Origin of the sequence: Streptomyces sp. NPDC018031 (assembly GCF_044327625.1) — a bacterium.
In the GTDB taxonomy this organism is placed as follows: domain Bacteria; phylum Actinomycetota; class Actinomycetes; order Streptomycetales; family Streptomycetaceae; genus Streptomyces.
Genome location: NZ_JBIRFT010000014.1, coordinates 55193 through 111389 on the forward strand (window position 1 = coordinate 55193; position 56197 = coordinate 111389).

A 56197-nucleotide genomic window follows, 5' to 3' on the forward strand; every position below is an offset into this window, starting at 1 on the left:
CCGGAACTCAACGCCGTACGGGAACGGGTGAACGCGGAGATCCGCCGCGGCGGGGTCTTCGACGCCGTCGCCGACTTCGACCGGGCCCTGCGCGACCCGGCCCGGCCGCTGCGCCTGCTGCCCGCCTACGACTCGGGCGACCACCTGCACCCGAGCGACGAGGGATACCGGGCGATGGCACACGCCCTGGACCCGGACACCCTGCGCGGCCAGGCCGCCGCCGCGCTCTGACCGCCCGGAGCCCTCCGACCGCCCCGAGCCGGCCCACCGGCCGCTCCCGCGTCACCGGCAGTCCCGGCCACGGCGGCGCCGTCCCGGCCCGCCCGGGTCACTCGCCCCGGCCGGCCGCCCCGTCATGGCCGCCCGGCTCGGCCTGGTCCACCGGACCGGCATCCCCGCCGTGCCCCCCGTGCGGACCGTGCCCGCCGGGTGAGCCGTGCCCGCCGTGCGGCCCCTCGGCCCGCTTGCCGGCGCCCCCGCGCCCCTCCGCCCGCCGCTCCTCCTTGCGGCGCGCCTTCAGCTCCCTGCGCTCCGCCTTCAGCCGCTTCAGCTCCGCCCGCGGCAGCTTCCGCTCCACCCCGACCCCGCCCCAGAACGCCAGCCCGGTCACGGTGACCCGCGGCGCGCCCGGCTCCCCCACGCCGGCCGCCCGGTGGTCGAAGCCGCCCATGATGCCGACGCCGGTGACCTGCACCTCGACGTCCGGCCCCACGATCACGTGCACCCCGCCCATGATCGCGAAACAGCGCAGCACCACCTCGCCGTCCTCGAACCGGGCGTCCCGCAGATCGATCTCGCCGCCGCCCCAGAAGGCCAGCGCGGTGAACCGGCGCGGCACCACCCAGCGGCCGGCCCGCTCGAACCCGCCCAGCACCCCGATGCCGAAGCGGGAGGTCGGGGCATGACCGATCCGGGCGGGCCAGCCGGAGCCGGCCGGCACGGCCACCGGTCCGGCGGCCCCGGCCGGCACCGGAAGATCCCGCACCAGCGGCTCCAACTCGCCGTGCGTACGAGCCCGGTACGCGGCGTCCAGCCGCTCCTCGAACTCCTCCATGGTCAGCCGGCCCTCGGCGACGGCGTCCCGCAACGCGTCGGCCACCCGCTCGCGTTCGGCGTCGGAAGCGCGCATCTCGGGGAGATCCTCGGTCATGGCGCACAGCCTAACCACGCTACGGCGCCGCCCCGGAAGGGTCCCGGTCCGGATGGAGCATCCTGGCGATCACATCCTCGATGTCCGGCTCCCGCACCGACAGGTCCACCATCGGGTAGCGGGCGGCGACCGCCGCCACGATCGGCGCCGCGCTGCTGCTCGCCGGGAACGCCAGCCACTGGCGCGGCCCTTCGGTGCGCACCGTGCGCGCCCCCGGCACCGCTATCGGCGGCAGCTCCCGCTCCAGGTCGACCACGAGGGTCCGCTCGCTCTGCCCCACCGCGTGCAGCCCGTCCAGTCCGCCGTCGTACACCAGGCGGCCGTGGTCGATCACCATCACCCGGCGGCACAGCTGCTCGATGTCGGTCAGGTCGTGCGTGGTGAGCAGCACCGTGGTACCCAGCTCGGTGTTGACCTCGCGCAGGAACTCCCGCACCTTCGCCTTGCTCACCACGTCGAGCCCGATGGTCGGCTCGTCCAGGTAGAGCACCTCCGGATCGTGCAGCAGGGCGGCCGCGATGTCACCGCGCATCCGCTGGCCCAGCGACAGCTGCCGCACCGGCACGGGCAGCAGCTCCTGCAGGTCCAGCAGTTCCACGCACCGGTCGAGGTTCTCCCGGAACCGGCGCTCCGGGACCCGGTACATCCGCCGTACCAGCGTGTAGGAGTCCCGCAACGGCAGGTCCCACCACAGCGTGGTGCGCTGTCCGAACACCACCCCGATCCGGCGGGCGAGCCGCTGCCGCTCCCGGGACGGGTCCACTCCGGCCACCCGCAGCCGCCCGCCACTGGGCACCAGGATCCCGGTCAGCATCTTGATGGTGGTGGACTTCCCGGCCCCGTTGGGCCCGATGTACCCCACCATCTCCCCCCGCGGCACCGTGAAGCTGATGCCGTCCACGGCCCGCACCTCGCGCCGCTCCCGCCGCACCAGCCCGGCCCGCCGCCGCACCACGAACACCTTCTCGACCCCGTCGAGCTCGATGAATCCGGCCTCGTCCGCCACCCGTCCCGTCCCCTCTCGCCTGTCGCCCGCTCGCGGTCCCGCCCGCTCGCCGTCCCGCCGCGCCGCCGGAGCCCGGCCCGGCACCGATGCCGCGTCAGCTGCCGGTGCTCCGGTACGCCCGCAGCCCCGCCCGCCACCCCAGCCCCGCCGGCACGCACACCAGGAACGCGACCAGCGGCGAGGCGAAGTCGACCCAGCCCGGCAGCCCCAGCGGGTCGCCGCGGCCCAGGATGTGCAGCGCCGGGAGCCAGTTGACGAAGGCCAGCGGGACGACGAAGGTGACGCCCCGCAGCAGCTCGGTGCCGAACACCGTGGGCGGGTACTGCAGCAGCGTGTTGCCGCCGTAGGTGACGGAGTTCTGCACCTCCGCGGCGTCGTTGGCCCAGAACTGGAACGCCGCCCCGGCCACGAACACCGCCCCGAAGATCGCCGATCCGCTGAGCAGCATCACCGGCAGCAGCAGCAGCCGGTCCCAGGTCCAGTCCACGTCCAGCGCGGTGAGCGACCAGATCAGCACCAGCAGCCCCTGGCTGATCCGGCCCAGCCGGCGCACCGCGAACCGGTCCGCGGCCACCTGGGCCAGGATCGGCGCGGGCCGCACCAGCAGGGTGTCCATCGTGCCGTCGCGCACCCGGCGCCCCACCCGCTCCATCGACCCCAGGACCAGGTCCGCCACCCCGAAGGCGGTACTGGTGGTGCCGTACAGGAAGGCCACCTCCGCCAGGGAGAACCCGCCCAACGTCTCCACGTGCGAGAACATCAGGGAGATCGCCACGAAGTCGAGTACGGTCGCCGCGAAGTTGCCGATCGTCATGATCACGAACGAGGTGCGGTACGCCATCGTCGACCGCACCCACATCGCCACGATCAGGCCGTACGCGCGCAGCCCCTGGTACGCCCAGGAGCCCTCCTCCCGCGGCCGGGACTCAGCCACCGTGCACCACCACCTTCCGGGTGGCCGCCGACTGCAGGGCCCGGCCGGCCGCGAACAGCGCCACCGCCCACGCCACTTGGAAGCCCAGCGCCCGCGCCAGCCCGGCACCGGTGTGCTCCTGGAGGAACACGTCCGCCGGCACCTGGAGCATCGCCGACCAGGGCAGCACCCGGGCGATCTCGCCGAGCAGCCCCGGGAAGACGGTCAGCGGCAGGATCATGCCGGAGAAGAACAGGCACAGCAGCGCGCTCATCATGGTCACCCCGGACCCGTCGAGCAGCCAGAACGCGGTGAGCGCCACCAGATAGCGCACCGCGAAGCCGACCAGCAGCCCGAGCACGACCGAGAGCAGGAAGAACAGCCAGGTCAGCACCGAGGTGGGCAGCGTCAGATCGAAGGCGAGCGCCCCCAGGGCCATCGGCGCGACACCGCGGCCCAGCAGGTGGAAGGCGGCCCGCCCCAGGTCCCCGGCGAGCCACCACAACTGGAGGTCCACCGGGCGGTACAGGTCGACCGCGATGTCGCCGGTCCGGATACGCTCCTGGAGCTCCTCCTGGAAGCTGCCGCCCATCAGCGCGGCGGTAGCCAGCAGGGCCTGTCCGAGCCAGACGAAGGTGAGCGCCTGCGACATGTCGTACCCGCCCAACCGGGGACGCTGGTCCCACAGCGCGGTGTAGGTGTAAGCGACGATGAAACCGAAGACGGCGTTGGTGAACACCCCTGCCGCGGTGGCGACCCGGTAGGTCGCGTAGCGTCTGAAGCTGCTCACCGCGACGGCCGCGTACAGCCGTAACACGGCCCCTCCCCTGAAGATCCGCACCAAAGCTCCCGAGCTTAGTGCGAGGGTCCGAGGGGGTGCCAAGCATTATTCACCGTACGGAGTGACGAAGATCATCCATTCGGCCGGTCACAGACCTGTCACAGGTGCGTGCCAGGCGCTGGGCCCGGGATGGATGATGCGACAGTGTTTTATGGGGCGTACCACGCTATTCGCCCGACACGCCACCATTCCGCCGCCGTGCAACCCTGGACGGCGGCCGAGGAGTCTCAGGAGACATGAGCGACGAGCCCCAGCAGCCCGAACCCCGGCAGCCCGAGGACGCAAGAGACACCACGCCCGGTTCCCCGTCCGGCTCCACCTCCGCTTCCGGCTCCGGTTCCCGCTCCGGTCCCACCTGGGCCCCCCGGAGCACCGGGAGCGGCGGGGACTCCGACGACGGCACGGCCGGCGCGGGGCGGGCACCGGGTGAGGGAACGGGCAAGGGAGCGGGCAGGACGGCGGCCGGGGCCACCGGCGCGGCCGCCCCCGGGGACACCCAGGCCCTCGAAGTGACCGCCGTCACACCGGACTCCGGCGACGACCGCGCCGACCGCGGCGGGAGCACCGGCCGCGACCGCGGGACCGACCCGGGCGCCGACCGCGCCCGCACCCCCGGCGACGGCCCCGGCCGGGTCTCCGCCCGCACCCCCGGCGACGGCGCCCGGAACACCGGCGGCGCACCCGGCGACGGTCTGCGGAACACCGGCGGCGGCCCCGTGGACGGCCTCCGGAACACCAGCGGCGCACCCAGCGGCGCACCCGGCGTTGGTCCGCGGAACACCGGGGGCGGCCCGGGACCGGGAGCCACCGTGTCCGGCAGCGGTACCGGCGCCGGCTTCGGAGCCCTGCACAACGCCGCACCGAACACGGCGAACCCGAGCGAGGGGCTCGACGGTGCCGCCCCCGGCAACAGCGGCGCGAAGCCCAAGAAGAAGGGCAGGAAGCAGCGCCCCAAGCGCACCGGCTGGCGCCGCCTGATCCCCACCTGGCGCATGGTGCTCGGCAGCTTCCTGGTCATCGTGCTGCTCATCGGCGGCGCCCTGGTGGCCGGCTACATGCTGGTCGACATCCCCAAGGCGAACCCCACCGCCATCGCGCAGACCAACGTCTACACCTACTCCGACGGCACCCCGCTGGCCCGCGACGGCGACATCAACCGCGAGAACATCCGGCTCAACCAGGTGCCCAAGACCGCCCAGCACGCGGTGCTCGCGGCCGAGGACCGGGACTTCTACTCCGAGTCCGCGATCAACCCGCTGGCGATGATCCGGGCCGGCTGGAACACCGCGACCGGCAAGGGCAAGCAGTCCGGCTCCACCATCACCCAGCAGTACGTGAAGAACTACTACCTGGACCAGGAACAGACGGTCACCCGCAAGGTCAAGGAGTTCTTCATCGCGATCAAGCTGGACCGCGAGGTGAGCAAGGACGAGATCCTGGAGGGCTACCTCAACACCAGCTACTTCGGACGCAACTCCTACGGCATCCAGGCCGCCGCCCAGGCCTACTACGGCAAGGACGTCGGGAAGATAGACACCGCCGAGGCGGCCTACCTGGCGACCCTCCTCAACGCCCCCAGCGCCTACGACGTGGTGGCCCACCCGGAGAACAAGGCCGCCGCCGTGGCCCGCTGGAACTACGTCCTCGACGGCATGGTCAAGGAGGGCTGGCTGGAGTCCGCCGAGCGGGACGCGATGAAGTTCCCCACCCCCGGCCAGGTCAAGCCGCAGTCGGGCATGTCCGGCCAGCGCGGCTACCTCGTCGAGGCGGTCGAGGACTACCTCACCAGCAACGACATCATCGACGAGCAGACCCTCGCCCGCGGCGGGTACCGCATCACCACCACCATCGACCGCAAGAAGCAGGACGCGTTCGTCAAGGCGGTCGACGACAACCTGCTGAGCAAGCTCTCCAAGGACCGCGAGGTCGACAAGTACGTCCGGGCCGGCGGCGCCTCGGTGGACCCCAAGACCGGCAAGGTGGTCGCCCTCTACGGCGGTGTCGACTACACCAAGCAGTTCGTCAACAACGCCACCCGGCGCGACTACCAGAACGGTTCGACCTTCAAGCCGTTCGTCTTCACCGCCGCCGTGGAGAACGGGGCCGCCACCCAGAGCGGGCAGCCGATCACCCCGAACACCATCTACGACGGCACCAACAAGCGGCCGGTCACCGGCTGGAGCGGCGGCTCCTACGCACCGGAGAACGAGGACCACTACTCCTACGGCCCCATCACCGTCACCGAGGCCACCGACAAGTCGGTCAACTCCGTCTACGCCCAGATGGCCGTGGACGTGGGCCCCGACAAGGTCAAGCAGACCGCGGTGGAACTCGGCCTCCCGGAGAAGACCCCGGACCTCAACCCGTACCCGTCCGTGGCGCTGGGCACCTCCACCGCCAGCGTGCTGGAGATGACCGAGGCGTACGCCACCCTGGCCAACCACGGCCGGCACGGCAACTACACCCTGGTCACCAAGATCACCAAGGATGGCGAGGAGATCGAGCTGCCGGGCCGCGGCGAGGTGAAGCAGGTGGTCTCCCGCACCGCCGCCGACACCACCACCTCGGTGCTGCAGAGCGTCGTCCAGGGCGGGACCGCCACCGCGGCGCAGGCCGCCGGACGCCCGGCGGCCGGCAAGACCGGCACCGCCGAGGAGGACAAGGCCGCCTGGTTCGCCGGTTACACCCCGGACCTGGTGACCGTGGTCGCCGTGATGGGCCAGAACTCCGAGACCGGTGAGCAGAAACCCCTCTACGGAGCCACCGGACTGCCTCGCATCAACGGCGGTGGCGCCCCGGCCGAGATCTGGGCCGCCTACACCAAGGCCGCCCTGGAAGGACAGCCGGTCGCCCAGTTCGACCTGAAGACGGACGGCAGCGTCGGCACCCCGTCGGTACCGCCGGCCGGCTCCCAGCCGCCGGGCGGCACCACCCCGCCGAGTACCGAGGTCCCCCCGACCACCACTCCGCCGACCACCCCGGTGCCGCCGACCGAACCCACCTTCGAGCCGCCCACCGTCCCGCCGACCCAGCCGACCTTCGAACCGCCCACCGTGCCGCCGGACGGCGGAACGACCGGTGACCCCGGCGGCGACCCGGGCGGCACCACCGGCGACCCCGGCGGTGACCCCGGCGGAGCCATCGGCGGCCCCGGTGAACCGCAGGGCGGCACCGACTAGGACTTGTCCGGGCGATCATGTGACTGCTCCGCGCCGAGGTCGTTGATGTGGTCATGGGGCGGGGTGATCTGAGTGATGCCGAGTGGGAACGGCTGCGGCCGTTCCTGCCGGTCAGCAACCGGCGTTGTGGCCGGTGGCGTGATCACCGGCAGGTGATCGACGGGATTCTGCACCGGGTGCGAACCGGAGTTCAGTGGCGTGACCTGCCCGAACGGTTCGGTCCGTGGAAGACCGTCTATGAACGCCACCGGCTCTGGTCCGCCGACGGCACCTGGGAACGACTACTCCAGCAGGTCCAGGCCGCAGCCGACGCCGCAGGCGAGATCGACTGGGACATCTCGGTCGACTCCACCATCGTCCGCGCGCATCAGCATGCGGCCGGCGCCCGCACCGACCCGCCGCTGGCCCCCGCGCCAAAGGGGGCCGAACCGGCAGAACACCAGCACGAAACCCCGTGGCAGAGCCTGGTCGCCCGCCTGGCGGAGGTGGTGCTGGAGGCGAGGGCCTGGGCCGCTCGCGCGGCGGGTTCACCAGCAAGCTCCACCTGAGCGCGGACGGCCGCTGCCGCCCGCTGTCCCTGATCGTCACCGCAGGCCAGCGGGCTGACTGCACCCAGTTCAAGCCCGTCCTGGAGAAGATCCGCGTGCCGCGGCCCAGGCCGGGCAGGCCCCGCAAGAAGCCCGACAGCCTCGCGGCCGACAAGGCATACAGCAACGGGCCGTGCCGCGAGTACCTGCGGCGACGCGGCATCCGGCACACGATCCCGGAGAAGACCGACAGCCAGGCCGCCCGCCTACGCAAAGGCGAACGCGGCGGACGGCCACCCGGCTTCGACGAGGACCGCTACAAGAAACGCAACACCGTCGAACGGGCCATCAACCGGCTGAAACAGTCCCGGGCCGTCGCCACGCGCTACGACAAACGCGGCTACGTCTACCTCGGCACCGCGACAGCGGCAGCCCTCACTATCTGGCTCCGAACATGATCGCCCGGACAAGTCCTAGCCGGGAGCTGTCCGGAGATCATGTGACCGCCTCGCCCGGAGCCGTGGGTTCCGGGCGTGCGGCGGGGTGAGCGCGGCGATCGGGCCGGACGCCGAGGCGCGCGGGCCCGGGACGCGAACGGAGGGCCGGGCGGGGGCGGGCGAGCCCGCCCCCGCCGGCTCACCGGCCGTCGGTCACCACTCGATCGGCTCTATGGAGAGGATCTTCTTCGCGTCGCGGGAGGCGAGCACCGACAGCTTGGTCTTGGTGCCGTCAGCCCAGGTCAGGGTGGTGACGGCGGAGTAGTTGTCGCCGTTTCCGTTGTCGGTGACGGTCCACTTCACCGGCACCTTCTGCGAGCGCAGCACCCCATCGGCGTTGTAACGGCGCTCCCAGTCCATCAGCGTCTCGTCCAGCCCCGAGGACAGGTAGTGCCTGCGGAGCACGGACGACATCGCGGCGCTGCCCTCGACGTTCGGCGCGTCCTTCCGCGCGTCGATGTACGCGCCGAAGAAGTCGCTCACCCGGGTCAGCGGAGAGGACGGGCTGCCGGACACCTCCTGCGGGAACGCCGCCTTGCTCTTGGCGGCCTTCGCGGCCTTGGCCGCCTTCGCCTTGGCCGCCGCGGCCTGCGCCGCCACCGGCTGCCGGTCCGACCCGTCCGCCTCGGACGCGGAACTCGGCATCGCCGCCACGGTCAGCGACAGCAGCCCGGCGGCCACGGCCCCGGCCGTCATCACCTTGACCCGGGTCATCTTCTTGCTCATCCCCATGCCTTCCTCTCCCCGGCTTCCCCGCCCCGCCCGTGCGGTCCCAGGGACCGTCCCCGCCTGACGTGAAGCCCACGACTGCGTGAGGCCGCCGGACCGACGCCGGCAGCACTCGCTCTCAATGGGTTCACGCCCGGCGGCCCCGGAACGTTACCGATCAATTCCCCGGTTCCCGGGAGGGGCTTCCGGCCCGCCCGCAGCGGGGGTGTTCGGCCGGACGGTCCCAGGCCGTGCCGGCCCCGAGTGACCCGCAGTGGTCGCGAGTGACCGCGCCCCGGGGCCGCGGCCGCGGCCCCGGGGCGCGGTCGGTCAGTGGCCGGACGTGGCCTTCAGCCCGACCACCGCGACCAGCAGCAGCACCACGAAGAAGATCCGGGCGGCGGTGGCCGGCTCCCCCAGCACCACCATGCCCAGCACGGCCGCACCCGCGGCCCCGATGCCCACCCAGACCCCGTAGGCCGTACCGATCGGCAGGCTCTTGGCCGCCTGGGCGAGCAGCACCATGCTGGCGACGATCCCGGCGGCGGTTCCCACACTCGGCCACAGCCGGGTGAAACCCTCGGTGTACTTCATCCCAATCGACCAGCCGACCTCGAGCAGACCGGCGACCACGAGCAGAACCCACGCCATGACGGCACCTCCGTGCAGTGCGAATGCGGCAACAGCAGGTGCGTCGTCTTTGCATACCCGGTACGGCGCGTCTCGTCGGGATGTCCCCGACCGTAGCAAACGGCATGAAAAAGGGTGGTGACACAGGTCACCACCCCAACCGTCCACCAGGCGGCCCGCCCGGACCGCCCGCGGCCCGGGGCCGCGGGCCCGGCTCCCGCCCGGCCCGGTCCCGGAAAACCCGGCCCGGTCCGGCCCGGTCCGCGAGGAGAACCGGCCCACCCGAGAACCGGCCCACCCGAGAACCGGCCTACCGGAGAACCGGCCCACCCGAGCACCGGCCTACCCGAGAACCGCCTGCCGGAGGTTCCGGCTCCGCAGTCCGGACCCCAGGGACCCGGCCCCGGAGGGCCAATCTCAGAGATACAGTCCCGTGGAGTCGTCCGAGCCCTCCAGGCGCTCGGCGGCCACCGCGTGCAGATCGCGCTCCCGCATCAGCACGTAGGCGACCCCGCGCACCTCGACCTCGGCCCGGTCCTCCGGGTCGTACAGCACCCGGTCGCCCGGCTCGACGGTCCGCACGCTCTGCCCGACCGCGACCACCTCGGCCCAGGCCAGCCGCTTGCCGACGGCCGCGGTTGCCGGGATCACGATGCCGCCGGTGGAACGGCGCTCCCCCTCGGGGATGTCGGTACGGACCAGCACCCGGTCGTGCAGCATCCGGATGGGCAGCTTGTCATGGGACGTGTTCGTACTCACGCCACGACGGTACCTGGCCACCCGGCACACCGGCGCCACCGGGCCGCCGCGGGCCGCGCGCCCCGGCCATGGACCGCTGACCCGCCCACCACGTGCGGCGCCGGGCGGCCCGCACCGGGTCCGGTACCGCCCCCGGCGGTCGCGGCGACCCCGGCAGTCCCGGCGATCCCGGCAGTCGCGGTGGTCCCGGCGGTCGCGGTGGTGCCGGTGGTCCCGGCCGCGGCGTCCGCGGGGTCTCAGCCCTTCTGGCGCCGCGAGGAGACCACGAACAGCCCCACCACACCGACCACCACGAGCGCGACCGGCACGATCCGCTCCATCCGCGGCGAGCCGTCCTCCGCGACCAGCCGGCCGCGGACATCGGTCACCACGCGGTTGGCGGCCACGTAGGCCCGCCCGGCGGTGCGGTCCATGGCCGACGCCGCCTTCGCCTTCGCGTCGCCCACGATCGTCCTGGGGTGGATCCGCACCCCGATCTCGTCGAGCGTCACGGCGAGTTCCTGCCGCCTGCGGACGATGTCCGCCTCGATCTGCGCAGGGGTCCTGGCATCCGACACCGCGCTGCCTCCGTACATGTCCGTCGATCTCGGTCCGTCCGTGGTGGACAGTCTGTCAGCTCCGCCTCTCCGACGCCCCACAGCACCCCCGTTCAGCGACCTGGTTAATGTCGTGCCGTACGCACCGCACCTCACGAGGAGCCACCATGAGCGAGCGACTCCAGCCGGGCGACACCGCCCCGGCCTTCACCCTTCCCGACGCGGACGGCAAGCAGGTCTCGCTCGCCGACCACGCCGGCCGCAAGGTCATCGTCTACTTCTACCCCGCCGCCCTCACCCCGGGCTGCACCAAACAGGCCTGCGACTTCACCGACAACCTGGAGTTCCTCGCCGGCCACGGCTACGACGTCATCGGCATCTCGCCGGACAAGCCGGAGAAGCTGGCGAAGTTCCGCGAGCAGGAGGAGCTCCGGGTCACCCTGCTCGGCGACCCGGAGAAGTCGGTGCTGGAGGCGTACGGGGCGTTCGGCGAGAAGAAGCTGTACGGCAAGACGGTGACCGGCGTCATCCGCTCGACGGTCGTCGTCGACGAGGAAGGGAAGGTCGAGCGCGCGCTGTACAACGTGAAGGCCACCGGCCACGTCGCGAAGATCATCAAGGATCTGGGGCTCTGAGGAAGCCGTGACCCGCTCCGCGCCCGGCGGCTCGCCCGGCCGGGCGCGGACGCGGCCGCGACCCGGCGGGCACGGACCGCGGACCGCCGGCACGGAGGTCTCGAACCAGGGCCTTCGCCGGGCGTGCCGGCCGCCTCTCCGTCCGGGCGCAGCCGTCATTCGCGAGCCAGTAGAGTAAGCGGCGCGCGGGCCCGTACCCCAGCTGGCCGAGAGGGCGCCGGTTTAGGTCCGGTGTGTCGTGGGTTCGAGTCCCACCGGGCCCACGTGACGGACGGCCCTCCCCACCACAGCGCATGGGGAGGGCCGGTCCGAGCGCCGGTCAGCCCAGCAGCTCGCGGACCACCGGCGCCAGCGCACGGAAGGCCTTGCCGCGGTGGCTGATGGCGTTCTTCTCCTCCGGGGTCAGCTCGGCGCAGGTGCGGGTCTCGCCCAGGGGCTGGAGGACCGGGTCGTAGCCGAAGCCGCCGGAGCCGCTCGGCGCGTGCCGCAGGGTGCCTTCGAGCCGGCCTTCGACCACCCGTTCCCGGCCGTCCGGGAGGGCCAGGGCGGCGGCACAGGCGAAGTGGGCGGCGCGCTTGCCGTCGGCGATGTCGGAGAGCTGGGCCAGCAGGAGATCGAGGTTCGCCTTGTCGTCCCCGTGCCGGCCGGCCCAGCGGGCGGAGAAGATGCCGGGGGCGCCGCCGAGCACGTCGACGCAGAGGCCGGAGTCGTCGGCGACCGCGGGCAGGCCGGTGGCCTGGGCCAGCGCGTGCGCCTTGAGCAGGGCGTTCTCGGCGAAGGTGGTGCCGGTCTCCTTGACGTCGGGGATCTCCGGGTAGGCGTCGGCACCGACCAGCTCGACGCCGAGTCCGGCGTCGGTGAGGATCGCGCGCAGTTCGGTGATCTTGCCGGCGTTGCGGGTGGCGAGGACCAGCCGGCGGGGCGTGGTGTCCGCGGCTTCGGACCGGGGCTGTGAATGTGGCTGCATCTGCTTGATTATCCGGGTGAGCAGACGTTGGTCAGTTCGGCCATCGCGTCGGCGACCGGGGTGAGGTCGGGGGTCTCGTCGCCGTTGTCGACGGCGGTCCGCACGTTGTCGACGGCCTGCTGGAGGTCGTCGACGGCCTTGGCGACGTCGGCGTTGTCGGTCCGGTCGTCGATCTCGGCGAGGTTCTCGTCGAGGGTGTCGATGACCTTGTCGGCGTCCTCCGGGTTGACGGCGGCGCCGGTGAGGGCGTCCTGCAGGTCGTTGACGTCGTCGGACACCTCGACGGCGAGCTGGGCGCAGTCGACGGCCCGCTGGACGGCGTCGCAGCCGGTCAGGGCCGGCAGGGCCAGGACCAGCGAGGCGGCGGCGAGGGTGCCGGCGGTGGTGGCGCGGCTGCGGGTGGTGGCGGTGCGGCGGATGGCTGGCATGGGCGGTCCTCCCCGGTGGGTACGGCAGCAGGCGCACGGGTGGTCCGTGCGCCTGCGTCTGCCATCTCTATGAACGCCGGAAGGCGCGCGCCGGGTTGCTCCGCCGGCGGGGTGCTCTACAGGGTTCCGGCCAGGGCTTCCCGCTGGAGTTCGTCGAGCCGGGCGCAGCCGGTGACGGCCAGGTCGAGGAGCCCGTCGAGTTCCTCGCGGGCGAAGGGCGCGCCCTCGGCGGTGCCCTGGACCTCGACGAAGCGGCCGTCGCCGGCGCAGACGACGTTCATGTCGGTCTCGGCGCGGACGTCCTCCTCGTAGCAGAGGTCGAGCAGGGGTACGCCGTCGACGATGCCGACGCTGACGGCGGCGACGGTGCCGGTGAGCGGCTTGCGGCCGGCCTTGATGAGCTTCTTGCCCTGGGCCCAGCCGACCGCGTCGGCGAGTGCGACGTAGGCGCCGGTGATGGCGGCGGTGCGGGTGCCGCCGTCGGCCTGGAGGACGTCGCAGTCCAGGACGACGGTGTTCTCGCCGAGGGCCTTGTAGTCGATGACGGCGCGCAGGGAGCGGCCGATGAGGCGGGAGATCTCGTGGGTGCGGCCGCCGATCTTGCCGCGTACCGACTCGCGGTCGCCTCGGGTGTTGGTGGAGCGGGGCAGCATGGCGTATTCGGCGGTGACCCAGCCTTCGCCACTGCCCTTGCGCCAGCGGGGTACGCCTTCGGTGACGCTGGCGGTGCACAGGACGCGGGTGTCTCCGAAGGAGACGAGGACGGAGCCCTCGGCGTGCTTGCTCCATCCGCGTTCGATGGTCACGGTGCGGAGCTGGTCGGGGGTGCGGCCGTCGATGCGAGACATGGGGATGAGCCTATCGGCTGTGCGGAGGGCCCCGGTCCGGGTGTTTCGCCGGCCGGGGCCCGTCGCGTCAGCCGCTGGTGGAGCGTGCCGCGCGGGTCACATCAGGTCTTCGATCTCGGCGGCGATGGGGTCGGCGTCGGTGCCGATGACGACCTGGATGGCGGTGCCCATCTTCACCACGCCGTGGGCGCCGGCGGCCTTCAGGGCGGCCTCGTTGACGAGCTCGGGGTCGGAGACCTCGGTGCGCAGTCGGGTGATGCACCCTTCGATCTCTTCGATGTTGTCGATACCGCCGAGCCCGGCGACGATCTTTTCAGCCTTGCTGGCCATGGCCTCTCCTGTTGTCTCGGCCCTTCGGCGATACCGACGAGCGGTTTTCATACGTTAACCACGTTCAGCCCAGCTTCGCAGGCATATGTCCGTCACCTGACGAAGGATGACGATCATGCGGTGCCGTACCCGGGGTCGCGGGTGCCGGCGCCATGCCGCTCCGAGAGTGGTCTACACCATTATGCGGTAGCACTCTCGCCAACTGCCGCCGGGAGGGCCTGGATGAGCCGGGAGAGCGCCGCGTCCCCGCCCCGGCCGCCGGGCCGCCTCCGGGCCGCCGCGCTCTTCGGTGGACTGCAGAAGATGGGGCGGAGTCTGCAACTGCCGATCGCGGTGCTGCCCGCCGCCGGGATCCTCAACCGGCTGGGGCAGCCGGACGTGTTCGGTTCCGACGGTCTGGGCTGGAACGACGTGGCCAAGGTCTTCGTCGGCGCGGGGGGTGCGCTGCTGGATCCGGTGCTCGGGCTGCCACTGCTGTTCTGCGTGGGGGTGGCCATCGGGATGGCGAAGAAGGCGGACGGCTCGACGGCGCTGGCGGCGGTGGCGGGTTTCCTCGTCTACCACAACGTGCTGGCGCAGTTCCCGGGCGAGGACCGGGAGCCGCAGAACCCGGGGGTGTTCGGCGGCATCCTGCTGGGCCTGTTCTCGGCCTGGGTGTGGCAGCGGTTCCACCGGACCAGGCTGGTGGACTGGCTGGGCTTCTTCAACGGCCGGCGGCTGGTCCCGATCCTGATGTCGTTCGTCGGGGTGGTTTTCGCGGTGACCTGCCTGGGGGTGTGGCCGCCGGTGGGTGACGCGCTGGAGGATTTCAGCGACTGGCTGACCAGGCTGGGCGCGTGGGGCTCGGGGCTGTTCGGGGTGGCGAACCGGGCGCTGCTGGTGGTGGGGCTGCACCAGTTCCTGAACACCTTCGTCTGGTTCCAGTACGGGAGCTGGACGGCCCCGGACGGCAAGACGTACCAGGGGGACGTCAACCGTTTCCTCAACGGGGACCCGCACGCCGGGATCTTCACCTCGGGGTTCTTCCCGATCATGATGTTCGCGCTGCCCGCCGCCGCGCTGGCCATCGCGCACTGCGCGCGGCCGGAGCGCCGCAAGGAGGTGGGCGGGATGATGCTGTCGGTGGGGCTGACGTCACTGGTGACCGGCATCACCGAGCCGATCGAGTACTCGTTCCTCTTCGTGGCGCCGGCGCTGTACGCGATCCACGCGGTGCTCACCGGCGCCTCGATGGCGGTGACCTGGGCACTGGGGGTGCACGACGGCTTCAGCTTCTCGGCGGGGCTGATCGACTACGTCATCAACTGGGGGCTGGCGACCAAGCCGTGGCTGATCATTCCGATCGGGCTCTGCTTCGCGGGGGTGTACTACGCGGTCTTCCGGTTCGTGATCGTCCGGTTCGATCTGCCGACACCGGGGCGGGAGCCGGATCCGGACCGGCCGGAGGAAGAGGAAGCCCGGCCCTGAGGCGGGTCGCCCGGAGGGCCGCGGCGGGGCCGATAACGATGTGGTTTAGACCATATGAAACCATGGAACTGCGGATTCCTTCCCCTGTCACCCCCGTGTTACAACAGGTCTAAACCACTATGTGGTGTAGACCAGATGCGGGCTGAACCTTCTCCGAGTGCCCGCCTCACCAGGAGGAACCCGATGAGTTCGGCCACCGCCACGGCCGGCCCCGCGAAGAAGTGGGGCGCGTCCGCGATCAAGGGCATGCAGAAGATCGGTCGCAGCCTGCAGCTGCCGGTGGCCGCGCTGCCCGCCGCGGGTCTGCTCAGCCGCCTCGGCCAGGACGACGCCCTCGGCAAGGACGGCCTGGGCTGGAACAAGCTCGCCGAGGTCTGCGCCCACGCCGGTGGCGCGCTCTTCGGCACCAACCTCGCGCTGCTGTTCTGCGTCGGTGTCGCGATCGGCTTCGCCAAGAAGGCCGACGGTTCGACCGCCTTCGCCGCGCTGGTCGGTTTCCTCGTCTACCGCGAGGTGCTGACCGGCTTCGTCAGCGACGTGACCGGCAAGCCGCAGGACCCGGGCGTGCTCGGCGGCATCGTGGTCGGCCTGACCGCCGCCGTGCTGTGGGAGAAGTACCACCGCACCCGGCTGCCCGACTGGCTGGGCTTCTTCAGCGGCCGGCGCTTCATCCCGATCCTGATGTCGTTCGCGGGCCTGGGCTACGGTCTGCTCTTCGGCTACGCCTGGGGCCCGATAGGCGACGGCCTGAACAACTTCTCCGAGTGGCTGTCGGACAACGGCGCGGTGGGCTCCGGCATCTTCGGCGTGGTCAACCGCCTGCTGATCCCGATCGGCATGCACATGCTGCTCAACTCCTTCGCCTGGTTCCAGTTCGGCGAGTTCACCGCCGACGGCGAGACCTTCCGCGGCGACATCGCCCGCTACATGCACGACGACCCGTCGTCCGGGATGTTCATGACCGGGTTCTTCCCGATCATGATGTTCGCGCTGCCCGCCGCCGCGCTGGCCATCGCGCACTGCGCCCGCCCCGAGCGCCGCAAGGCGGTGCTGGGCATGATGGTCTCCATCTCGCTGACCGCGTTCGTCACCGGCGTCACCGAGCCGCTGGAGTTCTCCTTCATGTTCATCGCCCCGGTGCTGTACGGCATCCACGCCGTGCTGACCGGTGTGTCGATGGCGCTGACCTGGGCACTGGGCATCCGCGGCGGGTTCACCTTCTCCGGTGGTCTGATCGACTACCTGCTGGGCTACTCGCACGGTGAGAAGGTCTGGATGCTGATCCCGATCGGCCTGGCGTTCGCCGCCGTCTACTACGTGGTGTTCCGCTTCGCGATCCTCACCTTCAACCTGCCGACGCCGGGCCGGGAGCCGGAGGACTCGCTCGACGACGCCGCGGCCATCGCCGCCGCCGAGGCCGCCGCGGCGGAGAAGAAGGCGTCCCGGAAGGCCGGCCGCGCGGCCCGGGTGCCCGAGCAGGGCACCGACCCGGGTGCCAAGGCCACCGAGGCCGGCCCGACCGGCTGACCGGCGAACGGCGGACATGACACGGCGGGGCCCGGACCGGAAACGGTCCGGGCCCCGCCGCGTGGTGCGTGGATGCGTGGCCGCGGTCACCCGCCGGGCTCGGGGCCGGGCGGCCGCCGCCGCACCGGTGCGGATCGGCGGCGGGCGGGTGGTCCCTCGCTAGATCTCGTAGACCGCGCCGGTCTTGGCCAGCTCGACCGGCCCGTCGAAGACCTCCTGGGCGTCGCGCTGGTTGACCTGCGGATCGGTCCACGGCGGGATGTGCGTGAGGACCAGGCTGCGGACCCCGGCGGCCTGCGCGTGCTCCCCGGCCTGCCGGCCGTTGAGGTGCAGGTTCGGGATGTCCTCCTTGCCGTGGGTGAAGGCCGCCTCGCACAGGAACAGGTCGGCGCCGGCGGCCAGCTCGCGCAGCTCCGCGCAGGGGCCGGTGTCGCCCGAGTACACCAGGGCGCGTCCCTCGTGTTCGATGCGGAACCCGAAGGCCTCCACCGGATGGCAGACCCGGGCGGTGCGCACGGTGAACGGGCCGACGGTGAAGGTGCCGGGGGTGAGGGTGCGGAAGTCGAAGACCTCGCCCATGCAGGTCTCGTCCGGCACGTCGTCGTACGCCCGGACCAGCCGTTGCTCGGTGCCCTCGGGGCCGTGGACCGGGATCGCGTGCGCGCGCCCGCCGTCGAAGCGGTAGTAGCGGGCGACGAAGTAGCCGCACATGTCGATGCAGTGATCGGGATGGAGGTGCGACAGCAGGATGGCGTCGAGGTCGTAGAGACCGATGTGGCGCTGCAACTCGCCGAGGGCGCCGTTGCCCATGTCGAGGAGCAGCCGGAAGCCGTCGGCCTCTACGAGGTAGCTCGAACAGGCCGATTCCGCGGAGGGGAACGACCCGGAGCATCCGACGACGGTGAGCTTCATGAAGCAGGAACCTCCTTGGGGGGTCCCCATGCCGAGGGCCAGGGGCAGGTCCGGGGGGTCATGCGGTGCCCCTGAGCGTAAGGCGGATATGCCCTGGTCGCTCCTGTGTGAGCCTGCGTTGTGGCTGGAATCACCAGGACGGCCGGACCTGCTGCCGGGCCGCCGCCCCGGTGGCGTCCTCCGGGCACCGGTTCCGGCCCGGCGCCGGGCGGTCCGCCCGGGCGCCGGACCCGGGCCGCGGCCGGTGGTCCGGCCGCGTTGCGGCCCGCCCGGTCCGGGCCGCGGCGGCCCGGAGGAGGTCAGGCCCAGAGCTGGCCGTGCAGCGTCTCGATGGCTTCCTCGGTGGTGGCGGCGGTGTAGACGCCGGTGGACAGGTACTTCCAGCCACCGTCGGCGACGACGAAGACGACGTCGGCGCGCTGTCCGGCCTTGACTGCCTTGCGGGCGACGCCGATGGCCGCGTGCAGGGCGGCGCCGGTGGAGACGCCCGCGAAGATGCCCTCCAGCGCGAGGAGTTCCCGGGTGCGGGTGACGGCGTCCTCGGAGCCGACGGAGAAGCGGGTGGTGAGCACCGACTCGTCGTACAGCTCGGGGACGAACCCCTCGTCGAGGTTGCGCAGCCCGTAGACGATGTCGTCGTAGCGGGGTTCGGCCGCCACGATCTGCACGCCGGGGACGTGTTCGCGCAGGTAGCGCCCGACGCCCATGAGGGTGCCGGTGGTGCCCAGGCCCGCCACGAAGTGGGTGACGGAGGGCAGGTCGGCGAGGATCTCGGGGCCGGTGGTGGCGTAGTGGGCGCCCGCGTTGTCCGGGTTTCCGTACTGGTAGAGCATGACCCAGTCCGGGTGTTCGGCGGCCAGCTCCTTGGCGACGCGGACGGCGGTGTTGGAGCCGCCGGCCGCCGGCGAGGAGATGATCTCCGCGCCCCACATGGCGAGCAGCTGGCGGCGCTCCTCGCTGGTGTTCTCCGGCATGACGCACACGATGCGGTAGCCCTTGAGCTTGGCCGCCATGGCGAGCGAGATGCCGGTGTTTCCGCTGGTGGGCTCCAGGATGGTGCAGCCGGGGGTCAACCGGCCGTCCTTCTCGGCCTGTTCGATCATGTGGAGCGCCGGGCGGTCCTTGACCGAGCCGGTGGGGTTCCGGTCCTCCAGCTTCGCCCAGATGCCGACGGAGTCGGAGGGGGAGAGCCGGGGCAGCCGGACGAGGGGGGTGTTGCCGACCGCGGCCAGGGGGCTGTCGTACCGCATCTCAGCGCGCGCCGGTGGAGCCGGTCGCCGCCCCGGAGCCGCCGGCGACGGCCGGGAGGATGGTGACGCTGTCGCCGTCGGAGAGCTTGGTGGCGATGCCGTCGAGGAACCGCACGTCCTCGTCGTTGAGGTAGACGTTCACGAAGCGGCGCAGCTTGCCGTCCTCGACCAGCCGTGCCTCGATGCCGCCGTGGCGGGTCTCCAGGTCGGCGAAGAGCTCGGCGAGCGTCGCGCCCTGGCCCTCCACGGCCTTCTGCCCGTCGGTGTAGGTACGGAGGATGGTCGGGATACGGACCTCGATGGCCATGTGGGGCTCCTGTCGCGGTGGGAGAGTGCGGTCGGCAGGCCCGTCCGGCGGCGGACGGTGCGGCACGGCTGCGGCGCGGAGGTGCGCCGCATGCCTCATGTGTCGCTCACGTCCTGGACAACCATGCGGGCATCGTATCGATTCCCGGACCGGGCCCCGGAAGGGCATACCGCGATGCGGACGTTCGATGTTCGCCTGGCGAGACAGAGCGCGGATTTCAGTACGCCTCGACGATCCGCACCTCTTCCTCGGTCACCTCGCCGTCCACGATCCGGAACGAGCGGAACTGCACCGGGCCCTCGTCGTTGCCGCAGTCGGCGGTGGAGACCAGGACGTAGTGGGCGCCGGGCTCGTTGGCGTAGGAGATGTCGGTGCGCGAGGGGTAGGCCTCGGTGGCGGTGTGGGAGTGGTAGATCACCACCGGCTCCTCGTCCCGGTCGTCCATCTCCCGGTAGAGCTTGAGCAGGTCGGTGGAGTCGAACTCGTAGAAGGTGGGCGACCGGGCCGCGTTGAGCATCGGGATGAACCGCTCGGGCCGGCCGGCACCGGCCGGGCCGGCCACCACGCCGCACGCCTCGTCGGGGTGGTCGGCGCGGGCGTGGGCCACGATCTGGTCGTGGAGGGCCTGGGTGATGGTGAGCATGCCGAAAAGAATACGGGCGGCCGGAGCGGCGAGGACGAGCGCGCAGCGCTCGTGAGACGCGCGAGAAGAACACCCAGGCCGGGACCCCTGAGGGTGGTGGTGGGAGACGGGCCGGAAGAAGGCCGAGCGCGCAGCGCTCTCCCTTGAGGGTGGTGGTGGGAGACGGGCGGGCGGGCTCCGGATCCTGGATCCGGAGCCCGCCCGCTGAGACCGGGTGGGCGTCAGGGACGTCCGGCGGGAGCCGGAGCGCGTCCCCGCAGGCCCGCGGGGCCGGTCAGCCCTTGTCGACGGGGTGCGTCGCGGCGGCCGAGTAGTCCTTGCGCGCGAAGACCTCGGGGTTGCGGGACTTGATCACGAAGTACGAGACCACCATGATCGCCGCCCAGATCGGGGCGCAGTACAGCGAGACGCGGGAGTCCTCGTCGATGCCCATGAGCACGATCACCATGAAGATGAACGCGAGGGCGAAGACGCTGGTCCACGGGTAGCCGGGGGCCTGGAACTCGGAGCGGGGCAGCTCGCCGCGGTTGACCTTGGCCCGGTAGATCAGCTGGGCGCTGAGGATCATGATCCAGGCCCACATACCGGAGATGGTGGCGAAGGAGACGACGTAGTTGAACGCCTCGCCGGGCCACTGGTAGTTGATCCACACGCCGACGAGCATGCAGGCCGCGGAGACGGTGGTGCCGCGCAGCGGCAGGCCGTTCTTCGTCAGCACGGTGAAGAACTTCGGGCCCTGCTTGTTGAGCGCGAGGTCGCGCAGCATGCGGCCGGTGGAGTACATGCCGGAGTTGCAGGAGGACAGCGCGGCGGTGAGCACCACGAAGTTCACGATGCCGGCGCCGGCCGGCAGTCCGATCTTGGCGAAGGCGGCGACGAAGGGGCTGACGCCGGGCTCGAAGACGGTCCAGCTGACCACGGACAGGATGATGATGAGGGCGCCGAGGTAGAAGACGGCGATGCGCCACGGCACGGTGTTGATGGCCTTGGGCAGGGTCTTCTTGGGGTCGGTGGCCTCGCCCGCGGTGACGCCGACGAGTTCGACGGCGAGGAAGGCGAACATCACGATCTGCAGGGTCATCAGCGTGCCGCCGATGCCCTTGGGGAAGAAGCCGCCGTCGGACCACAGGAGGCTGAAGGAGGCGGTGTCACCGGCGTCGGAGAAGCCGAGGGTGATCACGCCGAGGCCGATCAGGATCATGCCGAGGATGGCGGTGACCTTGATCATGGAGAACCAGAACTCCATCTCGCCGAAGAGCTTCACCGAGATGAGGTTGATGCCGAAGAGCATCACCGTGAAGCCGAGGGCGGACACCCATTGCGGGATGGATTCCTCCCAGTACTGCACGTACTCGGCGGCCGCGGTGACTTCGGTGATGCCGGTGACGACCCAGAAGAGCCAGTAGGTCCAGCCGGTCACATAGCCGAAGAACGGGCCGAGGAACTCGCGCGCGTACTCGGAGAAGGAGCCCGAGACCGGGCGGTACATGAGCAGCTCGCCGAGCGCTCGCATGATGAAGAAGATGACCAGGCCGGCGACGGCGTAGGCCAGGATGAGGCTGGGGCCGGCCTTGGAGATGGCCTTGCCCGCGCCGAGGAACAGGCCGGTGCCGATGGCACCGCCGATGGCGATCATCTGGATCTGCCGGTTACCGAGCCCTCGCTGGTAACCCTCTTCAGACGTGTTGCCCGGGGCAGCCGTGCCGCCGTGCTTCTCGTCGACCTGCACCGAGGTCATGCTGTGGACGCCTTTCTCCATTCCGACCCGGCCGCTGCGGCTCGGATCGGGTCCCGATCCCCCCGGATGTGGATGGAGTGCTACCGACGGTCTGCCGGTCGAAGCGCCCCCGTGGACAGGGGTGGCGTCCACGGGTGGTCGTGAAGATTTATCACGGCCGCAACAGTGATCCACATGGGCGAATGTGGGCGGGACCACAGGAAAAAGCGGACAAAAGGGTGATCAGATGGCAAATGCCTCAGAGTCGGTGACGGGATCGTTATCCGGAATTGAGGTCCCTCTGAGCGAACACATGTCGCACATGCACAACATGTCCGCTTTAGGTGGAAAATCCGGAGACGTACTCAGGTCATGAGCGATTCGATGAGTGACTCCTGAAGCTCTCCGAGCCAGAAGTAGGCCACCACCATCGGCTTGCGCGGATCGGTGTCCGGCAGCCGCAGCAGCTCCCCGCCGTCGTCCTCGTCGGTGACCTCCAGCCGGGTGCCGATCGCCAGCCGCAGGTCGTTGAGGGTGCCCAGCCAGCGCCGGCAGCCCTCCGGGTCCAGTTCCAGCACGACGGTGTCCGCCGCGGACTCCGCGGCGCCCGGGGAGACCGAGTCCAGCGAGCGCACCACGGCCAGCGCGTCGTCCCGCTTGCGGGCCCGCAGGTCGTTCTCGGTGTAGCGGCGGAACTCGGCCGAGGCCGCACGCGCCTCGGCGGCCGCGCGCTCCGCCTCCGGGTCACCCTCACCGGCCGGCGGGACCGCCGGGTCGCCGTAGGCGTCGGGGAAGAGCCGGGCCAGCGCCGGGTCCGAGGGCGGCTCGCTGGGTCCCTCGGCGAAGATCGCGTCCAGCGGGTCGGCGGTGTCGCCGTGCGCCCCCTCCGCACCCGGGCCGATCAGCTCCAGCAGCTGGACGGCGAAGCTGCGCAGGATGGAGATCTGGGCGTCGTCGAGGGTGAGGGCCGCACCACCCCCGGGCAGCGGCTCGAAGTGTCCCAGCATCAGCGGTCCTGCTGAAGGGTGGCCCACAGGCCGTAACCATGCATGGCCTGCACGTCGCGCTCCATCTCCTCGCGGCTGCCGCTGGAGACGATCGCGCGGCCCTTGTGGTGAACGTCCAGCATCAGTCGGTGCGCCTTGTCCTTCGGGTAGCCGAAGTAGCTCTGGAAGACATAGGTGACGTAGCTCATGAGGTTCACCGGGTCGTTGTGGACCACCGTCACCCAGGGCACGTCGGGCTCGGGCACCACCGAAGGCGCCTCGCTCGACTCGGTCCGTTCGATCTCCGCCGGTGCGACACTCACGGGTCCCATGCTGCCACCCGGGGGCGACCGCCGCACAAACGGGGCCGGTGAACGCGCCGGGAAAGGCGATCCACCGGGAAGCCGGGGAGAGCGGCCGGTGAACGGCAACCGAAATCGTCACTCTGACGAGAATGGTGTTAGCATCATGTCCATGAACACTGCGGACTTGGGGCTGCCGGTGGCCGTGCCGTCGACAGCGCTGTTCACCGACCGGTACGAACTGACGATGCTGCAGGCCGCGCTGCGGTCCGGCACCGCCGACCGGGCGTGCGTCTTCGAGGTCTTCACCCGCCGCCTGCCGGAGGGCCGCCGCTACGGCGTGGTCGCGGGCACCGGCCGCGTCCTGGACGCGGTGGAGAACTTCCGCTTCGACGGCGGCGTCCTGGACTTCCTCGCCGACCACGGGATCGTGGACGAACCCACCCTGCGGTGGCTGGCCGGCTACCGCTTCCGGGGCGACATCTGGGGCTACCCCGAGGGCGAGGTCTACTTCCCCGGCTCCCCGATCATGCGGGTGGAGGGCACCTTCGCCGAGGCCGTGCTGCTGGAGACGGTGGTCCTGTCGATCCTCAACCACGACTCGGCGGTCGCCGCCGCCGCCTCCCGCATGGCCGTCGCCGCCGGCGACCGGCCGCTGATCGAGATGGGTGCCCGCCGCACCCATGAACTGGCGGCCGTCGCCGCCGCCCGCGCCGCGTACGTCGGCGGCTTCGCCACCACCTCCGACCTGGCGGCCGGCTTCCGCTACAACATCCCCACCGTGGGCACCAGCGCGCACGCCTTCACCCTGCTGCACGACAGCGAGCGCGACGCCTTCACCGCCCAGGTCGAGACCCTGGGCGGCGGCACCACCCTGCTGGTGGACACCTACGACGTCGCCGAGGCGGTGCGCACCGCCGTGGAGGTGGCCGGTACCGGGCTCGGCGCCGTCCGGATCGACTCCGGCGACCTGCTGCTCCTCGCCCACCGGGTGCGGCACCAGCTGGACGAGCTGGGCGCCCGGAACACCAGGATCGTGGTCACCAGCGACCTCGACGAGTACGCCATCGCCTCACTGGCCGCCGCGCCGGTCGACGCCTACGGCGTCGGCACCCAGCTGGTCACCGGCAGCGGCCACCCGACCTGCTCCATGGTCTACAAGCTGGTCGCCCGCGCGGACCGCGCCGCGCCGGACGGCGACGCGCCGCTGCGTCCGGTGGCGAAGAAGTCCATGGGCGGCAAGACCTCGGTCGGCGGCCGCAAGTGGGCCGCCCGCCGGGTCGACGCGGACGGGGTGGCCGAGGCCGAGGTGATCGGCTCCGGCGAGGTCCCGGAGGAGTTGCGGGACCGGCTGCTTCAGGTCCCGCTGGTGCGCGGCGGGGAGATCGTGGGCCGGGAGCCGCTGGACGCCGCCCGGGAGCGGCACCTGACCGCCCGCGCCGGGCTGCCGCTCTCCGCGACCCAGCTCTCCCGCGGCGAGCCGGTCCTGCCCACCGAGTACGTCTGAGCCCGGGGCCGCCCGGCGGCCGGGCGCGCCGGGCGGCCCCGGCCCCCCACACAGCCGGAGGATCCGGGACATACCGCTCTCCCGGGTGACACACCGGCGTCCCGCGGGTACGCGTCCGGAGCGGCCCTGGGGCCTCCGGCGCGGCCCGGTCGGCCGGTGGTCGCGGCGGCCCTCCGCCCACTGTCCTGATCACGCCGGATTCTCTACCCTCGGTCACATCCGCTCCGGGCCGACGCGAACCCGGTCCTCCCCACGGCCCCCACGGAAGGCATGGCCATGCACCGCGCACTGATCGTCGTCGACGTGCAGAACGACTTCTGCGAGGGAGGCAGCCTCGCGGTCGCCGGCGGCGCCGACGTCGCCGCCGCGATCACCGAGCTGATAGGGATGGCGACGGCGGGTTACCGGTACGTCGTCGCCACCCGTGACCACCACGTCGACCCGGGTGACCACTTCTCCGACCGGCCGGACTACGTCGACAGCTGGCCGGCGCACTGCGTGGCCGGCACCGAGGGCAGCGGCTTCCACCCGAACTTCGCCCCCGCGATCGCCTCCGGGGCGATCGACACGGTGTTCGACAAGGGCGCGTACGCGGCCGCGTACAGCGGTTTCGAGGGCGCCGACGAGAACGGCACACCGCTCGCCGACTGGCTGCGCGCCCGCGAGGTGACCGAGGTGGACGTGGTGGGCATCGCCACCGACCACTGCGTACGGGCCACCGCGCTGGACGCCGCCCGCGAGGGCTTCACCACCCGGGTGCTGCTCGACCTGACCGCCGGGGTGTCCGCCGGGACCACCGAGCGGGCCCTGGAGGAGCTGCGGCGGTCCGGGGTGGAGCTGTCCGGCAAACCGGTGGTCTGAGCGGGCCGGCGGCAGGGCCGGCCCGTGGGTGCCCCGCGGGTCAGCGGCCGCCCGGCCCGGCCGGCGCGCCGGGGCCGGTCCGGGCACGGGCCTGGGCCGGCGGGCGGAGCAGGGCCCGGATGGGGTGCCACAGCTCGCCGAGGCATTCGGGGGCGGCCCGCCAGACCAGCCCGTCGGGGTGGTGGAGCACCGCGGTGACCTCGTCCGGAGTCGGCGGCTCGGTGTTCCCCCGCAGGTAGACGGAGCGCAGCCCCAGGTTGCGCAGCCTGGTCAGGGCGCGCTGGCGGTTGGCGGCGTGGACCAGTACCCGGACCCGTGCGCCGGGCAGGCCCCCCGCGCCGTGCGGCCGCGGCAGGGACAGCGCCACGACCACGCTCCCGCCCGGGAGCTTGGTGAATCCTCCGTCTGCCATGCGTTCATCTCCCCCGTGAGATGTCGTGTCAACAAGAACCTCGTAGGAGCATCTATAACGCGATCGGCCGCCGCCCGCTAGGGGGCGACGGCCGATACGGCTCTGACCTGCGATGATGCTGTCTACTTGGTGGAGGGCCCCACCTGGAGGGTCATCGAGGAGCCGTTTCCGGCCTCCTTGACGATCTTGATCCGGGTGTTGGTGTCAGTGATCTCCACACCACCGGTCGGGTTCGTGTCGTACCAGTAGACGCCCTTGCGGTCGTCGAAGACCGGGGTGCCCCGCTTCGCCTTGATCTTGGCCGGCACGCCCTTGCGGTGCACCGTGAAGCCGTCGGTGCGGTAGTGGCTGAAGGTCGAGTCGTAGGCCTGGAGGCGGTTGGCCATCAGGGTGCCGTCGGACCACTTCTCCGGCGTGGCGTGCGCGTCGACCGGCAGGATCAGGCCGCTGCCCGGGTGGACGCCGACGTTGTTGTCCGTCTGCGAGGTGTCCCACTTCCAGATCAGCAGGCCGTTCTGGTACGGGTAGTGCTCGACCCAGTCGGGCCTGGTCTGCGACCAACCGAAGTTGTACGGGCCGGTCTTGAGGGTCTTGTCGTAGCTGACGTACTGCCGGTTCTCGGCGATGTAGTACTGCGGGTAGTCCTTGGTGAAGGAGGCGCCGATGCGCGAGAAGCCCTTCACCGACCAGCCGTTGTCGTCGCCCTCGGCGTTGTCGGAGACCAGTTCCCGGCCGTCGGCGGTCACCGTGATGGTGTCGGCCGCGAAGCCCTTGAGGGAGACGCCGCCGTCGGTCTGGTAGCGGAACCGGACGTCGATCTTCTTGCCGGCGTAGGCGTCCAGCGGGAACGACAGCTTCTTGTAGGTGCCGGAGGCTCCGGTCAGGGCCGGCTTGTCACCGCCGTCGCGCGGGATCGGCTTGCCGTCCGCGGTGCCGTCGATCGGCGTCCAGTTGGCGCCGCCGTCGGTGGACACCTCGGCGTAGGCGTAGTCGTAGTTCTCCTCGATGTCCCACCAGCCCTGGAGGTCCAGCGACGCCTTGCCGGCACCGGTGAGGTCGACCGGGCGGGACAGGGTGTTCTTGAGGTTGTCGCCCTGACCGCTCCACCACTGCTTGCCGCCCTCGGCCGGGGTGACGACCTCGGTGGTGACGGGCTTGTCGGGCAGGTTGACGATGAGCGCCTGCTTGCGCTTGGTGTTGTACTCGGCGACGCCCAGCTCGTGGGTGGACTTCGTCGCGGCCTTGGCGGTGTCGTAGTTGAGCCAGCCCAGCTGGAACTTGTCCCAGGCGTTCATGTCGCCGGGCAGGTCGCCGATGGAGTCCTCGCCCCGGCCGAGCCAGGAGCCGGAGGACATCAGGGACCAGTAGGCCACCGACGACTCGCCCTTGCCGGTGGTGTCGTACTCGTCGGGCAGGCCGAGGTCGTGGCCGTACTCGTGGGCGAAGACGCCGAGTCCGCCGTTCTCCGGCTGCATGGTGTAGTCGCCGACCCAGATGCCGGTGTCGCCGATCTGGGTACCGCCGGCCTTGTTGCCCGCCGGGCCGGTCTGGCCGGCGTCGGAGCCGTAGGCGTACCAGCGGTGGGCCCACAGCGCGGTCTCGCCCTGGGCGCCGCCGCCCGCGGACTCGTCCTCACCGGCGTGCACGATCTGGAAGTGGTCGAGGTAGCCGTCCGGCTCGTTGAAGTTGCCGTCGGCGTCGAAGTCGTAGCGGTCCCACTCGTCGTACCGGGCCAGGTCCGCCTTGATCTGGGCGTCGGTGCGGCCGGCCGCCTTCTGGTCCTTCGCCCACTGGTTGACGCCGTCGCGGATCAGGTCCCAGGCGTTGGCGCAGTTGGTGTCGCCGCAGTAGTTGGAGCCGTAGCGGGCCTCGTTCCAGTCGACCTTGACCCAGTCGGAGACCTCGCCGTCGACCGAGTAGCGGCCCGAGGACTGCTTCTCGTAGTACTTCTTCAGGGATTCCTTGCCCTTCTCCTCGGAGAAGTACAGGTCCTGGAAGTGCTTGCGGTCGTAGTCCGGCTGCCAGGCGGTGCTGTTGTCCTTGCGGCGGTCCGGCTCGGCGATGGTGTTGTGCGCGGGCCCGGGCTCGCCGCCGTACTTCTTCACCGGCTCCTCGGGGCCGTCGGGGCCGTCCGGGTCGAACATCGTGGTGTCGTCGACCTTGTCGCCGAACTCGACCAGGATGGTGAAGATCTTGTCGGTCTTCTCCCGGGCCAGTTCGACGTACTTGCCCTTGCCGACCTTGACGACCTCGGAGTCGCCGCGCTGCACCGGCTTGGTCTCGCCGGACAGCACCTGCTCGATCGCCGCCTCGCGGCGGGCCTGGTGCTCCTTGCTGAACGGCCCCGTGAGGTCGTGGTCGACCTGGGCCCGGGCGGCCGCGGGGTCGCGGCGTTCGACCGGCTTGGATGCCGGTGCTTCATCTGCCTGCGCCAGGCCGGCGATCGGTGCCGCCATGCCTATCGCGGCTATCGCTGTGGCGATGGCGGCCGATCTGACCGCCTTCTTACGGTGGCTGTTCATGTGGGGGTGCCTCCCGAGTCAAACCGTCGGCGGTATTTGACCGGATGAGCCACAGAAAAGACAGATCTTGACATGAACAGATAGGGACAGTACGTTGACCGGCCCGCTGCGCACGCATAGCGGACGTCCGGCGCACCTCCGCCGGGCCCGCGGCCGGCGGTACGTTCCCGGCCCGCCACCCGGCGGGCCGTCCACCGCGCCGCCCCGGCGCGGAACGCCGCAACCCCCCGGCTGTGCCGCCCCCTTCACCCGGCGGGGGTGCTCAGCCCCCGGCCGAGACCACCACAGTCCGCGCCGCCTTGTCGTGCAGGCTCTGCCGGAACGGCTTGTCCCACAGCTGCCACAGCGAGTTCAGCAGCCAGAAGAGGGTTCCCACCAGGACCGGGGTGAGCATGCCCGGCAGTGCGTACACGGCGCCGCGCACCCAGCCCTGACGGCGCGGCAGGTCACCGTCGGACAGCATCGCGACCCGGATCCGCAGCGCCTTCTTGCCGAGTGTCTGCCCGTCCCGGGCCAGCATGGCGCCCTCGTAGACGAAATAGACCGCGAACGTCAGCACGGCCGAGAGCAGCACCTTGGCCTGATCCTGCTTCCCCGGGTTGTCCAGGCCGTACTTCAGCGCGCCGGTGGCCGCCAGCGCCACCATCCAGATCACGCCCAGGACCAGGGTGTCGACCAGCCGGGCCAGGAACCGCTGGCCGGGGGTGGCCACCGGCGGCATCCCGGGAAGCAGGACCGGCGTCGCGGGGGCGGGCGGGAAGGACTGGCGCGGGGCGGGGTTCATACCCCGATTACACCAGCCGCCCCGAGGCGGCCGGTAGTTCAGGGGTCCGGTCGGTGCCCGGCACCCCGGCCCCGGGGGCGGCGCCCGGCCGCGGCACTCACCGGTCCGCCCGGCCGCTGCCGGGCGGACCGGGTCAGGGTACGGCGGAGACCACCACGGTGGCCGCCACCTTGTCGTGGATGCACTGCCGGTAGGGCCGGTCCCAGGTGCACCACAAGACGTTGACCAGCCAGAAGATGAAGCCGCAGCAGGGCACCACTTCGGGCAGGGAGTAGACCGCGGCGCGCATCCAGCCCGCCTGGCCGGCCGGGACCGAGCCGTCGGCGAGCATCGCCACCCGGATCTTCATCAGCCGCTTGCCCACGGTCTGACCGCTGCTGGTGAGCATCAGGCCCTCGTAGACGAAGTAGGCGAGCGCCCCGACCACGGTCACCACGGTGGACGCGCCGGTGTCGTCGACCGGGTCGTAGCCGCCCAGGATCAGCGCCATGACCAGCGCGACCGGGATGCCGATGAGCAGGCCGTCGATGATCCGGGCCAGCAGCCGGCGGCCGAGGCCGGCCAGCGGCGGCATCCCGGCGAGCGGGTCGGGCGCGCCGAACCGGTCGCCGTAGGGGCCGCCGGGTCCGTACGGACCGCCGCCGTACGGGCCGCCCGGGCCACCGCCGGGGGGACCGCCGCCCGGTGGCTCGCCGCCGGGCGGACCGCCGTACGGGCCACCGCCGTACGGGCCGCCCGGACCCCCGCCGTACGGGCCGCCCGGGCCGCCACCGGCGCCGTCCCCCCGGCCGCCGCCCTGTCCCCCGCCCTGGCTTCCGCCGTGCAGCCCCGAGACGTGGGGGGTGCCGTCGTACCGGCCGGTGCCGCGCGGGTCGTCGCCCGGGGCGGCACCTCGCGCGGGGAGGCCGGGCACGACGTCGGGGGGTGGCTCACTGCTCATGGCCCGAGTCGAACCCGGCGGGCGTCCCGCCGCATCCGGCGCGCGCCGTTCGGGCTACCCGGGCACCCGGTCAGCCGCCGGGCACCGGGCGGCCGGCCCGGCCGGGGCCCGGCGCCCGGCCCGCCGCGGGCCGGGGCCGGGGCCCGTCAGCCGCCGGTGGCGACGAAGGTACGGGCCGCCTTGTCGTGCCAGCACTGCCGCCAGGGGCGGTCGAACAGGCACCACACCACGTTCACCACGCCGATCACCAGCACCCCGAGCACCCCGTACACCAGCCAGCGGCGCAGCGCGGAGCCGAAGGTGGGGGTGGTGTGGGACTCGATGTCGAGGGTGCGCAGCCCGCACAGCTTCTTGCCCAGCGTGCGGCCCCACTTGGCGGTCGGCAGCGCCTCGTAGAGCAGTCCGGCGACCAGCAGCACGCCGAGCACGATGCCGAGGTAGCTGCCGGTGGTGCCGTCCAGCAGGTAGACGGTGACCGTCTCGCCGGTCAGCCTGGCCTCGTCGATCTTGGCGTCGATGTGGTCCTTGGCCTTCGTCCACAGCGGGACCGCCGCGGCGCCGACCACGGTGAGCAGCAGCACGCTGTCGATCAGCCGGGCGGCCAGCCGGCGGCCGAGCCCGGCGGGCCGCCCCTGGTCCCGCGCGGCCCGCAGGAACGGGTTGTCGACCGGCGGCTTCCAGGGGATGACGCCCTCCGGCGGGGCGCCGCCGGCCCCGGGGCCGGTCGCCTGGACCGGTACGGCGGGTGCCCCGGCGGCCGGGCGGTCCCCGGGCTGGGCCAGCCGCTGCACCTGCTGGGCCCAGCCCGGTGCGGCGCCGGACGGTCCGCCGCCCTGGGCGGGGATGGTGCCCCGGCCGGGGGCGGCGGGGCCGGCGCCGGGACCGGCGGATCCGGGGGCGGCGGTCGTGGCGGCGGGCGCCGGGGCCGGGCCGGAGCCGGCGCCCGGCTCGGCGGGGCCGGGGGCCGCGGCGCCGGGCGCGGCCGGGCCCCGGGCCGCGGGGCCGCCGCCCTGCCGGGGCCGGTCCGGGGCGCCCTGGCTGCCGACGGCGCGGATGGTCAGGGTGCCTTCGTCGCGACGGGTGGCGCCGGGCTGCGCCCCGCCGCCGGGCCGTACCGCGCGCAGGGTGAGGGTGCCGTCGGCGCCGGGCGCGGACCGGCCGGGCGTCCCGCCCCCGGGCCCGGCGGGGGGCGGAGCCGCCTCCTCGGCCGCCTCCTCGGCCGCGGCGGGCGGAGCCGCCTCGCGCCCGTCGTCGTCCTGGGCGCCGTCGGCCGGGGCGCGGTCGGCCGGGGCCGGGCGGTCGCCGCTGCGCGGGTCGGGTACCGGGGCCGTCCCGGAGCCCCACGAGACCCGGCGGTCCTGTTCGCCGCCGAAGCCGCCCTGCCGTGCGGCGTCGGCCTGCCAGGCGGTGGCCGGCTCGGGCCGGGATCCGTGCAGCCGGCGGGGGTCGTCCCAGTCGACCGTGGTGGGGGCCGCCGAGGCGTCGGCCGGGGCCGCCCCGTCGGCCGGGCGCTGCCCGGGCGCCGGGTCCGGCTCCGGGTCGGCGGGCGGCTCGTCGAGGAACATCGGCCCGGTCTCGTCCGGCACCGCCGCGGTGAACTGCGTGCGGACCACGGACGGTTCGGGGTCCGGGTGTACGACCTTCGGGGGCGCGGCGGCGACGCCCGGCGGGGGCGCGGGCAGCGCCTCGCCCTCGGCGGGAGCGGGGCGGCTGGTGCCGGGGACCCAGGCGGCACCGTCCCAGTAGCGGATGTAGTGGGGGATGGAGGGGTCCGGATAGTAGCCGGGGATGGAGCTGCCGTCCGCGGATCCTGAGGTAGGGGCGCTCATGATCTCCGATGTCCCGTGTCTGCTGTGCTGTCGGTGGGGCGTATGCAGTCTGCCGCACAAGCGCGGTGGGCTGAACGGCGCTCCGCCGTCTCTTCGTCCCCGGTGGGCCCCTGAGGTGGTGACGGGTCCGCACGAGGTGGTCACAGGTCTATCAGACGTGCCGCCCGCCGGGGCCGCACCGCGTTCCGCACCACTCTCCCGTGCGAGCCGGAAAGAAATTCCGACGATCTCCGACCGATCTCGGAAAGTCGCGTAATGCCCGGGGCGGAACGCGCTCTCACCTGGTGCCGGGCCCGGACCGGGGCCCGGCCGAGGACGAGAACGGAAAGAGGGCGCAGTGATGAACACCGTGGTGGAGCGGGAGCTGGAGATGAACCTGGTGCTCTCCCCGGAGCTGGCGATCCCGGTGCCGGCCAGGCTGACGTACCGGACCGACGACCCGTACGCCGTGCACATCACCTTCCACATCGGTTCCGAGGAGCCGGTGCACTGGACGTTCGCGCGGGAGCTGCTGGTGGAGGGGGTCTTCCGGGCGTGCGGTGACGGGGACGTGCGGGTCTGGCCGACCAGGCAGGCCGGCCGCGGCATCGTGGTGATGGGGCTCAGCTCGCCGGAGGGGGACGCGCTGCTGGAGGCGTCCGCCTCGGCGGTGTCGGCGTGGCTGGAGCGGACGCTGCGGGTGGTGCCGCCGGGGACCGAGAGCGGGGAACTGGACGTGGACGACGCGTTGACGCGGCTGTTCGCCCGGACGCCGGGGCACGATCTGTGGCCGCGCGGGCCGTGGTCCGGCGAGGAGCCGGCCGAGGGCGGGGCGTGAACCGGGACGCCACGGCGGACGCCGCGCGCCGGACGCCGCGCCCGGCGGCCCGGCCACCGAGCGGGCGGGCGGGCGGCCGGGCGGCCGGGCGGCCGCGCAGGCGGGCGGGCGGCTGGTCAGTCGGCCGGTCAGGCGGTCGGGCATGCGTGCAGGCGGGCGGCCGGTCGGCTGGTCAGTGGGCCCGTCAGGCGGTCGGGCCGGCGCCCGGGCGGTCGGGCCGGCAGCCAACCGCGCATGCGCACGGGCAGGCGGCCGGCCGCGCAGGCGCGCGCACAGGCGGGCCGGCGGGCGTCAGATGACCTTGCCCGGGTTGAGCAGGCCGAGCGGGTCGAACACCTGTTTGATGCCCTGGTGCAGTTCCATCCCGACCGGGCCGAGCTCCCGTGCCAGCCACTCCTTCTTGAGCAGGCCCACCCCGTGTTCCCCGGTGATGGTGCCGCCGAGCGACAGGCCGAGCGCCATGATCTCGTCGAAGGACTCGCGGGCCCGCCAGGCCTCGTCCGGGTCGGCGGCGTCGAAGCAGACGGTGGGGTGGGTGTTCCCGTCCCCTGCGTGCGCGACCACCCCGATGGTCAGGTCGTACTTCCCGGCGATGGCCGCGGTGCCGTCGATCATCTCGGCCAGCCGGGAGCGCGGCACGCACACGTCGTCGATCATGGTCGCGGACTTGACCGCCTCCAGCGCGGTGAGGGTCATCCGGCGCGCCTTGAGCAGGAGTTCGGACTCGGCGGCGTCGTCGGCCGGGACCACCTCGGTGGCCCCGGCCGCCGTGCACAGCCGGCCGACCTCGGCGAGGTCGGCGGCCGGGTCGGGGGTGTCGAAGGCGGCGAGCAGCAGCGCCTCGGTGGAGTCCGGGAGGCCCATGTTGGCCAGGTCGTTGACGGCCCGCACGCAGGTGCGGTCCATCAGCTCCAGCAGCGCCGGGGCGTGCCCGCGCTCCATGATCCGGCAGATCGCCTCGCAGGCGGCCGCGGTGGAGGGGAACTCGGCGGCCAGCGCCAGTTGTTCGAGCGGGGCGGGCTTGAGCGCGAGCACCGCCTTGACCACCACGCCCAGGCTGCCCTCGGAGCCGACGAACAGCCGGGTGAGGTCGAAGCCGGCGACGCCCTTGGCGGTGCGGCGGCCGCAGGTCAGCAGCCGGCCGTCGGCCAGCACCACGTCCAGGCCCAGCACGTACTCGGCGGTGACGCCGTACTTCACGCAGCACAGGCCGCCGGAGGCGGTGCCGATGTTGCCGCCGATGGTGCACTGCTCCCAGCTGGAGGGGTCCGGCGGGTAGTACAGGCCCTGCTCCCGCACCGCGCGGGAGAGCGTGGCGTTGACCACGCCGGGTTCGACCACCGCGATCCGGTCGACGGCGTTGATCTCCAGCACCCGGTCCATCTTCACCAGGGACAGCACGATGCAGCCGTCCGAGGCGTTGGCGGCGCCGGACAGGCCGGTGCGCGCGCCCTGCGGGACCACCGGGACGCGCAGCGCGGTCGCGGTGCGCATCACGTGCTGGACCTGCTCGACGGTGCGCGGCAGCACCACCGCCGCGGGGAGGCCCGCCTGGCAGAAGCTCGCCATGTCGTGGGCGTACGAGCCGGTGATGTCGGGGTCGGTCAGCACGGCCTCCGCCGGGAGACCGGTGCGCAGCATTTCGATCAGGTCGGCCATAGGGACCAGATTCGCACCCGCGGGTCCGGCAGGGAAGATCGTCGGCCGGCGGCGTGCCGTGCGAGTTCCGGCCGGGTGCCGGGCCCCGGGGCGTCCCCGGTGCCGGGCCCGGACCCGCCTGGGCGGGCGGGCCGCGCGCGGCGGGCCGCGGCCGTCCCGGCACACGCCGCGGGCCCGGCACGCGGGTGGCGTGCCGGGCCCGGGTGGGCGGCCTTCCGGGAACGGGGAGGTTCCTAGAGGTTGCCCCGCTTCTCCTGCTCGCGCTCGATCGCCTCGAACAGGGCCTTGAAGTTGCCCTTGCCGAAGCCCATGGAGCCGTGCCGCTCGATCATCTCGAAGAACACGGTCGGCCGGTCCTGCACCGGCTTGGTGAAGATCTGCAGCAGGTAGCCGTCCTCGTCGCGGTCGGCGAGGATCTTCAGCTCGCGGAGGGTGTCGATCGGCACCCGGGTCTCGCCGACCCACTCACCGAGGGTGTCGTAGTAGGAGTCGGGGGTGTCCAGGAACTGCACGCCGGCCGCGCGCATCGCCCGCACGGTGGCGACGATGTCGTTGGTGGCGAGCGCGATGTGCTGGACGCCCGGCCCGCCGTAGAACTCCAGGTACTCGTCGATCTGCGACTTCTTCTTGGCGATGGCCGGCTCGTTGAGCGGGAACTTCACCTTCCGGGTGCCGTCGGCGACGACCTTGGACATGAGCGCGGAGTACTCGGTGGCGATGTCGTCGCCGACGAACTCCTTCATGTTGGTGAAGCCCATGACGTTGTTGTAGAAGCCGACCCACTCGTCCATCTTGCCGAGTTCGACGTTGCCGACGCAGTGGTCGATCGCCTGGAAGGTGCGCTTCTCCGGCGGCGCGACGATCGGGGTGGCGGCCACGTACCCGGGCAGGTAGGGGCCGTCGTAGCCGCTGCGCTCGACGAGGGTGTGCCGGGTCTTGCCGTAGGTGGCGATGGCCGCGAGGACGACGGTGCCGTGCTCGTCCTTGACCTCGTGCGGCTCCTCCAGGCCGGTCGCGCCGTGCTCGATCGCGTAGGCGTAGGCGGCGCGCACGTCGGGCACCTCGATGGCCAGGTCCACGACGCCGTCGCCGTGCTCGGCGACGTGCTGCTCCAGGAAGCGCCCGTGGTCGGTGGTGGCCTTGATGACGGAGGTGAACACGAATCGGGCGCTGCCCGAGACGAGGACGTAAGCGGCCGTCTCGCGGTTGCCGTTCTCCGGGCCGGAGTAGGCGACCAGCTTCATGCCGAAGGCCGTGGAGTAGTAGTGGGCGGCCTGCTTGGCGTTGCCGACGGCGAAGACGACCGCGTCCATTCCCTTCACCGGGAAGGAGTCGGCCTGCCGGGCGGTGTGGGGGGTCTGATCGATGGTCTCAGTCATGGCCGCAGGTTCCCGCTGTTCCACAAGGTGCGCAATAGTTGTGGTTTTTCCTGAACAGGTTGCCTAGTGTTACCGACGATCCGTCGGGCGTTCTGTACAGGATGACCAGCTCTGGCGGCTACGGAGAGGGATGCCATGGGGATCGATGGACTGGACGCGCGGCTGATCGGTCTCCTCGCCGAGGAGCCCCGGATCGGTGTGCTGGAGGCGTCCCGCCGGCTCGGCGTGGCCCGGGGCACCGCGCAGGCGCGGCTGGACCGGCTGCAGTCCAAGGGGGTGATCCGCGGCTTCGGCCCCGATGTGGACCCCGCCGCGCTCGGCTACCCGGTGACCGCGTTCGCCACGCTGGAGATCAAGCAGGGCCAGGGCTCGGACGTACGGGCCCATCTGACGACCGTCCCCGAGGTGCTGGAGCTGCACACCATCACCGGCCACGGCGACATGCTCTGCCGGCTGGTCGCCCGCTCCAACGCGGACCTGCAACGGGTGATCGACCGGGTGGTGGGCATCGAGGGGATCGTCCGCGCCTCGACCGCGATCGTGATGGAGAACGCGGTGCCGCTGCGGATCATCCCGCTGGTGCGGCAGGCGGCCGAGGACTGACCGGGCCCGCCGCGGCGGGCCCGGGGCCGCGGGTGCGGCCGGTCAGCAGCTGGGGACCTTGCCCTTGCCGGAGGACAGCGCCCGCAGCGAGGAGACCGCGTCCTTCAGTTCGGTGACCGGGATCAGCCGCAGGCCCTCGGGCCGGTTGGCCTCGGCCTCGGAGCACTCGTCGCGGGGCACCAGGAAGACGGTGGCCCCGTCCCGCTTGGCGGCCAGGGTCTTCAGCGGCACCCCGCCGACCGGGCCGACCGTGCCGTCCGGCTCGATGGTGCCGGTGCCGGAGATCGTCTGCCCGCCGGTGAGGTCGCCGCCCCGGCCGTCGCCGTCGAGCTTGTCGATGATGCCGAGCGAGAACAGCAGCCCGGCACTGGGGCCGCCGACCTTCGCGAGGCGCAGCCGGATGTCGATGTCCTCGCCGGACCGGTTGAGGTAGCGCAGCGCGGCGGCGGTCGCGTCGTCCTGCGACTCCCGCATGTCCTGGAGGTTGTGCCGCTCGATCTCCTCCACGCTGTCGCCGACCGGGTAGACCGAGTCGCGCGGCAGCACGGCCCGCTCCTCGTCGAACCAGCTGTCGAGGACGTCGTCGAGCCGCACCGTGGCCTGCGGGCCGGTGGCCGTGATCGTCGTCATCCGCAGCTGCCCCTTGGGGTCGCGGGTGGGGGTGCCGGAGATGGAGATCACCGGCTTGCCCTTGTCGTTCCCGAGCACGTTCACGGTGTCGCCGGGCACGGCGACCGAGAACGGCAGCGGGACGAACGCGGCGACCGCGAGCAGCACGGCGACGATCGCGCCGCAGATCGTGAGGGTCCAGGCGCGGCGGGGGAGGCGGGAGACGGCGGGCATGGCACGAATCTAGTTCACCCGCGGCCCGGACGGCGCCGCCGGGGCGACGGGCACCCGGCGGCGGACGGTGCCCGGCCGCCCCCGCGGCCCCGGTCAGCGCAGCGCGTCGGCCACCTCGCGGGCCGCCTCCACCACCCGGGACCCCACGCGTTCGGGTACCGAGTCGGACAGCATCACCACGCCCACGCTGCCCTCTATCCCGGTGACGCCGAGCAGGGGTGCGGCGGCGCCGCTGGCCCCTGCCTCCAGTTCGCCGTGGGTGAGGACGTAGCCGGGGTCGTCGGGGCTGCCGATGCGGGCGGACAGGATCGCCCGGCCCGCGGCGCCCCGGTCCAGCGGGTGCCGGAAGCCGGCCCGGTAGGCCACGTGGTAGTCGGTCCAGGTCGGCTCCACCACGGCGACCGCGAGGGCCTCCGTGCCGTCGACGAGGGTCAGGTGGGCGGTCGCCCCGATGTCCTCGGCGAGTGAGCGCAGCGCGGGCAGGGCCGCCTCGCGCACCAACGGGTGTACCTGGCGGCCGAGTTGCAGCACCCCGAGGCCCACCCGGGCCCGGCCGCCGATGTCCCGGCGTACCAGGGCGTGCTGTTCCAGGGTGGCCAGCAGGCGGTAGACGACGGTGCGGTTGACGCCGAGCTTGTTGGAGAGCTCGGTGACGGTCAGCCCGTGGTCGGTGTCGGCCAGCAGCTTGAGGACGCGCAGTCCTCTGTCGAGCGTCTGGGAGGTCTCCGCGGTCACGACGCCCCCTCCTCGGTGTGGATGGCGGCTTCTTCACGCGGATGCGTCATCGGTCCCGGCGACGGCGCGCGGAAGAGGCCGCCGGTCGCGGTCGTACGCACCGGCTGCGCTCCGCGGCGGCGCTGCCACGGGGCGTGTGCGTAGCGGAAACCTAGCGAGCCGGTCCGCTCAGCGGAAGGGTTCGTCCAGAATCCGAGCGGAGCTGACACCGGGTGTCAGCGCTGGGCGCCGGTTATCCGCGGGAATGCGGTGCTTCATCCCGTCCGGTGGCTGAGATGTATGGCAGCTTGATGAAAAGCAACGAAAAGGGTTGCCGCCCTCCGCGCCCTCCGGATAGAGGGCCGGGCGGACCCGGTTCCGGGGGCGCGGTGGCCGCCGGGCCGGGGGCCTGATCGGTACGGGGGCCCTGACCGGTACGGGGCCGGGGCGATGCTCCCGCCCCCGTCCGGCGGGGAGGGGACGCCCGGTTCCCACCCGCCCGGGCCACGCCCCGGGGCCCCGGCTTCACGGGGACGGGGTGACGGCGGGGCGGCCGGCGAGGCCCGAGGCGGCCGCGGGCGCGGCCCGCCGCGCCGGTACCGGGCACCGCGCCCACGGGCACCGAGGCCGCCGGGCGGTCCGCCGGGCGGGTCCGCGCCGGGCGGCCGGGGTCAGCGCATCCGGGTGGCCCACTCCCTGACCTTCTTGATCCGCTCCCGGATCTGGCCGGGTGTGGCCTCGGCGCTCGGCGGACCGCCGCACGCCCTCCGCAGCTCGGTGTGGATCACCCCGTGCGGCTTGCCGCTCTGGTGGACGTACGCCCCCACCAGCGAGTTCAGCTCCTTGCGCAGCTCCAGCAGCTCCTTGTGGCTGACCACCGGCCGCCGGTCCGCCGGGAGTTCCAGCAGGTCGGCCTCGGTGTCCGGCTTCCTGCGGCTGTGCGCGATCTGCCGGGCCTGCCGCTTCTGCAGCAGCAGCTGCACCTGGTCGGGTTCGAGGAGGCCCGGGATGCCGAGGTAGTCCTGCTCCTCCTCACTGCCGGGGTGGGCCTGCATGCCGAACTCGGCGCCGTCGAACAGCACCCGGTCGAAGACCGCGTCGGACTCCAGCGCCTCGAAGGGCAGCATGTCGGGGTCGCCCGTGTCCTCGTCCTGCTGCTTCTCGGCCTCCGCGAGGAGCTTGTCCTCCTCGGCGTACGGGTCCTCCTCGCCGTCCTTCTTCGGCTTGTCCAGGACGTGGTCGCGCTCGACCTCCATCTCGTTGGCGAAGCCGAGCAGCATCGGGATGGTGGGCAGGAAGACGGAGGCCGTCTCACCGCGCCGCCGGGAGCGCACGAAGCGGCCCACGGCCTGGGCGAAGAACAGCGGCGTGGAGATGGTGGTGGCGTACACCCCGACCGCCAGCCGGGGCACGTCCACGCCCTCGGAGACCATCCGGACCGCGACCATCCAGCGGTCGTCACCGTGGCTGAAGTCCTCGATCCGCTGCGAGGCGCCGGAGTCGTCGGAGAGCACCACGGTGGCCTTGCTGCCGGTGATCTCCCGGATCAGCTTGGCGTAGGAGCGGGCGGAGTCCTGGTCGGTGGCGATGACCAGCGCCCCGGCGTCCGGGATGCCCTTGCGGACCTCGGTGAGCCGCTGGTCGGCGGCGCGCAGCACGTTCGGCATCCAGTCGCCGCGCGGGTCCAGCGCGGTGCGCCAGGCCTGGGAGACCGCGTCCTTGGTCATCGGTTCGCCGAGCCGGGCGGCGATCTCGTCGCCGGCCTTGGTGCGCCACCGCATGTTGCCGCTGTAGCTCATGAAGATCACCGGCCGGACGACTCCGTCGGCGAGGGCGTTGCCGTAGCCGTAGGTGTAGTCGGCGGCGGACCGGCGGATGCCGTCGTTCCCCTCCTCGTAGGTGACGAAGGGGATGGGGTTGGTGTCGGACCGGAAGGGCGTACCGGTCAGCGCCAGCCGCCGGGTCGCCGGGTCGAACGCCTCCAGGCACGCCTCGCCCCAGGACTTGGAGTCGCCGGCGTGGTGGATCTCGTCCAGGATGACCAGCGTCTTGCGCTGCTCGCAGCGGTTGCGGTGGAGCATCGGGCGGACGCCGACGCCGGCGTAGGTGACCGCCACCCCGTGGTACTCCCTGCTCAGCGGGCCGGCGCTGTACTCCGGGTCCAGCTTGATGCCCACCCGGGCCGCGGCCTCCGCCCACTGCTTCTTCAGGTGCTCGGTGGGCGCGACCACCGTCACCTGCTGGACCACGTGGTGGTGGAGCAGCCAGGAGGCGAGGGTGAGCGCGAAGGTCGTCTTGCCGGCGCCCGGGGTGGCCACCGCGAGGAAGTCGCGGGGCTGCGTCTGGATGTACTTCTCCATGGCGCCCTGCTGCCAGGCACGCAGCTTGTTCGCGGTGCCCCAGGGGGCCCTGCCGGGGAAGGCGGGCGAGAGATGATGGCTGGTCGTGGATGCGGTGGTAGTCACGGTCTCCGTCGGTCAGGCTCGGCACTCGGGATCGGCAACCGCGTCAGCCTACCTGGGCGGCCGGGCCCGACCGGGGGGTTCCGGCCGGGTGCGGGGCAGGGTGGGACTCAGCTCACATCGCGGGTGTCCATCAGGGCGCGCAGCCCGTCGGAGATCTCCTTGATCTCGTCCATGGAGCCCGTCGCGACCGCGATCACCAGCCGTTCGGCCGCGTCGATATCGGGGCTGAGCTGAACGCCGTTCATCGCCAGGAAGGAGACGCACGAAATCCATGCGGTGCGCTTGTTCCCGTCGAAGAACGGGCGGTTGATCGCGAGGGACTGCAGGAGCGCCACGGCTTTGTCCAGAAGGTCCGGGTACGCTTCCTGGCCGAACATCGCGGCGGCGGGGCGGTGCACCGCGGATTCCAGCAGCCCGGCGTCCCGGACCACGACCTCCATCCCCGAGCAGGCGATCTCGGCGATGTCCAGGACATCTTCGGATGACAGATAGACGAACGTCACTTGAGCCGGTCCAGCAGTTCGGCCCACTTGGCGGACTGCTCCTTGGCCGTCTTGCGCACCATGGCCTGCTGGGCCGTGCGGGCCAGGTAGTCGTCGACCGCCTGGAGCACTATGGCGTGCATACTGACGCCCTCCTGATCGGCACGGTGCTTGAGGGCGTCGGTCTGGTCGTCACGGAGCCTCAGGTTCATAGCCATACCAGAATGGTACTACCCGTGGGGTCAGTCTGGTACTACACGACCTTGCTCGTGACAGGCCGCAGCCGCGTCGTGACGAACGCTCCCACCAGGGCCGCCGCCGCCATCGCCAGGTACACCGCGACGAAGGCCGCCGGGTGGCCGCCGGCGCCGCCCGCCTCCAGCGCGTCCTCGGTGCCGTGGGCCGCCGAGCCGCCGCCGAAGGCGACGAAGAGCACACCGCTCACCCCGACCAGGGTGATGTTGCCGAGCGCGTCGGAGACCTGGAGGGAGGCGGAGTTGGTGCCCGCCTCCTCGGGCCCGGAGAGCTTCAGCAGCAGCACGCTGCCGCTGGAGATCGCCAGACCCATGCCGTAGCCGCCGATGATCCACGCGACGGCGACGAGCCACACCGGAACGCCGTCCAGCAGCGCCAGCGGGGCGAGCGCGATGGACGCCGCTATCAGCAGCATGCCGGCGCCCATCAGTCGTTCCCGGTACGGCTCCAGGCGGGCGCGGCTCTGGGTGAAGGAGCCCAGGGCCCAGCTGAGGCCGCCGCCGGTGAGGGAGAGCCCGGCGAGGGTCGCGGACAGGTCCCGCTCGGTGACGAGCATCAGCGGCACGAAGCTCTCCGCGCCGAGGAACGAGCCGGCGGCGATGCCGCGCAGCAGGATCACCGACGGCAGCCCCCGGGCGGCCCGGAAGGTGCCCCGGGGCAGCAGCCGCAGGACGCACGGGACGAGCAGCGCCAGGCCCGCGGTGGCGGGCAGCAGGGAGAGCCAGCCGATGTCCTGGGCCGCGTACTGGAGGAGTCCGGCCCCGGCCGCGACGGCCAGCGCGAGGAGGATGCGTCCGCGGTTCATGGCGGGGGTGCGGTCGCCCGGCGGCAGCTTCCGCAGCGCGGGCAGCATCACGGTGAGCGGCAGCAGCACCAGCACCGGGATGGAGAGGAACACCCAGCGCCAGCCGAGCTGTTCGGTGACCGTGCCGGCGACCAGCGGGCCGACGATGACCGGCAGCACCCAGGCGGCGGAGAACGCGGCGAGCACCGCGGGCCGCAGCCGCTCCGGGTAGGCGCGGCCCACCACCACGTACAGCGCCACGATCACCAGGCCGCCGCCGATGCCCTGCACCCCGCGTCCGGCGACGAAGGTCCACATCCGCTGGGCGGAGCCGGACAGGACCAGGCCGGCCCCGAAGGTGGCGATGCCGGCGAACAGCGGCGTCAGCGGGCCCTTCCGGTCGCACCACTCGCCGGAGAGGGTCATCGCGAAGAGGCTGGCGGTGAAGTAGGCGGAGAAGGCGTAGGCGTAGAGCTCGACCCCGTCGAGCGCGTGGGCGGCCACCGGCATCGCGGTGTTGACGGCGCTCGCCTCGAAGGCGATGAGGGAGACGACGGAGATGATGCCCAGGGTCAGCGCCCGGAAGCGGCGGCCGAGGACGGTCTCGGTGTCGGCTTCGGCCGGGGCCGGGGGCGTCGCGAGATCGCGGCCGGAGGGGTCGAGGGTGGTCATTGCGCCAGCGTAGAAGGGTGCGCGCGGCCTGCCACCTGTCCCGGGTCGTAGCCTCGCTCGCCCATCGGTCCTAGGTGCCGGGACGGTTCCACGCCCGTCATGGAACGGCTACGACACACCGCGGGGGTCACCACCGAACCCGACCCGGTCATGGACATGCCTTACGATGCGGCGGGATCAGATAATTGATCTTGAAACCTGCCATCTGTACACGGGGGATCTCGTATGTCCGTTCGTCTGACCACACGCCGCGTTCTCAGCGGCGCGCTCCTGGTCTCCGCCGCGCTCGCGCTGACCGCCTGCGGCCCGGAGGACGACACCGCGGGCGACTCCGGCGGCGGCGCCTCCGCCTCCGCCCCGTCGAAGGGGAAGACCGCGGACGAGGGCCCCGCGGACGAGGCCGGCGGCGACTGCGGGCAGCCTCCGAAGCTGCCGGCCGGCCACAAGATGATCGAGATCGCCGAGCGCCCGACGAAGGGCTCGATGACCGCCAAGGACGCCGAGCCGGAGTGCACGCCCAACGACTTCGTCTACCACGGCAAGGGCGAGCCGAAGTACTACCTGTTCTCCACCGAGGTGACGGCGGAACTGGCGCTCGGCTCCGGGTCCGTGAAGTCGGTGCCGGTGGGCGAGCTGTGGACGCACGCCGGTGACTGCCTGACGGACCAGAGCGCGGTGAACCCGCCGTACAGCTGCTCCGGGAACATCTACGACATCACGCTGGACGGCGAGGGCAACGTGAAGACCATCAAGGAGGTCTGGCACGCCTGAGCCGGTCCCGCCCGGCCGGGGCCACCGGCCGGGCGGCGGTCCGCGGGGCCGGCCGCTGCCGCCCCCGCGCACACCTCGGACCTCACGTGGTGAGCAGCACCCCGCCGTAGCCGGCCCCGGCCACCACCACCCACGCACACAGGCCGAGCGCGGCGACCCGGGCGCCGGTACGGGTCAGGGACGGCAGGTGCACCGCGCTGCCCAGCCCGAACAGCGCGGCGGCCAGCAGCAGTTCCTGGCCGGTGTGGGCGGCGTCCAGCACCCCCGACGGCAGCAGGCCGGTGCTGCGCAGCGCGACCATGGCCAGGAACCCGGCGACGAACAGCGGAACCAGCGGGGGCCTGCGGAGCGCGTCGCCCCCGTCGGGGCCGGCCGGCGCGGCCCGGCGGCGGGCCCGTACCGAGACCGCCACCGCCGCGACCAGCGGCGCCAGCAGCACCACCCGCTCCAGCTTGACCAGGACCGCGTCGGTCAGCGCGCCCGGCCCGGCGGTCTGCGCGGTGGCCACCACCTGACCGACGTCGTGCACGCTCGCCCCGACCCAGCGGCCGAACGCCTCGTCGTCCAGGCCCAGCGGATGCTGGAGCAGCGGGAGTACCGCGATGGCGAGGGTGCCGCACAGGGTCACCAGCGCCACCGAGGTCGCCGCGTCCCGCTCGTCGCTGTCCCGCACCTCGCTGACCGCCCCGATGGCGGAGGCCCCGCAGATCGAGTAGCCGGTGGCGATCAGCAGCGGCTGGTCCCCCGGCAGGCCCAGCCGCCGGCCCAGCCACCAGGTGCCGCCGAAGGTGGCCGCGACCACGCCGAGGACCATCGCCACGGTGGCCCAGCCGAGTCCCAGCACGTCGTCCAGGCTGAGCTTCAGCCCGAGCAGCACGATGCCGAGCCGCATCAGCCGCTTGCCGGCGAACGACAGACCGGCCCGCCCCGCCCCGCGGACCAGCGGGCGGAGGCGGGGCAGATGGGCCACGGTGATGCCGAGCACGACCGCCGCGGTGAGCATGGGCACGCCGGGCAGCAGCCGGTGCACCGCCCAGGCCACCCCCACGCCCAGCGCGGCGAGCGCCAGCCCGGCGGTCTCCCGGGGCGGCTTCCGGGCCGGTGCCGGGACGTCCCGGCCGTCCGCGCCGGGTACCGCGGCACCGCCGCCCCGGCCGGTACGGGCACCGGTCAGCGCCATACCGGCCCCCCTGCGGCGGGAGCGGACCGCCGGGCCGGGCGGCGGGCCCGGGCGCGCCGGGCCGGCCCCGGACCGGTCGCCGCCGTCCGGAGCCGCGCCGTCCGGATCACTGCTCGCCGGCCGGACACGGGTAGACGCGGCGCACGCTGGAGCCCAGTCGCGCGATGTCGGCGCCGTAGATGTGGATGGAGATGGCCGTGCCGTCGCAGGCGTTGTACACCCGGTGGATGTCGCCGGGCGGGGCGAAGCCGCACACCGAGCCCTGCGGGTTCACCACGTGCTCGGTCGGGACCAGCCGCGACCGGGTGCCGTCGGAGACCAGGCGGTAGCGCTCCTCGCTCTCCTGGCCCTGGTGGACCCCGGCCACGCACCAGGACACGTGGTCGTGGATGGAGGTCCGCTGGCCGGGCAGCCAGACCAGGGCGACGATCGAGAAGCTGCCGTCCTGCTCGGCGTGGAGGATGTGCTGGCGGTAGCTATCGGGGTCGCCCTGCCGCTGTTCCTCGGTGAGCAGGTCGGGCTCGCCGAGGTGGGGTGCCAGCCGCTCACCGACCAGATACGCCGTCAGGTCGGGCGGCAGGCCCCGGTCGACGGCCTCGCGCACCTCGCGTACCAGCGCGTCGCACCGGGGGGTCGTACGGGCGGCTCGGAATGCGGTCGAAGTGGTCATGACGGCAGCGTCGGACCGGATCATCCATCACGTCCAACGACAGTTCCTTCACCGGAACCCAACATCCGCTTATGGACCGGGGGCGGCACGGAGCACCCCGGCGGGTCCGGCGGCCCTCCGGTTCCGTCCCCCGGGGCCGCGGGCGGGCCCGGCGCGGTGCCGGCCGGGCGCGGCACCTCCGGCAGGCCGGTGTCAGCAGCCGACCCGGTTCGCCGCCACCGCCTTCAGCTCGTCGAGCACCAGCGCGGTCGCCGGGATGCGCAGGTGCTCCCGCAGCACGTAGGCGGACACCTGCCGGCGCGAGGCCGGGTCCAGGGCGCGCCCCGTCACCTTGCGGTGGCACAGGAACGACAGCACCAGGCCGGGCATCATGGCGACCCCCAGCCCCTCGGCGACCAGGCTCTGCACCACCAGGTTGTCGTCGGTGGTGAAGGCGATGTCCGGGGCGAACCCCTGCTCGGCGCACTCGTGCAGGAAGTTGGCGCGGCAGCGCAGACAGCCCGCGATCCAGCGCTCCCCGGCCAGGTCGGCGAGCTTCACCGCGCGCCTGCGGGCCAGCGGGTGGCCGGTCGGCATCAGCACCGTGAGCTGGTCCTCCAGCAGCCGGATCTCCACGACCTCCTCGGGCACCTCCTCGTGCAGTCCGGGGTAGGTGAAGGCGAGCGTGATGTCGCACTCGCCGCGCACCAGGCGCCCCAGCGACTCGGGCGGCTCGTCCTCCAGCAGCTCCACCCGCACACCGGGGTGGCCGGCCGCGAGCCTGGCCATGGTCTCCGGGATGAGGGTGGCGTTGGCGCTGGGGAAGGCGCAGACCCGGACCCGTCCGGACCGCAGCCGGGTGATGGCGCTCATCTGGGCCTGGGCGGCGGAGATGCTGTCGAGGATGGTGTCCGCGTGCCGGGCCAGTGCCTCGCCCGCCTCGGTGAGCCGCATCCGCCGGCCGACCCGGGTGAACAGCGGGGTGCCCACGGACCGTTCGAGCGCCTTCATCTGCTGGGTGATCGCGGGCTGCGTGTAACCGAGGGCGCGGGCGGCGGCCGAGTAGGAGCCGGCACGCACCACTTCGTGGAAGGTCTTGATGTGCCGGGAATCGAACACGCGCGCATCATAAGCAGAATTTGGGTTTGCGGGACAGCAGCCCGGCACCGGCTTTGGGTTCCATTTGACCACGGAGGGTGACCAACCTGGCCGGCGGCGCCCGGGCGGCGGTTGATGGCGGGCGGTTGACGGGCGGGCGGTTGACGGGCGGGATGACGGGCAGCGGATGACGGGCGGCCCCCGCCGGGCCGCCGGACGCCGGCGGTGGGCCACCCCGCGGGGCCCCGGCGGCTCCGGGCACCGCGCGGGCCCGGCGGCTCAGGTTTCACGCGACTCCCGTCCCGCGCGGCTCCCGTCCCGCGCGAGGCCCGGCGACCCTTCCGGTCCCGCGCGGGCCCGGCGCCCGGGTCCCGGTCGGCAGCGCTTCGGCGCCCGGCGCCGGACCACCCGGCCCCCGGCCCCCCGGTCGGCGGAGCGCCCGTCCGCGGCGCCCGGCCCTCGCGTCCCGCGTGGCCGCACGGCGATCGGGCAAGCTGGAGGGATGCCGCACTACACCTCCTACGACGATGCCGAGCTGTCCTACCGGGTGCTGCCCGCGCGCGACGGGAGCGGCAGGTCCCGGCCCCCGCTGGTCTGCCTGGCCGGCGGGCCCGGCCGGGACGCGGCGTACCTCGGTGACCTCGGCGGGCTGGACGCGCACCGCGACCTGATCGTCCCGGACAGCCGCGGCACCGGGGACTCCCCGGCGGCCGCCCACCCGGGGAGCTACGCCTTCCCGAGGCTCGCCGAGGACCTGGAGGCGCTCCGCGCCCACCTCGGTCTGGAACGGCTCCTGCTGCTGGCCCACGGCGCGGCGGCGGCGACCGCGCAGGCGTACGCCGCCGGCCATCCCGGGCGGCCGGCGCGGCTGGTGCTGGTCTGCCCCGACCCCCGGTTCCAGGGCGAACTCCCCCGCGACGCCCAGGAGATCTACCGGTCCCGGGCGGGCGAGCCCTGGTGGCCGGAGGCCGACCGCGCGACCCGGCGGCTGGCGGAGACCGGCGACCCCGAGGAGGCGCGCGCCCTGCTGCCGCTGGCCGCGCCCGTGACGTACGGGCGGTGGGAGGAGCCGCAGCGCGCCCACGCCGCGGCCGAGGGCGCGCAGCTGCGCCCGGTCCCCCGCGCGGGTTTCTGGCAGGGCGTGGACGAGCCGGCGCGGCGGGCGCTGGTGGCGGGGCTGCGCCAGGTGTCCTGCCCCACCCTGGTGATCAGCGGGGAGCGGGACGCGGTGACCGGGCTGCGGGCCGGGGAACTGGTCGCGGGCTGCTTCCCCGACGCCCGGGTCCGTGCGCTGGCGGGGGCGGGCCACTATCCGTGGGTGGACGAGCCGGAGCCGTTCCGGGCCGCGGTGGAGGGGTTCCTGGGCGGCTGACGGCCGGGCCATGCCGTTGATGAACGGGGTATGCCATTCACATGTCGGCACCGCCCTCGCCATTGAACGGGCGATCCGGCGCGCCCTAACGTGGTGCACGCAAGAGAGCACGACGCACGACACACCGGCCGTGTGCCCGAGTGGTTCAGGGGCTCGCCTGCAAAGCGAGTTACGTGGGTTCGAATCCCGCCGCGGCCTCCGGTGGCCCCGCTCAGCGCGGGCCACGTCCGGCCCCCGCCGTCCTCGACGGCGGGGGCCGGACGCATTTCCCGGCCGGCTCGCCGGCGCGCCGCACGGCCCGCCCGGTTCTCCGGAGTCCGCCGCCGCTAAAGCCGAATTCACCGCGTCATCACAATCGTCGCAAGCTCGACGCAAGGAAACCGAAGTTTTTGTGCGGACTGTAACGATCAAGTCATGGCAGGCTTTCATTTTTCGTTCGTAGCGGGTTCGTCTCCTAGGGTCACCATGGGGGTGACGGCAGCCGCACCCACGGCCGCCGGCGTCCTTTCAACGGTGAATGACCACCCGATGGGGGAAAGCCTTGCAGCCCGAAGTACGGGGTACCCGCCTGCCGTTGTCCAACGGTCAGAGTGAAATCTGGCTGAGTGAGCAACTGGAACCCGGAAGCACGCGCTTCCGAGTGGGCGAGTATCTGGAGATACACGGCCCGATAGACCCGGCGATATTCGAGGCGGCACTGCGCCGGGCCGTCGCCGAGGCGGAGCCGTGCAATGTGCGGTTCGGGGAGAGCGGCGGGGTGCCCTGGCAGGTCCTGGAGCCGGTGACCGACTGGGAGTTGCCGTTCCTCGACGTCAGCGGCGAACCTGACCCGAGGGCGGCGGCCGAGGAGTGGATGCGCGCCGACCTGCGCCGCCCGATGGATCTCAGCCGTGCGCCGCTGTTCTCCCACGCCCTGTTCCGGCTGGGCCCGGAACGGTTCGCCTGGTACCAGGGACCGCACCACATCGTCATCGACGCGGCCGGGGCGGCACTGGTCGCCCGCCGGGTCGCGGAACTCTACAGCGCGTATGTGGCGGAAATCACCGTCGAACCCGCGGTAACCCCCTTCGGTTCGCTGCGTGAACTGGTCGAGCGGGACGCGGAATACTACGCATCGGAAGACTTCGTCGCCGACCGGAAATACTGGACGGAACGCTTCGGTGATTACCCGGAGCCGGCCCGGCTTTCCGGCCGGCCGGACAAGGTGCTGCGGAGCTTCATCCGGGAGACCGCCTATCTGTCCGAAGACGAAGCGGTACGGCTTCGCGCGGCGGCGCGGAAAGCGGGCACGCACTGGTCGGCCATGATGATTGGCGCGACCGCCGCCTACATCCACCGGCTCACCGGTAAATCGGACATCATCCTCAGCCTGCCGGTCACCGCCCGCACCGATGCCACCTTGCGCACCATTCCCGGCATGTTCGCCAATCTGGTGCCACTGCGGCTGAAGGTGACCGCCGGCATGCGGGTGCGGGATCTGCTGCGGCAGGTGTCACGGGAAGTCCGCACGGCCCTGCGCCACCAGCGCTACCGCCGCGGCGACCTCGCCCGGGACCTGCGGCTGGCGGACGGCGCGCACGGCGTGCTGGGCCCGCACGTGAACATCATGTCCTTCCAGTACGACTTCGACTTCGGCGGGCACCGGGTCACCGCGCACAACATCTCCAACGGCCTGGTCGAGGACCTCTCGGTGATGGCCTACGACCGTTCGGACGGCACCGGCATCCGCATCGACCTGAACGCCAACGCCGACCTCTACTCCCCCGGCACCCTCGCCGACCACCGGGACCGCTTCCTGCGGCTGCTGCACGCCTTCGCCGACGCCGGCGACCCGGACCGGACGGTGGCCGGGGTGGAACTGCTCACGCCCCGGGAGCGGCACCTGGTGCTGGCCGAGTGGGGCGGCGGGGCCGGGGAGTCCGCGGCGGCCGCGGACACCTCCGGCGGCGCCGCGGACGGGACGGCCCGGTCCGGTGCCACCGGGCAGGACACCCTGCCGGCCCGCTTCGCCGCGCAGGCCGCCCGCACCCCGCACGCCGTGGCGGTGACCGACGGCGCGACCGCCCTGAGCTACGCGGAGCTGAACCGTTCGGCCAACCGCCTGGCCCATCTGCTGCGGGACCGGGGCATCGGCCCGGAGTCCCTGGTCGCCCTGGCGATGCCCCGGTCGGCCGAGCTGCTGGTGGCCCTGCTGGGGGTGCTCAAGGCGGGCGCGGGCTATCTGCCGATGGACCCGGAGTACCCGCGCGAGCGCACCGCCCTGATCCTGCGCCAGGCGCGGCCCGCGCTGGTCCTGGCCACCCGGGCCACCGCCGACCTGCTGCCGGCCTACGCGGCGGAGCCGCTGCTGCTGGACGACCCCGGCGTCCTCGGGGCCCTCGCCGGGCAGCCGGACGGGGACCCGGTGGCGGGCCCGGGCGGCGCGCTGCTCCCGGACCACCCGGCGTACGTCATCCACACCTCCGGGTCCACCGGCACCCCCAAGGGCGTGGTGGTCCCGCACCGCAACGTGCTGCGGCTGTTCGACGCCACCGCCGACCGGTTCCGGTTCGGTCCGGCGGACGTGTGGACCATGTTCCACTCGCACGCCTTCGACTTCTCGGTGTGGGAGATCTGGGGCCCGCTGCTGCACGGCGGCCGCCTGGTCGTGGTGCCCCGGTCCGTCAGCCGCTCCCCGGAGGAGTTCCTGGACCTGCTGGTCCGGGAGCGGGTGACGGTGCTCAACCAGACCCCGTCCGCCTTCTACCAGCTGATCCGGGCGGCCGGGCAGGACCCGGCGAGGACGGCCGCACTCGCCCTGCGCACCGTGGTCTTCGGCGGTGAGGCGCTGGATCCGCGGCGGCTGGACGAGTGGTACGCGCTGCGCGCCGACGACGCGCCGGTGCTGGTCAACATGTACGGGATCACCGAGACCACGGTGCACGTCACCAGCCGGCCGCTGGACCGCGCCCTCGCGGCGGCCGCGACCGGCAGCGTCATCGGCGGCCCGATATCCGATCTGCGGCTCTATGTGCTGGACAGCGCGCTGCGGCCGGCCGTTCCGGGGACGGTCGGCGAGATGTACGTCGCCGGGGCGGGGGCGGCCCGGGGCTATCTGGACCGGCCGGACCTGACGGCGGAGCGCTTCGTGCCCGACCCGTTCGGCCCGCCGGGCAGCCGCATGTACCGCAGCGGCGACCTGGCCCGCTGGACCCCCGACGGTGAGCTGGAGTACCTGGGCCGCGCCGACGACCAGGTCAAGATCCGCGGGTTCCGGATCGAGCCGGGCGAGGTCGAGGCGGCCGTGCGGGCGCTGCCCGGGGTGGCGCAGGCGGTGGTCGTCGCCCGGGAGATCCGCCCCGGGGACACGCAGCTGGTCGGCTACGTGGTCGGCGCTCCGGGCAGCGGCGCGGAGCCGGCCCGGCTGCGGCAGGCGGCGGCCGAGCGGCTGCCCGACCACATGGTGCCCGCCGTCATGGTGGTGCTGGACGCGCTGCCGCTGACCGAGAGCGGCAAGGTGGACCGGCGGGCGCTGCCCGCGCCGGTGCTCGCCGCGGCCACCTCCTCGCGGGCCCCGCGCACCCCGCGCGAGCAGGCGCTGTGCGGGCTGTTCGCGGAGGCGCTGGGGGTGCCGTCGGTCGGCGTCGACGACAACTTCTTCGAGCTGGGCGGCCATTCGATGCTCGCCGCCCAGCTGGTCGCCCGGTGCCGGGAGGAGCTGGGTGTGCGGCTGGACGTGCGCACCCTGTTCGACGCGCCGACCGTCGCCCGGCTCGCCGAGCGCCTCGCCGCGGACGGGGACGCGCCCGCCACCGGCAACGGGCTGGACCCGCTGCTGCCGCTGCGCGCCGCGGGCGACCGCACACCGCTGTTCTGCGTGCACCCCGGCGGCGGTCTCGGCTGGCTCTACACCGGGCTGCTGCGCCACCTGGGGGCGGACCGCCCGGTGTACACCCTGCAGTCGCGGGGGCTGAGCGAGACGGAGGTGCTCCCGTCGAGCGTGGACGAGATGGCGGCCGACTACCTGGCGCAGATCCGGGCGGTGCGGCCGACCGGCCCGTACCACCTGCTCGGCTGGTCCTTCGGCGGGCTCGTCGCGTACGCCATGGCGACGCAGTTGCAGGAGGACGGGGAGGAGGTGGGCCTGCTCGCCGTGCTGGACGCCTACCCGGACAACGAGTGGTCGTTCGGCCTGCCGGACCTCGGCAAGCGCGAGTGGCTGACGCTGCTGCTGGACAGCCTCAAGGGCGGCGACATCGTCATCCCGGGCATCATCGGCGGCAAGGGCACCGCGTGGGCGGACGACCCGGCCGGCCGGGACGCCGAGGAGCTGGCCGCGGACATCGTCCGGGAGACCGGGCTGCCGGCCCATCTGCTGGCCGGCCGGGCCACGTTCCCGCTGCTGGACATCATGCGCAGCGACATCGAGCTGACGAAGAAGTTCCGGCCCGGCACCTACCGGGGCGACCTGGTGCTGTTCGCCGCGGAGGTGGAGACCCCGGGCTTCCCGCGCCCGGGGCACACCCCCGAGTCGTGGCAGCCGCACGTGGACGGCACGGTCCGCACCCACGGGGTGCCGGCGCAGCACCACCACATGCTGCGGGAGGCGAACGTGGCGCTGATCGGCCCGGTGGTCGCGGCCGCTCTGGAGGCGCACGACGCGGCGGCGGAGGCGCCGGGTGCGGCGGTGCCCGGCCCGGCCGGTGCGGCCGTGCGCTGAGCCGTCGCCGGGCCCGGTGGGCGGCCGACGCCGCCCGCCGGCTCCGGGCCGGGCGGCCCTCCGGACGGCGCCCGGCGGCCCGGCCGGCGTCACGGAAGGCGTGCCGGACGGGCCTCGGGGTCACGGAAAGCGTGCCGGACGGGGCCCGGGGTCACGGACGGCGTGCCGGACCGCGGTCCGCCGGGGCCCGGGCCGGTGACGGCCGGGCCCCGGTGGCGGCGTCAGCCGCGCAGCTCCGCTCCGACGGCCGCCTGCGGCCGGATCGGGAGCCGGTTGACCGGTCGTCCGGTCGCCGCCCGGACCGCGGCGGCGACCGCCGCGGGCGAGGTCACCACCGGCACCGCGCTGACCGCCTTGGCGCCGAAGGGGGCCACCACGTCACGCTCCTCGATCAGCCTGACGATCCGGACCGGCGGCACGTCGACCGCGGTCGGCAGGGCGTAGCTGGTCAGGTCGGGGCGCCGGACGACACCGCGCGAGGTGCGCAGGTTCTCGGTGAGCGCGGCGCCGATGCCCTGGGCCACCCCCGCCTCGATCCGGGCCTTCACCTGGGCCGGGTTGAGGGCCCGGCCGACGTCCTGGGCCACGGTCATGTCGACCACCCGGACCAGGCCCAGCTCGATGTCCACGTCGACCACGGCGCGTACCGCGCAGAACGCCAGCCCGACGAACGCGTCGCCCTGCCCGGACTCGTCCAGCGGCTCGGTGGGGTGCGGGCGGCACTGCGCGGTCGCCCACAGCTCCTTGCCCTCCAGCTCCTCGTGGACCGGGGTGGAGAGCACCCCGTCATAGCTGGTGATCTTGCCGTCGGCGATGCTCAGCAGCTCGGTGGACATCCCGAACTTGTGGGCCAGCGGCTGCAGCAGCTGGGTGCGGACCATCTTCGCGGCCCGCTCGACCGCGCCGCCGGACACCCAGGTGTGCCGGCCGCGCGCCGCGGGCCCGGCCGGCGGCTGGTCGGTGTCGACGGAGGCGACGTGCACCTCCTCGATGCCGAGGACCTCCTGCACGATCTGCCGGGCCAGGGTGGTGAAGCCCTGGCCGGTCTCCACCGCCGCGCAGATGACGGTGGCCACCGAACCGCTCACCTTGACGGTGGCGGTGGACACCTCGTCGGTGCCCTCGGCGCCGAGCATGTGCACCATGCCCAGCGCGTATCCGACGCCGCGCCGGACCGCTTCCGGGTCGCCCGCGCCGTCCGGGCCGCCGGGCAGCAGCCAGCCGCCGTCCGCCGGGTGCGGTCCCGGTTCGTCCTTGGGCAGCGGCGGCAGCGGCTCGTCCCGCACCGCCTGGAGGAGGTCGGCGACCGGCGCGGGGCAGGTGACGGTCTGCCCGGTCGGCAGCAGGTCGCCGGTGGCCATCACGTTCCGCATCCGCAACTCTGCCGGGTCCAGGCCGAGTTTGGCGGCGAGCTTGTCCATCTGGCCCTCGTAGGCGGCGCACACCTGCATCGCCCCCTCGCCGCGCACATGGCCGGACGGCGGGTTGTTGGTGCGGACCGCCCAGCCCTCGATGAAGGCGTGCGGGACGACGTACGGGCCGCAGGCGAAGGAGACGGCGGCGGCCAGCGCGTCGCCGGAGGAGTCGGCGTAGGCACCGGCGTCCAGCAGGATCTGCGCCTCCACCTTGACCAGCCGGCCCTCGGCGTCGGCGTGGTGGCGGTAGCGCAGCAGGGTCGGGTGGCGGTGGGCGTGCCCGAGGAAGGACTCCTCGCGGGTGGCGGCGAGTTTCACCGGCCGTCCGGTGCGCAGGGCGAGCAGGCCGAGCGGCAGCTGCATCCCGTGGTCCTCGCGCTCGCCCATGGCGCCGGGCACCCCGGTGACGACGACCTTGACGCGCTCCGGCTCCAGCCCGAAGCAGGCGGCGGCCAGGTCGCGGTCGCCGTGCGGGTCGGTGGAGGCGGTGTAGATCTCCACCCCGCCGTCCGGGCGGGGCACCGCCAGGGCCGCTTCGGCGCCGATCGGCGCGGGGTCCTGGCGGCCGATCCGGTACAGCCCCTCCACGACGACGTCGCCGGTGGCCTCCGGGTCGCCGAAGCTCAGCGGGATGTGCCGGATCAGGTTGCCGTCGGGGTGCAACGGCTCGGCGGCGAACGCCTGCTCGGGGTCGGTGACCGGGTCCAGCACCTCGTACTCGACGGCGATCGCGGCGGCGGCCAGCCGGGCGGTGTCCGGGTGGTCGGCGGCGACCGCGGCGATCGGCTCGCCGTGGTGCCGCACCACCTCGGAGGCGAACACCGGGCGGTCGGCGACCCGGCGGCCGTGGGCGGGGTCGCCGGGCACGTCGGCGTGGGTCACCACGGCCCGTACCCCGGGCATCGCGGCGGCCTGCGCGGTGTCGACGGACAGGATGCGGGCGTGCGGGTGCGGCGAGCGCAGCACCGCCGCCCACAGCAGCCCCTCGGCCCACAGGTCGGCGGCGTACGGGAAGGTGCCGGACGCCTTCGCCGCGGCGTTCGGGCAGGGCAGCGAGGTGCCGAGGCCGCGCGGGCCGGAGGACGCCGCGGCGGGCGGTGTGGACGGGGTGGCGGTGGTGGCCGTGACGGCTCCGATGCCCTCTGCGAGTCCGGTCATGCGTTCGCCCCTCCACTGCCGTTGCCGCCGCCGTGTCCACCGTGCGGGCCGGTCTGGTGCGGGATGCGCACCTCCGGGCCGCCGTCGCCGGTCCCGGCCGCCGACTCCCGCCCGGCGATGACCTCGCGGACCGCTTCCAGCACCCCCCGGTAGCCCGAGCAGCGGCACAGGTTGCCGCAGATCGCCTGCCGGGTCTCCAGTTCGGTCGGGGCGTGGTTGCCCTCCAGCAGGTCGTGCACGGTCATCGCGAGGCCGGGCACGCAGAAGCCGCACTGCACGGCGCCGGACGCGGTGAGCGCGCGCTGCACGTCGGAGAGCTGTCCGTCGGTGGCCAGGCCCTCCACGGTACGGATCTCGGCGCCCGCGGTGGTCGCGGCGGGCACCAGGCAGGAGGCGACGAGCCGCCCGTCCACCTGGACCGAGCAGGCCCCGCACTCGCCCTGCGAGCAGCCGTCCTTGGCGCCGGCGAGGCCGAGGCGCTCGCGCAGCACGTAGAGCAGCGACTCCCCGATCCAGGCGTCGGTGACCGGCCGGTCGGTGCCGTTGACCCGCAGCACGTAGGAGGCGGCCGGGTGCTCGCTGTGCGGCGGCTCGGCCTCCGCCGCGGCGTCCGGTTCCGTGTCCGCCGCGTCCGCCGCGTTCCCGGTGTCCTCCCCGGTGCCGTCCGGGGCGTCGCCGGTGGCGGCGTCGGGGGCGGTGCCGGTGACGTCCCCGGGGGTCGCCGCGGCGCCGGCCGGGTCGTCGGCCGCGTGGGCGCCGTCCGGGCCGGTGGCGGGCTCCTCGCCGGGGCGGGTACCGGACGCCGGGTCGCCGGCCGGGTCGTCGGCGGGGGGGTCGACCGGGCCGTCCGGGTCCGCGGCGGTGTCCGGTCCGGTCGCGGCGTCCGGCCCGGGTGCCGGGTCGGGGTGTCCGGTGCCGGGCCGGACCGGGTCGTGGCCGGTGCCGGGCGCGGCGGGCGCCGCGGGGTCCCCGGGCGCGGCCGGAGGCCCGGCGGCGGCGGGGGCGGCAGGCGGCCGGTGGGCGGCGGTGCCGGGCCGGTGCGGTTCGTGGCCGGCGGGTTCGTGGCTGTCAGGAGTCTCCGCGGCGACCGGGGCGGGGCCGGTGGCGGTGTCCGGGACGCCGCCGTCGCCGTCCGCGACCTGGCCGTCGGGCCGGGGGCCGGGGGCCTCGCCGGCAGCCGGGCCGTCGGCCGGTCCGCCGTGCGGGGTGGCGGGCGCCGCGCCCGGGCGCAGCCGCTCACCGGGCCCGCCGAGCGGCGAGCC

Annotated in this window: 49 protein-coding genes, 2 tRNA genes, 1 pseudogene and 1 riboswitch (2 of these 53 cut by a window edge); of the genes and pseudogenes, 15 read left to right on the forward strand and 37 right to left on the reverse strand. The window is 73.1% G+C overall.

The features are described from left to right. Positions 1–231 carry the 3' portion of an SGNH/GDSL hydrolase family protein gene (locus ACH4B3_RS25945; protein ID WP_398466589.1) on the forward strand. The gene continues 1077 nt to the left of window position 1, outside the view, so the window shows 231 of its 1308 coding nt (coding positions 1078–1308); the start codon falls outside the window, past its left edge; its stop codon occupies positions 229–231. Positions 232–328: 97 nt separating this feature from the next. Here ACH4B3_RS25945 and ACH4B3_RS25950 read toward each other — a convergent pair whose 3' ends face one another. The 4 genes from ACH4B3_RS25950 to ACH4B3_RS25965 form a co-directional block, all read right to left on the reverse strand. Next, the gene (locus ACH4B3_RS25950) at positions 329–1150 is read right to left on the reverse strand and encodes a DUF1707 domain-containing protein (protein ID WP_398466591.1); all 822 of its coding nucleotides are present in this window, start codon (positions 1148–1150) and stop codon (positions 329–331) included. A 19-nt stretch (positions 1151–1169) separates the two neighbouring features. Next, on the reverse strand, positions 1170–2156 hold the full coding sequence (locus ACH4B3_RS25955) for an ATP-binding cassette domain-containing protein (RefSeq protein WP_398466593.1): 987 nt from the start codon (positions 2154–2156) through the stop codon (positions 1170–1172). A 94-nt stretch (positions 2157–2250) separates the two neighbouring features. Next, positions 2251–3015 (reverse strand): ABC transporter permease, encoded by a 765-nt coding sequence (locus tag ACH4B3_RS25960; RefSeq protein WP_398466811.1) that lies wholly within the window; start codon positions 3013–3015, stop codon positions 2251–2253. A gap of 67 nt (positions 3016–3082) precedes the next feature. Continuing rightward, on the reverse strand, positions 3083–3886 hold the full coding sequence (locus ACH4B3_RS25965) for an ABC transporter permease (protein ID WP_398466595.1): 804 nt from the start codon (positions 3884–3886) through the stop codon (positions 3083–3085). A gap of 260 nt (positions 3887–4146) precedes the next feature. On the opposite strand from ACH4B3_RS25965, the gene ACH4B3_RS25970 reads away from it, so the two are divergent. Beyond that, the gene (locus ACH4B3_RS25970; protein WP_398466597.1) at positions 4147–7089 is read left to right on the forward strand and encodes a transglycosylase domain-containing protein; all 2943 of its coding nucleotides are present in this window, start codon (positions 4147–4149) and stop codon (positions 7087–7089) included. Positions 7090–7142: 53 nt separating this feature from the next. Continuing rightward, positions 7143–8074, forward strand: a pseudogene (locus ACH4B3_RS25975) (IS5 family transposase). Positions 8075–8266: 192 nt separating this feature from the next. Here ACH4B3_RS25975 and ACH4B3_RS25980 read toward each other — a convergent pair. From ACH4B3_RS25980 to ACH4B3_RS25995, 4 genes are all read right to left on the reverse strand, one after another. Beyond that, positions 8267–8839, reverse strand: a complete 573-nt coding sequence (locus ACH4B3_RS25980) for a hypothetical protein (RefSeq protein WP_398466599.1) — start codon at positions 8837–8839, stop codon at positions 8267–8269. Positions 8840–9151: 312 nt separating this feature from the next. Beyond that, positions 9152–9472 (reverse strand): DMT family transporter, encoded by a 321-nt coding sequence (locus tag ACH4B3_RS25985; RefSeq protein WP_398466601.1) that lies wholly within the window; start codon positions 9470–9472, stop codon positions 9152–9154. Positions 9473–9509: 37 nt separating this feature from the next. Then, positions 9510–9574, reverse strand: a riboswitch (guanidine-III (ykkC-III) riboswitch). A gap of 294 nt (positions 9575–9868) precedes the next feature. Beyond that, entirely contained in the window at positions 9869–10171 is a 303-nt protein-coding gene (locus ACH4B3_RS25990; RefSeq protein WP_398466813.1) for a GroES family chaperonin, read from the reverse strand. Between the two features lie 275 nt (positions 10172–10446). Then, positions 10447–10767 carry a DUF3618 domain-containing protein gene (locus ACH4B3_RS25995; RefSeq protein WP_398466603.1) on the reverse strand — a complete coding sequence of 107 codons (321 nt, stop codon included), beginning with the start codon at positions 10765–10767 and terminating at the stop codon, positions 10447–10449. 146 nt (positions 10768–10913) lie between these two features. Here ACH4B3_RS25995 and bcp point away from each other — a divergent pair, with 146 nt between their 5' ends. Further along, positions 10914–11381: a thioredoxin-dependent thiol peroxidase gene (gene bcp, locus ACH4B3_RS26000; RefSeq protein WP_398466605.1), complete on the forward strand. Its 468-nt coding sequence runs from the start codon at positions 10914–10916 to the stop codon at positions 11379–11381. A 187-nt stretch (positions 11382–11568) separates the two neighbouring features. Next, a tRNA-Leu gene (locus tag ACH4B3_RS26005) sits at positions 11569–11644 on the forward strand. Between the two features lie 56 nt (positions 11645–11700). On the opposite strand, the gene rdgB is transcribed toward ACH4B3_RS26005, so the two are convergent. From rdgB to ACH4B3_RS26025, 4 genes are all read right to left on the reverse strand, one after another. Further along, on the reverse strand, positions 11701–12348 hold the full coding sequence (gene rdgB / locus ACH4B3_RS26010) for an RdgB/HAM1 family non-canonical purine NTP pyrophosphatase (protein ID WP_398466607.1): 648 nt from the start codon (positions 12346–12348) through the stop codon (positions 11701–11703). Positions 12349–12356: 8 nt separating this feature from the next. Next, complete coding sequence (locus ACH4B3_RS26015; RefSeq protein WP_398466609.1) at positions 12357–12776, reverse strand: hypothetical protein; 420 nt, start codon at positions 12774–12776, stop codon at positions 12357–12359. A 116-nt stretch (positions 12777–12892) separates the two neighbouring features. Continuing rightward, positions 12893–13624 (reverse strand): ribonuclease PH, encoded by a 732-nt coding sequence (gene rph / locus ACH4B3_RS26020; RefSeq protein ID WP_398466611.1) that lies wholly within the window; start codon positions 13622–13624, stop codon positions 12893–12895. A 96-nt stretch (positions 13625–13720) separates the two neighbouring features. Next, on the reverse strand, positions 13721–14005 hold the full coding sequence (locus ACH4B3_RS26025; RefSeq protein WP_398466613.1) for a glucose PTS transporter subunit EIIB: 285 nt from the start codon (positions 14003–14005) through the stop codon (positions 13721–13723). A 171-nt stretch (positions 14006–14176) separates the two neighbouring features. Between ACH4B3_RS26025 and ACH4B3_RS26030 the strand changes: the two genes are divergently transcribed. Continuing rightward, positions 14177–15421 carry a PTS transporter subunit EIIC gene (locus tag ACH4B3_RS26030; protein ID WP_398466615.1) on the forward strand — a complete coding sequence of 415 codons (1245 nt, stop codon included), beginning with the start codon at positions 14177–14179 and terminating at the stop codon, positions 15419–15421. A gap of 183 nt (positions 15422–15604) precedes the next feature. Further along, positions 15605–16948 carry a PTS transporter subunit EIIC gene (locus ACH4B3_RS26035; protein WP_398466617.1) on the forward strand — a complete coding sequence of 448 codons (1344 nt, stop codon included), beginning with the start codon at positions 15605–15607 and terminating at the stop codon, positions 16946–16948. Positions 16949–17107: 159 nt separating this feature from the next. Here the strand turns inward: ACH4B3_RS26035 and ACH4B3_RS26040 are convergent, their stop codons facing one another. The 7 genes from ACH4B3_RS26040 to clpS all read right to left on the reverse strand — a co-directional run bounded on the left by ACH4B3_RS26040 (position 17108) and on the right by clpS (position 23095). Beyond that, the gene (locus ACH4B3_RS26040) at positions 17108–17860 is read right to left on the reverse strand and encodes an MBL fold metallo-hydrolase (protein ID WP_398466619.1); all 753 of its coding nucleotides are present in this window, start codon (positions 17858–17860) and stop codon (positions 17108–17110) included. A gap of 299 nt (positions 17861–18159) precedes the next feature. After that, positions 18160–19110: a PLP-dependent cysteine synthase family protein gene (locus ACH4B3_RS26045; protein WP_398466621.1), complete on the reverse strand. Its 951-nt coding sequence runs from the start codon at positions 19108–19110 to the stop codon at positions 18160–18162. A 1-nt stretch (position 19111) separates the two neighbouring features. Beyond that, the gene (locus ACH4B3_RS26050) at positions 19112–19417 is read right to left on the reverse strand and encodes a MoaD/ThiS family protein (RefSeq protein WP_398466623.1); all 306 of its coding nucleotides are present in this window, start codon (positions 19415–19417) and stop codon (positions 19112–19114) included. A 217-nt stretch (positions 19418–19634) separates the two neighbouring features. Next, positions 19635–20060 carry a Mov34/MPN/PAD-1 family protein gene (locus ACH4B3_RS26055; RefSeq protein ID WP_398466625.1) on the reverse strand — a complete coding sequence of 142 codons (426 nt, stop codon included), beginning with the start codon at positions 20058–20060 and terminating at the stop codon, positions 19635–19637. Between the two features lie 274 nt (positions 20061–20334). After that, positions 20335–21798 carry an amino acid permease gene (locus ACH4B3_RS26060; RefSeq protein WP_398466627.1) on the reverse strand — a complete coding sequence of 488 codons (1464 nt, stop codon included), beginning with the start codon at positions 21796–21798 and terminating at the stop codon, positions 20335–20337. Between the two features lie 344 nt (positions 21799–22142). Further along, entirely contained in the window at positions 22143–22784 is a 642-nt protein-coding gene (locus ACH4B3_RS26065) for a DUF2017 domain-containing protein (protein WP_398466628.1), read from the reverse strand. Next, the gene (gene clpS / locus ACH4B3_RS26070) at positions 22784–23095 is read right to left on the reverse strand and encodes an ATP-dependent Clp protease adapter ClpS (protein WP_398466630.1); all 312 of its coding nucleotides are present in this window, start codon (positions 23093–23095) and stop codon (positions 22784–22786) included. Before clpS ends, ACH4B3_RS26065 begins: the two co-directional genes overlap by 1 nt. 142 nt (positions 23096–23237) lie before the next feature. Between clpS and ACH4B3_RS26075 the strand changes: the two genes are divergently transcribed. Beyond that, the gene (locus ACH4B3_RS26075; protein ID WP_398466632.1) at positions 23238–24572 is read left to right on the forward strand and encodes a nicotinate phosphoribosyltransferase; all 1335 of its coding nucleotides are present in this window, start codon (positions 23238–23240) and stop codon (positions 24570–24572) included. Between the two features lie 276 nt (positions 24573–24848). Further along, positions 24849–25433: an isochorismatase family protein gene (locus tag ACH4B3_RS26080; RefSeq protein ID WP_398466634.1), complete on the forward strand. Its 585-nt coding sequence runs from the start codon at positions 24849–24851 to the stop codon at positions 25431–25433. Between the two features lie 40 nt (positions 25434–25473). Here ACH4B3_RS26080 and ACH4B3_RS26085 read toward each other — a convergent pair whose 3' ends face one another. From ACH4B3_RS26085 to ACH4B3_RS26105, 5 genes are all read right to left on the reverse strand, one after another. Then, entirely contained in the window at positions 25474–25845 is a 372-nt protein-coding gene (locus ACH4B3_RS26085; protein WP_398466636.1) for a hypothetical protein, read from the reverse strand. 122 nt (positions 25846–25967) lie between these two features. Then, positions 25968–28367 (reverse strand): immune inhibitor A domain-containing protein, encoded by a 2400-nt coding sequence (locus ACH4B3_RS26090; RefSeq protein ID WP_398466638.1) that lies wholly within the window; start codon positions 28365–28367, stop codon positions 25968–25970. A 262-nt stretch (positions 28368–28629) separates the two neighbouring features. Then, positions 28630–29151: an RDD family protein gene (locus ACH4B3_RS26095; protein WP_398466640.1), complete on the reverse strand. Its 522-nt coding sequence runs from the start codon at positions 29149–29151 to the stop codon at positions 28630–28632. Between the two features lie 133 nt (positions 29152–29284). After that, positions 29285–30091, reverse strand: a complete 807-nt coding sequence (locus ACH4B3_RS26100; RefSeq protein WP_398466642.1) for an RDD family protein — start codon at positions 30089–30091, stop codon at positions 29285–29287. 146 nt (positions 30092–30237) lie between these two features. Then, on the reverse strand, positions 30238–31920 hold the full coding sequence (locus tag ACH4B3_RS26105) for an RDD family protein (protein ID WP_398466644.1): 1683 nt from the start codon (positions 31918–31920) through the stop codon (positions 30238–30240). Between the two features lie 340 nt (positions 31921–32260). On the opposite strand from ACH4B3_RS26105, the gene ACH4B3_RS26110 reads away from it, so the two are divergent. Further along, entirely contained in the window at positions 32261–32737 is a 477-nt protein-coding gene (locus tag ACH4B3_RS26110; RefSeq protein ID WP_398466646.1) for an SsgA family sporulation/cell division regulator, read from the forward strand. A 291-nt stretch (positions 32738–33028) separates the two neighbouring features. Here ACH4B3_RS26110 and ACH4B3_RS26115 read toward each other — a convergent pair whose 3' ends face one another. Both ACH4B3_RS26115 and hppD read right to left on the reverse strand, forming a co-directional pair. Beyond that, positions 33029–34396 (reverse strand): FAD-binding oxidoreductase, encoded by a 1368-nt coding sequence (locus ACH4B3_RS26115; protein WP_398466648.1) that lies wholly within the window; start codon positions 34394–34396, stop codon positions 33029–33031. Between the two features lie 233 nt (positions 34397–34629). Next, a complete protein-coding gene (hppD, locus tag ACH4B3_RS26120; RefSeq protein ID WP_398466650.1) occupies positions 34630–35775 on the reverse strand; it encodes a 4-hydroxyphenylpyruvate dioxygenase in 1146 nt (381 codons plus the stop codon). Positions 35776–35910: 135 nt separating this feature from the next. Here hppD and ACH4B3_RS26125 point away from each other — a divergent pair, with 135 nt between their 5' ends. After that, on the forward strand, positions 35911–36378 hold the full coding sequence (locus ACH4B3_RS26125) for an Lrp/AsnC family transcriptional regulator (protein WP_398466652.1): 468 nt from the start codon (positions 35911–35913) through the stop codon (positions 36376–36378). A 42-nt stretch (positions 36379–36420) separates the two neighbouring features. On the opposite strand, the gene ACH4B3_RS26130 is transcribed toward ACH4B3_RS26125, so the two are convergent. The 6 genes from ACH4B3_RS26130 to ACH4B3_RS26155 form a co-directional block, all read right to left on the reverse strand. After that, complete coding sequence (locus ACH4B3_RS26130; protein WP_398466656.1) at positions 36421–37221, reverse strand: PDZ domain-containing protein; 801 nt, start codon at positions 37219–37221, stop codon at positions 36421–36423. 93 nt (positions 37222–37314) lie between these two features. Beyond that, on the reverse strand, positions 37315–37956 hold the full coding sequence (locus tag ACH4B3_RS26135) for an IclR family transcriptional regulator (RefSeq protein WP_398466658.1): 642 nt from the start codon (positions 37954–37956) through the stop codon (positions 37315–37317). Between the two features lie 650 nt (positions 37957–38606). Then, the gene (locus ACH4B3_RS26140) at positions 38607–40400 is read right to left on the reverse strand and encodes a DEAD/DEAH box helicase (protein ID WP_398466660.1); all 1794 of its coding nucleotides are present in this window, start codon (positions 40398–40400) and stop codon (positions 38607–38609) included. Between the two features lie 107 nt (positions 40401–40507). Continuing rightward, positions 40508–40903 (reverse strand): type II toxin-antitoxin system death-on-curing family toxin, encoded by a 396-nt coding sequence (locus ACH4B3_RS26145; RefSeq protein WP_398466662.1) that lies wholly within the window; start codon positions 40901–40903, stop codon positions 40508–40510. Further along, a complete protein-coding gene (locus ACH4B3_RS26150; protein ID WP_398466664.1) occupies positions 40900–41100 on the reverse strand; it encodes a CopG family transcriptional regulator in 201 nt (66 codons plus the stop codon). The genes ACH4B3_RS26145 and ACH4B3_RS26150 overlap by 4 nt, the downstream gene beginning before the upstream one ends. Positions 41101–41135: 35 nt before the next feature. Beyond that, positions 41136–42593: an MFS transporter gene (locus ACH4B3_RS26155; RefSeq protein ID WP_398466666.1), complete on the reverse strand. Its 1458-nt coding sequence runs from the start codon at positions 42591–42593 to the stop codon at positions 41136–41138. Positions 42594–42818: 225 nt separating this feature from the next. Between ACH4B3_RS26155 and ACH4B3_RS26160 the strand changes: the two genes are divergently transcribed. Then, positions 42819–43364 (forward strand): hypothetical protein, encoded by a 546-nt coding sequence (locus tag ACH4B3_RS26160; protein WP_398466668.1) that lies wholly within the window; start codon positions 42819–42821, stop codon positions 43362–43364. A gap of 82 nt (positions 43365–43446) precedes the next feature. Here ACH4B3_RS26160 and ACH4B3_RS26165 read toward each other — a convergent pair whose 3' ends face one another. The 3 genes from ACH4B3_RS26165 to ACH4B3_RS26175 form a co-directional block, all read right to left on the reverse strand. Next, entirely contained in the window at positions 43447–44544 is a 1098-nt protein-coding gene (locus tag ACH4B3_RS26165; RefSeq protein WP_398466670.1) for a YeiH family protein, read from the reverse strand. Between the two features lie 106 nt (positions 44545–44650). Next, positions 44651–45214 carry a cysteine dioxygenase gene (locus ACH4B3_RS26170; protein WP_398466672.1) on the reverse strand — a complete coding sequence of 188 codons (564 nt, stop codon included), beginning with the start codon at positions 45212–45214 and terminating at the stop codon, positions 44651–44653. A 192-nt stretch (positions 45215–45406) separates the two neighbouring features. Further along, positions 45407–46312, reverse strand: coding sequence for a LysR substrate-binding domain-containing protein (locus tag ACH4B3_RS26175; protein WP_398466674.1), 906 nt, complete (start codon positions 46310–46312; stop codon positions 45407–45409). 481 nt (positions 46313–46793) lie between these two features. Between ACH4B3_RS26175 and ACH4B3_RS26180 the strand changes: the two genes are divergently transcribed. The 3 genes from ACH4B3_RS26180 to ACH4B3_RS26190 all read left to right on the forward strand — a co-directional run bounded on the left by ACH4B3_RS26180 (position 46794) and on the right by ACH4B3_RS26190 (position 52362). Next, positions 46794–47663 (forward strand): alpha/beta fold hydrolase, encoded by an 870-nt coding sequence (locus tag ACH4B3_RS26180; protein WP_398466676.1) that lies wholly within the window; start codon positions 46794–46796, stop codon positions 47661–47663. Between the two features lie 126 nt (positions 47664–47789). Further along, positions 47790–47861 (forward strand) — tRNA-Cys (locus ACH4B3_RS26185). A gap of 319 nt (positions 47862–48180) precedes the next feature. Further along, positions 48181–52362 (forward strand): amino acid adenylation domain-containing protein, encoded by a 4182-nt coding sequence (locus ACH4B3_RS26190; protein ID WP_398466678.1) that lies wholly within the window; start codon positions 48181–48183, stop codon positions 52360–52362. 221 nt (positions 52363–52583) lie between these two features. On the opposite strand, the gene ACH4B3_RS26195 is transcribed toward ACH4B3_RS26190, so the two are convergent. Then, entirely contained in the window at positions 52584–54935 is a 2352-nt protein-coding gene (locus ACH4B3_RS26195; RefSeq protein ID WP_398466680.1) for a xanthine dehydrogenase family protein molybdopterin-binding subunit, read from the reverse strand. Continuing rightward, a protein-coding gene (locus tag ACH4B3_RS26200; RefSeq protein WP_398466682.1) for a 2Fe-2S iron-sulfur cluster-binding protein crosses the window boundary here: on the reverse strand, positions 54932–56197 show its end. The gene runs 2469 nt beyond the window's last position; 1266 of the gene's 3735 nt are visible here — the last part of the coding sequence; its start codon lies off the right edge, out of view; its stop codon occupies positions 54932–54934. Before ACH4B3_RS26200 ends, ACH4B3_RS26195 begins: the two co-directional genes overlap by 4 nt.

Coding starts and splice junctions, on each gene's coding strand:
- ACH4B3_RS25950 (WP_398466591.1), bottom strand. CDS start 1,150: ATGACCGAGGATCTCCCCGAGATGCGCGCTTCCGACGCCGAACGCGAG.
- ACH4B3_RS25960 (WP_398466811.1), bottom strand. CDS start 3,015: ATGTGGGTGCGGTCGACGATGGCGTACCGCACCTCGTTCGTGATCATG.
- ACH4B3_RS25970 (WP_398466597.1), top strand. CDS start 4,147: ATGAGCGACGAGCCCCAGCAGCCCGAACCCCGGCAGCCCGAGGACGCA.
- ACH4B3_RS25980 (WP_398466599.1), bottom strand. CDS start 8,839: ATGAGCAAGAAGATGACCCGGGTCAAGGTGATGACGGCCGGGGCCGTG.
- ACH4B3_RS25985 (WP_398466601.1), bottom strand. CDS start 9,472: ATGGCGTGGGTTCTGCTCGTGGTCGCCGGTCTGCTCGAGGTCGGCTGG.
- ACH4B3_RS25990 (WP_398466813.1), bottom strand. CDS start 10,171: ATGCTGCACGACCGGGTGCTGGTCCGTACCGACATCCCCGAGGGGGAG.
- bcp (WP_398466605.1), top strand. CDS start 10,914: ATGAGCGAGCGACTCCAGCCGGGCGACACCGCCCCGGCCTTCACCCTT.
- rdgB (WP_398466607.1), bottom strand. CDS start 12,348: ATGCAGCCACATTCACAGCCCCGGTCCGAAGCCGCGGACACCACGCCC.
- ACH4B3_RS26015 (WP_398466609.1), bottom strand. CDS start 12,776: ATGCCAGCCATCCGCCGCACCGCCACCACCCGCAGCCGCGCCACCACC.
- rph (WP_398466611.1), bottom strand. CDS start 13,624: ATGTCTCGCATCGACGGCCGCACCCCCGACCAGCTCCGCACCGTGACC.
- ACH4B3_RS26025 (WP_398466613.1), bottom strand. CDS start 14,005: ATGAAAACCGCTCGTCGGTATCGCCGAAGGGCCGAGACAACAGGAGAG.
- ACH4B3_RS26030 (WP_398466615.1), top strand. CDS start 14,177: ATGAGCCGGGAGAGCGCCGCGTCCCCGCCCCGGCCGCCGGGCCGCCTC.
- ACH4B3_RS26035 (WP_398466617.1), top strand. CDS start 15,605: ATGAGTTCGGCCACCGCCACGGCCGGCCCCGCGAAGAAGTGGGGCGCG.
- ACH4B3_RS26040 (WP_398466619.1), bottom strand. CDS start 17,860: ATGAAGCTCACCGTCGTCGGATGCTCCGGGTCGTTCCCCTCCGCGGAA.
- ACH4B3_RS26045 (WP_398466621.1), bottom strand. CDS start 19,110: ATGCGGTACGACAGCCCCCTGGCCGCGGTCGGCAACACCCCCCTCGTC.
- ACH4B3_RS26050 (WP_398466623.1), bottom strand. CDS start 19,417: ATGGCCATCGAGGTCCGTATCCCGACCATCCTCCGTACCTACACCGAC.
- ACH4B3_RS26055 (WP_398466625.1), bottom strand. CDS start 20,060: ATGCTCACCATCACCCAGGCCCTCCACGACCAGATCGTGGCCCACGCC.
- ACH4B3_RS26060 (WP_398466627.1), bottom strand. CDS start 21,798: ATGACCTCGGTGCAGGTCGACGAGAAGCACGGCGGCACGGCTGCCCCG.
- ACH4B3_RS26065 (WP_398466628.1), bottom strand. CDS start 22,784: ATGCTGGGACACTTCGAGCCGCTGCCCGGGGGTGGTGCGGCCCTCACC.
- clpS (WP_398466630.1), bottom strand. CDS start 23,095: ATGGGACCCGTGAGTGTCGCACCGGCGGAGATCGAACGGACCGAGTCG.
- ACH4B3_RS26075 (WP_398466632.1), top strand. CDS start 23,238: ATGAACACTGCGGACTTGGGGCTGCCGGTGGCCGTGCCGTCGACAGCG.
- ACH4B3_RS26080 (WP_398466634.1), top strand. CDS start 24,849: ATGCACCGCGCACTGATCGTCGTCGACGTGCAGAACGACTTCTGCGAG.
- ACH4B3_RS26085 (WP_398466636.1), bottom strand. CDS start 25,845: ATGGCAGACGGAGGATTCACCAAGCTCCCGGGCGGGAGCGTGGTCGTG.
- ACH4B3_RS26090 (WP_398466638.1), bottom strand. CDS start 28,367: ATGAACAGCCACCGTAAGAAGGCGGTCAGATCGGCCGCCATCGCCACA.
- ACH4B3_RS26095 (WP_398466640.1), bottom strand. CDS start 29,151: ATGAACCCCGCCCCGCGCCAGTCCTTCCCGCCCGCCCCCGCGACGCCG.
- ACH4B3_RS26100 (WP_398466642.1), bottom strand. CDS start 30,091: ATGAGCAGTGAGCCACCCCCCGACGTCGTGCCCGGCCTCCCCGCGCGA.
- ACH4B3_RS26105 (WP_398466644.1), bottom strand. CDS start 31,920: ATGAGCGCCCCTACCTCAGGATCCGCGGACGGCAGCTCCATCCCCGGC.
- ACH4B3_RS26110 (WP_398466646.1), top strand. CDS start 32,261: ATGAACACCGTGGTGGAGCGGGAGCTGGAGATGAACCTGGTGCTCTCC.
- ACH4B3_RS26115 (WP_398466648.1), bottom strand. CDS start 34,396: ATGGCCGACCTGATCGAAATGCTGCGCACCGGTCTCCCGGCGGAGGCC.
- hppD (WP_398466650.1), bottom strand. CDS start 35,775: ATGACTGAGACCATCGATCAGACCCCCCACACCGCCCGGCAGGCCGAC.
- ACH4B3_RS26125 (WP_398466652.1), top strand. CDS start 35,911: ATGGGGATCGATGGACTGGACGCGCGGCTGATCGGTCTCCTCGCCGAG.
- ACH4B3_RS26130 (WP_398466656.1), bottom strand. CDS start 37,221: ATGCCCGCCGTCTCCCGCCTCCCCCGCCGCGCCTGGACCCTCACGATC.
- ACH4B3_RS26150 (WP_398466664.1), bottom strand. CDS start 41,100: ATGGCTATGAACCTGAGGCTCCGTGACGACCAGACCGACGCCCTCAAG.
- ACH4B3_RS26155 (WP_398466666.1), bottom strand. CDS start 42,593: ATGACCACCCTCGACCCCTCCGGCCGCGATCTCGCGACGCCCCCGGCC.
- ACH4B3_RS26160 (WP_398466668.1), top strand. CDS start 42,819: ATGTCCGTTCGTCTGACCACACGCCGCGTTCTCAGCGGCGCGCTCCTG.
- ACH4B3_RS26165 (WP_398466670.1), bottom strand. CDS start 44,544: ATGGCGCTGACCGGTGCCCGTACCGGCCGGGGCGGCGGTGCCGCGGTA.
- ACH4B3_RS26170 (WP_398466672.1), bottom strand. CDS start 45,214: ATGACCACTTCGACCGCATTCCGAGCCGCCCGTACGACCCCCCGGTGC.
- ACH4B3_RS26180 (WP_398466676.1), top strand. CDS start 46,794: ATGCCGCACTACACCTCCTACGACGATGCCGAGCTGTCCTACCGGGTG.
- ACH4B3_RS26190 (WP_398466678.1), top strand. CDS start 48,181: ATGACCACCCGATGGGGGAAAGCCTTGCAGCCCGAAGTACGGGGTACC.
- ACH4B3_RS26195 (WP_398466680.1), bottom strand. CDS start 54,935: ATGACCGGACTCGCAGAGGGCATCGGAGCCGTCACGGCCACCACCGCC.